The 57671-nt window shown below is 64.0% G+C and carries 40 protein-coding genes (1 of these 40 running past the window's edge); 23 read left to right on the top strand and 17 right to left on the bottom strand.

Translation table 11 applies throughout. The features are described 5' to 3' along the window. The 3 genes from VNH11_32315 to VNH11_32305 form a co-directional block, all read right to left on the bottom strand. Positions 1-1690 carry the 5' portion of an ATPase, T2SS/T4P/T4SS family gene (locus VNH11_32315; protein ID HVA51070.1) on the bottom strand. Its footprint begins 26 nt before the window's first position, so only the first 1690 of its 1716 coding nucleotides appear in the window; its start codon is at positions 1688-1690; the stop codon falls past the left edge of the window. Positions 1691-1923: 233 nt separating this feature from the next. Then, positions 1924-2577, bottom strand: coding sequence for a type II and III secretion system protein (locus VNH11_32310; protein ID HVA51069.1), 654 nt, complete (start codon positions 2575-2577; stop codon positions 1924-1926). Further along, positions 2574-3896 carry a secretin N-terminal domain-containing protein gene (locus VNH11_32305; protein HVA51068.1) on the bottom strand — a complete coding sequence of 441 codons (1323 nt, stop codon included), beginning with the start codon at positions 3894-3896 and terminating at the stop codon, positions 2574-2576. The genes VNH11_32310 and VNH11_32305 overlap by 4 nt, the downstream gene beginning before the upstream one ends. Positions 3897-5626: 1730 nt before the next feature. Here VNH11_32305 and VNH11_32300 point away from each other — a divergent pair. Further along, on the top strand, positions 5627-8032 hold the full coding sequence (locus VNH11_32300; protein HVA51067.1) for a peptidase: 2406 nt from the start codon (positions 5627-5629) through the stop codon (positions 8030-8032). A 150-nt stretch (positions 8033-8182) separates the two neighbouring features. On the opposite strand, the gene VNH11_32295 is transcribed toward VNH11_32300, so the two are convergent. Further along, positions 8183-8380, bottom strand: a complete 198-nt coding sequence (locus VNH11_32295; protein ID HVA51066.1) for a type II toxin-antitoxin system HicB family antitoxin — start codon at positions 8378-8380, stop codon at positions 8183-8185. A gap of 164 nt (positions 8381-8544) precedes the next feature. Between VNH11_32295 and coaD the strand changes: the two genes are divergently transcribed. The 4 genes from coaD (at position 8545) to VNH11_32275 (ending at position 12116) form a co-directional block, all read left to right on the top strand. Further along, complete coding sequence (gene coaD / locus VNH11_32290) at positions 8545-9069, top strand: pantetheine-phosphate adenylyltransferase (GenBank protein HVA51065.1); 525 nt, start codon at positions 8545-8547, stop codon at positions 9067-9069. A 100-nt stretch (positions 9070-9169) separates the two neighbouring features. After that, positions 9170-10321, top strand: a complete 1152-nt coding sequence (mnmA, locus tag VNH11_32285; protein ID HVA51064.1) for a tRNA 2-thiouridine(34) synthase MnmA — start codon at positions 9170-9172, stop codon at positions 10319-10321. Between the two features lie 26 nt (positions 10322-10347). Beyond that, a complete protein-coding gene (gene floA, locus VNH11_32280; protein HVA51063.1) occupies positions 10348-11370 on the top strand; it encodes a flotillin-like protein FloA in 1023 nt (340 codons plus the stop codon). Continuing rightward, positions 11367-12116, top strand: coding sequence for a hypothetical protein (locus VNH11_32275; GenBank protein ID HVA51062.1), 750 nt, complete (start codon positions 11367-11369; stop codon positions 12114-12116). Before floA ends, VNH11_32275 begins: the two co-directional genes overlap by 4 nt. Before the next feature lie 115 nt (positions 12117-12231). On the opposite strand, the gene VNH11_32270 is transcribed toward VNH11_32275, so the two are convergent. Then, positions 12232-13560, bottom strand: coding sequence for an MFS transporter (locus VNH11_32270; GenBank protein ID HVA51061.1), 1329 nt, complete (start codon positions 13558-13560; stop codon positions 12232-12234). Between the two features lie 194 nt (positions 13561-13754). Here VNH11_32270 and VNH11_32265 point away from each other — a divergent pair, with 194 nt between their 5' ends. From VNH11_32265 to VNH11_32255, 3 genes are all read left to right on the top strand, one after another. Next, a complete protein-coding gene (locus VNH11_32265) occupies positions 13755-15413 on the top strand; it encodes a formylmethanofuran dehydrogenase subunit A (protein ID HVA51060.1) in 1659 nt (552 codons plus the stop codon). Between the two features lie 8 nt (positions 15414-15421). Further along, the gene (locus VNH11_32260) at positions 15422-15604 is read left to right on the top strand and encodes a hypothetical protein (protein ID HVA51059.1); all 183 of its coding nucleotides are present in this window, start codon (positions 15422-15424) and stop codon (positions 15602-15604) included. 896 nt (positions 15605-16500) lie between these two features. Further along, the gene (locus tag VNH11_32255; GenBank protein HVA51058.1) at positions 16501-19116 is read left to right on the top strand and encodes an FHA domain-containing protein; all 2616 of its coding nucleotides are present in this window, start codon (positions 16501-16503) and stop codon (positions 19114-19116) included. A 57-nt stretch (positions 19117-19173) separates the two neighbouring features. Here VNH11_32255 and VNH11_32250 read toward each other — a convergent pair whose 3' ends face one another. The 5 genes from VNH11_32250 to VNH11_32230 are packed head-to-tail and all read right to left on the bottom strand — an operon-like array spanning position 19174 to position 30821. Continuing rightward, positions 19174-24534 carry a DUF2610 domain-containing protein gene (locus tag VNH11_32250; protein HVA51057.1) on the bottom strand — a complete coding sequence of 1787 codons (5361 nt, stop codon included), beginning with the start codon at positions 24532-24534 and terminating at the stop codon, positions 19174-19176. Positions 24535-24551: 17 nt separating this feature from the next. Beyond that, positions 24552-25853 carry a hypothetical protein gene (locus VNH11_32245; GenBank protein HVA51056.1) on the bottom strand — a complete coding sequence of 434 codons (1302 nt, stop codon included), beginning with the start codon at positions 25851-25853 and terminating at the stop codon, positions 24552-24554. Further along, positions 25850-27259, bottom strand: coding sequence for an FHA domain-containing protein (locus VNH11_32240; protein HVA51055.1), 1410 nt, complete (start codon positions 27257-27259; stop codon positions 25850-25852). The genes VNH11_32245 and VNH11_32240 overlap by 4 nt, the downstream gene beginning before the upstream one ends. Positions 27260-27261: 2 nt before the next feature. Further along, entirely contained in the window at positions 27262-28230 is a 969-nt protein-coding gene (locus VNH11_32235) for an FHA domain-containing protein (protein ID HVA51054.1), read from the bottom strand. 11 nt (positions 28231-28241) lie between these two features. Further along, positions 28242-30821: a protein kinase gene (locus tag VNH11_32230; GenBank protein ID HVA51053.1), complete on the bottom strand. Its 2580-nt coding sequence runs from the start codon at positions 30819-30821 to the stop codon at positions 28242-28244. A 335-nt stretch (positions 30822-31156) separates the two neighbouring features. On the opposite strand from VNH11_32230, the gene VNH11_32225 reads away from it, so the two are divergent. The 3 genes from VNH11_32225 (at position 31157) to VNH11_32215 (ending at position 35469) form a co-directional block, all read left to right on the top strand. Then, entirely contained in the window at positions 31157-32023 is an 867-nt protein-coding gene (locus VNH11_32225; protein ID HVA51052.1) for a hypothetical protein, read from the top strand. Between the two features lie 68 nt (positions 32024-32091). Then, positions 32092-34458 carry a tetratricopeptide repeat-containing protein gene (locus VNH11_32220; GenBank protein HVA51051.1) on the top strand — a complete coding sequence of 789 codons (2367 nt, stop codon included), beginning with the start codon at positions 32092-32094 and terminating at the stop codon, positions 34456-34458. A gap of 9 nt (positions 34459-34467) precedes the next feature. Further along, entirely contained in the window at positions 34468-35469 is a 1002-nt protein-coding gene (locus tag VNH11_32215) for an NUDIX hydrolase (GenBank protein HVA51050.1), read from the top strand. 37 nt (positions 35470-35506) lie between these two features. Here the strand turns inward: VNH11_32215 and VNH11_32210 are convergent, their stop codons facing one another. After that, entirely contained in the window at positions 35507-35746 is a 240-nt protein-coding gene (locus tag VNH11_32210) for a hypothetical protein (protein ID HVA51049.1), read from the bottom strand. Positions 35747-35961: 215 nt separating this feature from the next. Continuing rightward, positions 35962-36423: a hypothetical protein gene (locus VNH11_32205; GenBank protein ID HVA51048.1), complete on the bottom strand. Its 462-nt coding sequence runs from the start codon at positions 36421-36423 to the stop codon at positions 35962-35964. Positions 36424-36930: 507 nt separating this feature from the next. Here VNH11_32205 and VNH11_32200 point away from each other — a divergent pair. The 4 genes from VNH11_32200 to VNH11_32185 all read left to right on the top strand — a co-directional run bounded on the left by VNH11_32200 (position 36931) and on the right by VNH11_32185 (position 42690). Next, positions 36931-37161 (top strand): hypothetical protein, encoded by a 231-nt coding sequence (locus VNH11_32200; GenBank protein HVA51047.1) that lies wholly within the window; start codon positions 36931-36933, stop codon positions 37159-37161. Positions 37162-37302: 141 nt separating this feature from the next. Beyond that, entirely contained in the window at positions 37303-37491 is a 189-nt protein-coding gene (locus VNH11_32195) for a hypothetical protein (protein HVA51046.1), read from the top strand. A 140-nt stretch (positions 37492-37631) separates the two neighbouring features. Further along, positions 37632-40112: an alkaline phosphatase family protein gene (locus VNH11_32190; protein ID HVA51045.1), complete on the top strand. Its 2481-nt coding sequence runs from the start codon at positions 37632-37634 to the stop codon at positions 40110-40112. 148 nt (positions 40113-40260) lie between these two features. After that, positions 40261-42690, top strand: coding sequence for a DUF1080 domain-containing protein (locus tag VNH11_32185; protein HVA51044.1), 2430 nt, complete (start codon positions 40261-40263; stop codon positions 42688-42690). Here the strand turns inward: VNH11_32185 and VNH11_32180 are convergent. Beyond that, positions 42679-43869, bottom strand: a complete 1191-nt coding sequence (locus tag VNH11_32180; protein ID HVA51043.1) for an aminotransferase class V-fold PLP-dependent enzyme — start codon at positions 43867-43869, stop codon at positions 42679-42681. The genes VNH11_32185 and VNH11_32180 overlap by 12 nt on opposite strands. A 61-nt stretch (positions 43870-43930) precedes the next feature. Between VNH11_32180 and VNH11_32175 the strand changes: the two genes are divergently transcribed. Then, positions 43931-44695 carry an RluA family pseudouridine synthase gene (locus VNH11_32175; GenBank protein ID HVA51042.1) on the top strand — a complete coding sequence of 255 codons (765 nt, stop codon included), beginning with the start codon at positions 43931-43933 and terminating at the stop codon, positions 44693-44695. Here VNH11_32175 and VNH11_32170 read toward each other — a convergent pair. After that, complete coding sequence (locus VNH11_32170; GenBank protein ID HVA51041.1) at positions 44676-47168, bottom strand: DUF1559 domain-containing protein; 2493 nt, start codon at positions 47166-47168, stop codon at positions 44676-44678. The two genes, VNH11_32175 and VNH11_32170, sit on opposite strands and share 20 nt — an antisense overlap. Before the next feature lie 204 nt (positions 47169-47372). On the opposite strand from VNH11_32170, the gene VNH11_32165 reads away from it, so the two are divergent. After that, positions 47373-48194 (top strand): DUF3891 family protein, encoded by an 822-nt coding sequence (locus tag VNH11_32165; protein ID HVA51040.1) that lies wholly within the window; start codon positions 47373-47375, stop codon positions 48192-48194. Here VNH11_32165 and VNH11_32160 read toward each other — a convergent pair. After that, positions 48100-49080 (bottom strand): tRNA-dihydrouridine synthase, encoded by a 981-nt coding sequence (locus VNH11_32160; GenBank protein ID HVA51039.1) that lies wholly within the window; start codon positions 49078-49080, stop codon positions 48100-48102. The two genes, VNH11_32165 and VNH11_32160, sit on opposite strands and share 95 nt — an antisense overlap. Positions 49081-49261: 181 nt before the next feature. Here VNH11_32160 and VNH11_32155 point away from each other — a divergent pair, with 181 nt between their 5' ends. The 5 genes from VNH11_32155 (at position 49262) to VNH11_32135 (ending at position 54343) form a co-directional block, all read left to right on the top strand. Continuing rightward, positions 49262-50215: an FHA domain-containing protein gene (locus tag VNH11_32155; GenBank protein ID HVA51038.1), complete on the top strand. Its 954-nt coding sequence runs from the start codon at positions 49262-49264 to the stop codon at positions 50213-50215. 204 nt (positions 50216-50419) lie between these two features. Next, positions 50420-52357 carry a thioredoxin domain-containing protein gene (locus VNH11_32150; GenBank protein ID HVA51037.1) on the top strand — a complete coding sequence of 646 codons (1938 nt, stop codon included), beginning with the start codon at positions 50420-50422 and terminating at the stop codon, positions 52355-52357. A gap of 147 nt (positions 52358-52504) precedes the next feature. After that, the gene (locus VNH11_32145) at positions 52505-53401 is read left to right on the top strand and encodes an ATPase domain-containing protein (protein HVA51036.1); all 897 of its coding nucleotides are present in this window, start codon (positions 52505-52507) and stop codon (positions 53399-53401) included. A 445-nt stretch (positions 53402-53846) separates the two neighbouring features. Then, on the top strand, positions 53847-54092 hold the full coding sequence (locus VNH11_32140; GenBank protein ID HVA51035.1) for a hypothetical protein: 246 nt from the start codon (positions 53847-53849) through the stop codon (positions 54090-54092). Next, positions 54089-54343 carry a hypothetical protein gene (locus VNH11_32135; GenBank protein ID HVA51034.1) on the top strand — a complete coding sequence of 85 codons (255 nt, stop codon included), beginning with the start codon at positions 54089-54091 and terminating at the stop codon, positions 54341-54343. Before VNH11_32140 ends, VNH11_32135 begins: the two co-directional genes overlap by 4 nt. 154 nt (positions 54344-54497) lie before the next feature. Here VNH11_32135 and VNH11_32130 read toward each other — a convergent pair whose 3' ends face one another. After that, positions 54498-55058: a hypothetical protein gene (locus tag VNH11_32130; GenBank protein ID HVA51033.1), complete on the bottom strand. Its 561-nt coding sequence runs from the start codon at positions 55056-55058 to the stop codon at positions 54498-54500. Between the two features lie 159 nt (positions 55059-55217). Here VNH11_32130 and VNH11_32125 point away from each other — a divergent pair, with 159 nt between their 5' ends. Then, positions 55218-57419: a hypothetical protein gene (locus tag VNH11_32125; protein ID HVA51032.1), complete on the top strand. Its 2202-nt coding sequence runs from the start codon at positions 55218-55220 to the stop codon at positions 57417-57419. A 62-nt stretch (positions 57420-57481) separates the two neighbouring features. Here VNH11_32125 and VNH11_32120 read toward each other — a convergent pair. After that, a partial coding sequence (locus VNH11_32120; GenBank protein HVA51031.1) for a hypothetical protein occupies positions 57482-57671 on the bottom strand: 190 nt, incomplete at its 5' end.

Below are 57671 nucleotides of genomic sequence, written 5' to 3'. Positions count from 1 at the left end.
GGACCACTTCGTCAATACTGGTCAGGCCCGCAATGATCTTCTCCACGCCATCATCGCGCAAGAGCCGCATTCCGCGCGCGACCGCCGCGTCGCGGATCTGTGAGGCATTGGCCTGACTCTGGATTTGCGCGCGCACCGCGTCGTCCGTCACCAGAAGTTCGAAAATGCCGACCCGGCCGCGAAAACCCGTTTGCCGGCATTCCGCGCAGCCCGCGCCGCGCTGGAGAGTGCCGTCGCGGAGCGCCCCGCGCGTCAGACCCAGCCGCTTCAGCTCATCGTCGGACGGCACAAACCCCGCCGCGCAGTTCGGGCAAATCCGCCTCACCAACCGCTGCGCCAATACCGCGATTAGCGAGCTGGCCACCAGGTACGATTCAATGCCCAGATCCAGCAGGCGCGTGACGGCGCTGGCCGCGTCGTTCGTGTGCAGCGTGGAGAACACGAGGTGCCCGGTCAGGGCCGATTGGATCGCCATGACCGCCGTCTCCTCGTCGCGGATTTCGCCGACCATGATGATGTCGGGGTCTTGCCGCAGCACGCTGCGCAACCCGGCGGCGAACGTCATCCCTTTTTTGTCGCTGATCTGCGTTTGGCTCACGCCGTCGAGCTGGTACTCGATCGGGTCTTCCAGCGTGACGACGTTATGCTCTTTGGCGTCGATTTCCTGTAGCGCCGCGTAAAGGGTCGTGCTCTTGCCGCTGCCGGTCGGGCCGGTCACCAGAATCAGCCCGTGCTCCAAGCCGATCAATTCGCGAAAGCGCGCGAAGGCATTTGCTCCCATGCCCAGCGTCTCAAGCGTCTGTAACCGCGACGTCTTGTCGAGCAGCCGAATGACGACCCGCTCGCCGAAACTCGTGGGGAGCGAGGCGATCCGCAAGTCGATCATGCGGTCGCCTACTTGCACGGTCGATCGGCCGTCTTGCGGCAACCGCTTTTCGGCGATGTTCATCTTGCCCAGCACCTTGATGCGGCTGATGACTTCCTCTTGCAGCCCCTTGGCCACGTCGAAGGCGTCGCACAACACGCCGTCGATCCGCATCCGCACGACGAGCCGGTTTTCGTAAGGCTGAACGTGAACGTCCGACGCCCGGCCCTTGACCGCCTCGAAGAGCATCAGGTTGACGAGCTTGATCACCGGCGCTCGGCCCGACACGTCGAGCAGGTCTTCGCGGCCTTCGAGTTGGGCCACCTCGGCGAGAACGTCGTCCTGGTCCAAGGCGTCGATCAGGGCCTGGGCCTGACCTTCGCGCTGCTGATAGCCGCTATTGATCGCGGCGCGAATGTGGTCCGCCGGGGCAAACATCGGTTCGATCGTGCGGTCCAGGTAGCGAGAGACGACGTCGGCCTGCCGCCACGATGCGAGCGAGCCAAGGGCCAGGCCGAGCCGGTCGTCGGGCAACGCCACGCCGATCAATTCGTGTTGTCTGGCGAAGTCGATGGGGATTCGTTCCACAAAGAGGGCGGAGGGCGGGTGAGCCGACAAGTCCTCCAGAAACGGGATGTCGAAAGCCCGCGAGGCGGCCCGGCATTGGCAAGTGGCGTCGATGCCGAGCGCGGCCGCCCAGGCCAAGGGCGCGATGGCGGCATCGGGCGATGGCGCCGCCGCCACGTCGGGCGCCAGCTCGCGCAGGGCGGCGAGCCAGTCGTTGGCTGGGGTGTCGCGGATGGTCAGGTCCGTTATGGCTGACATTGATTGTTTGCCACCGCTTCAGGAATGACGCCCTTTCAGGGCTACGACGATTTGTGTTTCCCGAAACCCAGGGTTCCACCCTGGGCTTTCGAATCGCGCACCTTCGGTGCTACGGCAACCCCCAACCCCCAACCCCCAACCCCAACCCCCAACCCCAACCCCCAACCCCCAACCACTGACCACTCACCACTCACCACTCACCACTCACCACTCACCACTCACCACTGACCGCGCTAATGCATCAGCATCGGCTCGCTATGGGGATAATCGCCGTGGATTTGCGCGTGCCCCAGGTCCGCCTCCGACAGATACTTCAAGTCTTGGAACTTGTCGTCTCGCAAAATGATCGGCCGCAGAAAGACGAACATCGACGTGCTCTGCTGGCTCTTGCTGCGATTGCTGAACAAGGCGCCGATGATCGGCACGTCGGAGAGGTAGGCCAGTCCGCTCGTACTCTTCGACGGGTTGCGCCGGTTCAGACCACCGACGATGATCGTGTGCCCGTCCGGCACCACGACTTTGCTCTCGACCTGATCGGTTTGCCGCGGAGGGGGAACGCCGCTCGCCCCGGAACCGGTGAAACTGTTGAGCGTCACCGTATATTCCAATTGCACGTGGTCTCCTTCGCCGATGTGCGGCGTCACGTCGATGGTCGTGCCCGCTTTGGCGAAGCCTGCGAAGCTGGTGGTGGCGACCGTTTGTGAGGCGTTGACGCTGGTGTAGGGAACCTCCGAGACGCTGGAGAGCACGCCGGTCGCGTTGTCGTTGACCAGGATGCGCGGCGCCGAGAGGACTTTCGCCCGGCTATGGCTGGAGAGCGATTTGAGGACGGCCTCCGCGGAGTTTGGATCGATCACCGCGCCGTTGAATCCAGTGCCGGGAATCACCGAAAGAGCGCCGCTGACCGGATCGACCTTGCTGAGTCCGTAGGAGGTTCGGTGGCTTTGACGTTCTTCAGCTTGTAGAACTTCACCAGTCCGCCACCGGCTTTCCGGCCCGGCACGTCGAGCTTGCGGTGGATGGCGGCGACTTGCTCGTGAATTCGCGGCGTGCCCGTGATGATGAGCAGATTGCCGTCGTTGTCGACCGCCGACCGGAATAGCCGTTTGGCGTCGATCGGATCGATCAATTCCTTGGCCAGCCGCTCGACGCGTTCGGCCGAGGCATAGCGCAATGCGTAGACCTGGGTCGATACGCCCAAAGGCACGTCGAGCGCCCTTGCCAGCGCGATCACCTCATCCACCTGCGGCCGCGTGCCGACAAGCAGCAATTGATTCGTGCGCGCATCACTCGTGATTTCCACGCCCGATGCCCCGCCTCTATTCGTTCCCGCGGCTTTCGCGCGTGCCGTGAACAGGCCCGACAACTGCTGGCCGAGCGCGGCGGCCTCCATATTTTTGACCGGCAAGAATTCCAAAACGACGTCCGGCTTGGGCTGGTCCAGTAAATTCACAAGCTTGGTGACTTTCAGGATGTTGGCGGCGTAATCGGTCACGATGAGCACGCTGGGGTCCTTGATCGCCACGCTGTTGGCGCCGGGCTGGGTCAAAAACGGCTTGATGACGGTATCGACCTGTTGCGGATCGGCGTGCTTCAGGAGAAAGGCCTGAGTGACGGCCGTGCCCGCGCCGTATTTCGCGATGGCCGCTTCGGCATCCTGCTCGTTGTGGGCGATCAGCGGCAGTTTCGCCGTCGTCACGATGCGTTTCCAGCCGGGCACATCGGCATCCTCCAGCGCCATGCCTTTCATCTTCAGGGCGCTTTCCAGCAGGCCCAGCAAGGAGCTGACCGGGACTTCGCCGGGCCCGCGGATGTTGATCTTCTTGTTGGCGATCTGTTCGTCGTAGAGGATTTTCACGCCGACCCGCTGGCTGACGTAATCGACCAGCCCGCGGACCTCGATTTCGGTGGGGAAGTTGAGCGCGACCATGCCGTCCGCTGCGCGTGCCGGCTGAGATGCAGGGGCGGCCGGCCGAGTGCTCTGTTGCACGGCGGTATCGCCCCGCGGGGAGCCCGCAGTCGGCAACCCGGCGGCGGTGCTTGGGAGCGCTTGCTGCCGCGGTTTGGCGAGGCGTTCTTTGTCGCCGGCCTCGTCCGCCCGAGCGAGGCCGGCAAGCGCGGCGACGATCGCGGTTAAAGTCATGACGGCGCGCAGTCCGGTTTCCATCGCCTCGCGACCGATTCGCTGCTTACGGACGTGCGCCATCGCCTGCTGCCCTAAGGGCGGAGGGGAATCGTGGAACTGGCCGGACTGGTGCGCGGCCCTTGCCCGCCGCGCCGACTCGAACCGTGGTGCTACCCGGATGGACGTGAACGAGCGGCCGGGACGGCACCCAGAATGGGGAACGAGAAATAGCGGAGGCAACCTCAGCCTGTCAATAGCACCTTTCCGCCCCCCAAGTGAAAAGTTGATGACGCTCCGCGGAACTTTTGACCCACAACCGGCGTCTAACTTTTAGGCGGCACACCGGAACGTCCAGCGCGGCCCGATGCCTGACGACCGTGGCCCAGTTTTCTTGAAATTTATCGGCGCTGCCGCCCGTATTGCTGTTAGCGGGAAAGAGAAAATGGTTTCATGGTTGGTGGTTAGTGATTGGTGGTTGGTGGTTGGTGGTTGGCAGAGTGTCAGCCGTGCCTAAGAATTGAGCAGGCGCGACGCGCGGCCGCCGGTGCCGATCGGCTTGCGCAAATTTGCGGACGCCGATGAAACACGGCGTTTTTGCCAATCGGTTAACCTGACAGATGGGTTTTTTGGCGGCTGCTCAAATGGTGTGCATAGTGGTCACCTGGCTGCCTGTTCTTTGAGCAATACTTTTGCCCGTGCGGCGAAGCAGCCCGCCGGCGTTCGGCGAGCTGCGGTGAGAAGTCGAAAAAGATCCGGTCCCAAGCCAACGGCGCGGTAGAACACAGGGAGCCACGCAGGCGGACGCCTGCAACCGATCCAACCCAAGCCAGTCGCGAGATAGAACAAAGGATGGCGAGTGTCAGCCGTGCCTAAGAATGAGCAGCGGCCTAGCGCGACCGCCGAATGCCGCCCGGACGCGCACGGTGTGGGCAAATTTGCCCACACCGATAAAACCCGAGGTTTTTGACAGTGAACCACCCAACGGTACTGCTTTCGGGCTGGCTGCTTAATGTGTACGCATAATGCTTTTTTGGTGCTCAAATTATCAACAACTGACTCGCTGACGAGCGATGAGGGATGAGTTTCAACGCGGCAGTGCAAGCCAATTACAGCGCAAGATGATGGATGAGCGACCTTGCCCGGTAGTTCTTATGCCAGGATCCGTGCGCGGGAGGTTCCATCACGGCGGAGCGTGATGCCTATCCCGGCGCGCCGGGACTCGCGAAACAGGCCAAGCCAGTTGGCGAGTAGAATCAGGGGAAACGACGAAGAAGGCCGAATGAGAACTCCTCGTCCGTGGCCGGCAGTCGACGCCGCGAACAGCCGGCGAAATTTTTTCGTCGGTGGAATATGCGGCACGCGCCCGGCGTATTACCTGATAGCGGGGAAAAGAGAGAGTGGTTCGTGGTTAGTGGTCAGTGGGCAGCGGTTAGTGGTCAGTTGTGATTGGTCTTTGGCAATTCGAACGAAAAGTGGTGGCACTTGCGGTGTGGCCCCAAATTGGTGGTTGCGTCCGCGTTTTTTGGCCGCGGGCGCGGGACGACGCAAGTCTCGTTGTGGGCAAGCACTTACGAGGCAAGAGAGCCACGGACGCCCCTTTGTTTTCCGCAAGTGCAAGCACTTTGGCGCGGTCCCCTCTTCCGGTGGGGTGGGAACGGCGCCCACCCCTCCCTGAATCGCGGCCGCGCGTGTGCCGGTCCAAATCAGTTTGACTTATGCCGGCGGCGCGCGACAATGGAACTCATATTGTCCGAACGCCGGCATTCGCTCCCTCCGGCGTCCTAACGCGCGCCAAGAGTGTGAGGCTTTTCATGTCGAAGCAGAGTGTGTGGCACGGCGGGTGGTGCTTGTCCGTCGCTTGGCTCGTGCTGGTGGGCCTGGCCGATCGGCCGCTTTGGGCGTCCAAAGTGGTGATGAAAGACGGCCGGACCTATGAGGGCCGTTTTGTCGTCGTCGGCAGCTTCGGCGAGGATGCCCTCAACGTCCCGCTGAACGGCGCACCCAAAGTGCAGCTCATCTTGCTCTGCGACGACTACTTGCGCCGCATCTTTCTGCCGAAAAAGCTGGTGCAGAGCACCCTCGAGGCCGAAGTGACGCCCATGGTGTCGTTCAACATTCGCCAACACGTCGCCGATTCGGGCGGGCGGGTGACGCAGCTTGGCCCGCCGCTGAGAATCGACCCGTTCGACGAGTTCGGCCGCCGCATCTACGCCATGAACACCAACCAGGGAAAGATCAACGTCATCCAGGGCATCACCAAGATCACTCCCTTGTGGACCAAGGTGGAAGCGATCCACAAGATGGAAGGCAAGAACTTCATCTGGGACATGCGGATGGCCACCAGCTCGATTCCGCCCGACGTTTTGCGGCAGATCATCGCCCGGCAAATCGATCCGGACAAAATCGAAGATCGGCTGCGGCTCGTGCAGCTCTTTCTGCAAGGCGAGCGCTATCAGGACGCGCAGGCGGAACTGAATCTGGTCATCCAGGCGTTTCCCGGCTCGAAACAGCGCTTCGAAGGCGCCCTGCGCGACTTGCGGCAGGCTTTCGCGCGAAAGGCGCTCTCGGAAATCGACGTGCGCACGAACGCCGGGCAGCACAAGCTGGCCATCAACCTGCTGGAGAATTTTCCCAACGAAGGCATCGCCGGCGAGACGCTGCAGGCCGTCCGGCAGTCGCTCGACGAATACCACACCGAGTTCGGCCGCTATACCGAACTTTTGCAACAGGTCGATCAGACGCTGGGAAAAGTCGCCGCCCCCGAGCAAGGCAAGGCCCAACCGATCGTCGGCGAAATCAAGAAAGAGCTGAACATCCACACGCTGGGCCGGATGGCGGCCTTCCGCCAGTTCTTGGCCGACCCGGCCTTGAGCGACCAGGAAAAGCTCTCGCTGGCTCTCAGCGGCTGGCTGGTCGGCACGGACGACGCTTTGCGAAAGCTGCCCGTGGCACTGTCGTTGTTCGACGTTCGCAATCTGGTGAGGCAATATCTGGCCGAGCCGACGAAGGTCAAGCGGGACCAGATTCTCGCCGACTTGACGGCCCAAGAAGGGGCCACGCCCGAACTGGTCGCAAAGCTGTTGCGCTATATGCTGCCGCCGGTCGAGACCAAGACGCCCGAGGAAGGCCCGCCGGGATTCTACGAACTCTCGGTCAACGGCCTGCCGGGCGAAGGGCCCGTGACCTATTACGTGCAGTTGCCGCCGGAATACGATCCGCACCGCATTTATCCCACGGTGGTGACGCTGAACGGCGCCGGCAGCACGCCGCGGCAGCAGATTGATTGGTGGGCCGGGGCCGTGGGGCCGAACGGTCAGCGGTTGGGTCAGGCCACGCGATTTGGGTACATTGTGGTGGCCCCGGCCTGGTCGAACACCGGGCAGGTGGAGTACGGCTTTTCGGCCGCCGAGCATGGCGCCGTGCTCAACTCGCTGCGCGACGCCTGCCGGCGGTTTTCCATCGACACCGACCACGTGTTCATCAGCGGGCACTCGATGGGGGGCGACGCGGCCTGGGACCTCGCCTTATCGCACCCCGACCTGTGGGCCGGCGTCATGCCCGTCGTGGCCCGCGCCGACAAATACATCAGCTTGCTCTGGGACAACATGAAGCTCGTGCCCTTTTACCTGGTGTCGGGCGAGCTCGACGGCGACAAGCGCAAGGCCAACGCCACCGACATCGACCGCTATCTGAACCGCGGCTACAACGCGACGGTGGTCGAGTTTCAGGGCCGCGGCCACGAGCATTTTTCGGACGAGATTCAGCGGCTGTTCGAGTGGATGAACCGCTGCCAGCGCGACTTTTTCCCGAAATCGTTTGTCACCAAGAGCATGCGTCCCTGGGACAATTATTTCTGGTGGCTGGAGCTGACTGATTTTGCCGACAAGACGATGGTCGATCCCGAAGAATGGCCAAAAAAGGGCGCCCGCCCCGCGCAGACCACGGCCGAGGCCAACGCCAACAACGGCCTGGTGGTCAAGACCGGCGCCCACAAGACGACCGTGTGGCTCAGCCCGGAGCTGATCGACTTCCGGCACAAGCTTTCGATCATGGTCAACGGCGGGCGAGCGCGGCTGACGGGTCCCGGCGTCGAACCGAGCCTGCGGGTGATGCTGGAAGACGCCCGCACGCGTGCCGACCGGAAACATCCCTTCTGGGCGAAGGTCGAGATGCCCGCCAACCGCATCAACGACGGTGAGGGGGAGGAGTCGAAGTAGAAACGGCGCGAGCGTTGCATCTAAGCATTAGAGCAACTTGCGAAATTCGTCGACGGTTAAGCCAGCGTCTTGAACAATGCCGCCCATCGTAAACGGCTTTATTGGATTGTGACGCGTCCAGGTGGTTGATGCCAGGAATGCGTGGCACGGTTATAGGGCCACTTCGATTTCGCGTAAGTCGGCGTCACTGACGCGATCCTCGAGTGCCGCGAGGTATTCGCGAATGGCGTCACAGATATTGTCGATCGCTTCTTCTTCGGTGTCGCCCTCAGACCAGCAGCCAGGCAGCGCGGGCACGGACACGCTAATCCCTTCATCGGAGTGGTGCAAAGCAACCTTGTACTTCATAGGGCCTCCTTTTATAAGTTACCTCGGAGATCCTTGTTTACCCAGCGGCTCTGGGCGAGGTTTTTTGTGCGCGGCAATCATGGTAAACTGCCACGATGAGGCGACGGTTTCGCAAATCGCATGAATGGTGATTGGCAGGCCGTATCGCACATCGAGGCATAACGATGGAACCAAAACGCAATTCGCGCACCGCCGTCTACACCGGCTCGTTCGACCCCATCACGCTGGGGCACATCAACATTATCGAACGGGCCAGTTCGCTGGTCGATAAGCTGATCGTGGGCATCGGCGTCAACGCCGGCAAAGACCCGATGTTCACGCCCGATGAGCGGATGGCCCTGGTGAAGCGCGTCACGCACCGCTTCGACAACGTCGAAGTGTGCAAGTTTTCCGGTCTGGCGGTCAATTTTGTCCGCCGCTGCGGCGCCCGCGTCATGATCCGCGGGGTGCGGCCGCTCACCGATCTGGAAGCCGAGCTGACGATGATGCTGGCCAACCGCCAGCTCGATCCAGGCATCGAAACCGTGGTGCTGATGGCCGACAAGGAGTTCGCACACGTCTCCAGCACGTTGATCAAACAGATCGCCCCCCTGGCCCGCGACGAAGAACTGGCCCATTTCGTGCCGCACGAAGTGATCGAAGAGCTGCGCCGCCGAGTTCCGCACCAGGGTGACGGGAGTGACGGTTGAGCGTAGGGTGGGTCCAGCGAGCTTGCGAGCGCCGGCCCACCCTACGGAAAAAGCCGGCGAGTGGATGGTGGGCCGGGTCGCGCCGCACTACACTAAAGTCGTGGCCAGAGTCGTCTTAGCAATGTCCGGCGGCGTCGACAGCAGTGTCTCGGCGCATCTGCTGCGCGCGGCGGGCCACGAAGTCATCGGCTTGTTCATGCGTCATGGAGCAAGCTCTCCGGCTTCGTGTGCCACCGGCGATGCCGATCACGGCGGAGTGCCTTCCCTATCGGCGGAACGGCACGGAGTCCGTTCCCTACAGATTGTCTCTCCCGGCCATAAGCAAGGATGTTGCAGCGCCAGCGACGCGGCCGACGCGCGCCGTGTGGCCGACCGCCTCGATATTCCGTTTTACGCCGTCGATTTCGCCGCGGAATTCGGGCGGATCATGGACTACTTCACGCATGAGTATACGGCCGGCCGCACGCCCAACCCTTGCGTGATGTGCAACAACTGGCTCAAGTTCGGCAAGCTCCGCGACTATGCCGAGAGCGTCGGCGCCGAGTGGATTGCCACCGGACATTACGCCCGGCTCGAGCCGAGCGGCCGTGCCGGAGAGCCGCCCGCGCTGCGTCGCGGCATCGACGAATCGAAAGACCAGTCTTACGTGCTGTTCGGCATCGACCGCGGCGTCTTGCCGCGCGTGATGTTTCCCGTGGGCGGCTATCGCAAAGAGCAAATCCGCGACATCGCCCGCCAGCTTGGCCTGCGCGTGGCCGAGAAAAAAGACAGCCAGGAGATTTGCTTCGTTCCCGACGGCGACTACGCCCGTTTTGTGCGTACACGCCAGGGCCGGGGCGACTTGTCGGGCGAGATCGTGACCACCGGCGGCGAAGTGGTCGGCCGGCACGAAGGGATCGAGCAGTTCACCATCGGCCAGCGAAAAGGACTGGGCCTGGCATTCGGCGAACCGCGGTATGTCGTGAGGCTGGAGGCGGACACTCGCCGCGTGGTGATCGGCCGGCAAGAGGAACTGCTCCGCTCGGAACTGACCGCGATGCAAGCCAACTGGCTGGTCGATCCGCCGCGGCAGCCACTGGAGTGTGACGTGAAGATCCGTTATCGTAGCACCACCACGCCCGCAACGGTTTCGTTGCTTGGCGATGGGCGGATGCACGTGCAATTGCGCGAGCCGCGTGCCGGCGTCGCGCCGGGTCAGGCGGTGGTGTGTTACGCCGGCGACCGCGTTTTAGGCGGCGGCTGGATCGAATAATTCACGGTTTTCAACGAAGAGCTATTATGTTCCAGAACCTGGCTATTCTGTTCGCTCAGGCCGATCTTCAGGCATTGGAGACGCGTCTCATCTGGGGCCTGGCCATCGTCGTCCTGATCGGCATCATCATCGCCTTCGGCGTCATGCTGATGCTCTACGGCAACATCTGGTTCCAGGCCTATATGTCGAATGCGCGGGTCAGCATGCTGAGCCTGGTCGGCATGAGCCTGCGGCAGGTCAATGCCCGCGTGATTGTGCAGTCGAAGATCATGGCCATGCAGGCGGGCATCGGCAGCGACCCCACGACCGGCATCACCACGCGCCGCCTGGAGGCCCACTATCTGGCCGGCGGCAACGTGCCGGGCGTCATCCGGGCGATCATCGCCGCCCACCGCGCCGATATCGACCTCGACTTCGACCGGGCGGCGGCCATCGACCTTGCCGGACGCGACGTGCTGGAAGCCGTGCAGACCAGCGTCAGCCCCAAGGTGATCGACTGCCCCGACCCCCAGAGGTCGAAAAAAGCCACCCTCAGCGCCATCGCCAAGAACGGCGTGGAGCTGCGCGTGCGTGCCCGTGTCACCGTCCGCACGAACATCAGGCAGCTCATCGGCGGGGCGACCGAAGAGACGGTCATCGCGCGCGTGGGCGAAGGGATCATCACGGCGATCGGCTCGGCCGACGACCATTTCATCGTCATGGAAAAGCCCGACATGATCTCCAAGGCGGTACTGGCCCGCGGCCTCGATGCCCAGACGGCGTTCGAGATCGTCTCCATCGACATTGCCGACATCGAGGTGGGCGAGAACATCGGCGCGCGGCTGCAGGTGGATCAGGCCGAGGCCGATACGCGGGTGGCCCGCGCGCGGGCCGAAGGGCGGCGGGCGGTGGCGATTGCCCGCGAGCAGGAGATGAAGGCCCGCACGGCCGAGAACCGGGCCCGCGTGGTGCTGGCCGAGGCCGAGGTGCCGATGGCCATGGCATCGGCCTTCCGCCAGGGGACGTTTCTCACGCAGGGCGCACCGCACGGCAATGGAGCGCCGTCATGAGCGACACGACCGACGACGCCCCGATCAGCAGTCCCTCCCTGGCCAAGGCCACGCTCTCCAGAGTTCCGGAGCGAATCGTGCTGATTTCCTATCCCAAGGTCATCTTCTTGTATCCGGCGTGGTTGATGGCGATGGTGGCCGGGACTTATCTGAGCTTCACGTCGCGGGCACTCGACGGCAGCAACACCACCTCGGTGATGATGTCGACGGTGTTTCTCGGCATCCTGGCGGTCAATCTGGTGGTGCTGGCCTTCGACTTTCCTCGCACCACGTCGCTGACGCTGTTCTTTTTTGCGGCCGCGGTGGTGATGGGGCTGGTGCTGTTGTTCGAATATCGTCCGGAGATGCTGCCGACGGTCACGGGGACCTTCAAGAAGTTCAAGCCGGAGGCCAATGCCACGTTCTACTGGTCGATTGCCGGCATCCTGGCGTTGATCTTTTTGGTGGCCTACGTGATGGTCCACTTCGACTATTGGGAGGTGCGGCCCAACGAGTTGTTGCACCACCACGGCATCTTGAGCAACCTCGAACGCTTTCCGTCGCCGCACTTGCGCATCGACAAAGAGATCAACGACGTTTTCGAGTATCTGCTGTTGCGATCGGGCCGGCTGATTTTGCAGCCGAGCGAGGAGCGCCGCGCGATCATTCTCGACAATGTGCCCTTCATCGAGCGCAAAGAAGAAGCGATCACGCGGATGCTGGGCGCGCTGCAGGTGCAGGTGCGGTCGGATACGTCGGAGACGTAGATTCGAGGCGTCAGGTTTCAGGCGTCAGGACAAACAGGCTGACGCCTGAACCCTGAACCCTGAACCCTGAACCCTGAACTGGCGGGCCGGCGCTCGCAAGCTCGCTGGTCCCACCCTACTCCTGGTGCCCAAAATCGCGTCCCGATCGCACGGAGACCACGATCAACAGTAAGGCCAGCACCATCAGCCCAGCGGCGCCGTAATAAGGATATTCGGGCGACTGCTTGAACAGCCGCAGGCCAAAGACCGGCCCGAGAATGCGGGCCAGCGAGGTGGCACTCTGGGCCAGTCCCAAAATGCCGCCCTGCTGGTTCGGGTCGCTGCGCCGCGAGATCAGTGATTGAAGCGAGGGGTTCACCAGCGCAAAGCCGACCACCTCCACGGCCATGGCCCCCACCAACAACTCAAAGCTGCCACGCAACGTCGCCACGGCCAGCAGCGCGAAACCGGCCAGTGCCGACAGTCCGCCGAGCACGGCCATCGCGCCTTCGCTCAGCCGGTCGGCCAGCCGCCGCACCAAAAAGCCCTGGGCCAACGTGAGAATGAGGCCGAGGTACGCAAAGGCCGCGCAGACGACGATGATCGCCACGTCTTCCTGCCGCTCGTATCCCGAATCTTTGATCTTGTCCGACAGCCAGCCCAACAGCGGCGCGTCGGCCTTCGTCGAGTTCATCGCCAGGTGGTCGATCTGCACCGACAACGTCGATTCGAAGTTGGCGAACGAAAAGACGGCCAGCGCCGAAGTCAACAGCAGCAGGCCCACGGAGGGGATGGCCAGCGCGGCCCGCAACGCGGAGCGGTCGAACAGCTTCCGCTGGGCCGTCACGCCGCTCTCCGGCTGCATCGATTCGGGCAACTTGACGAACGCCAGCAGGAGTGCAAAGGCCGACATCAGCGACGCCACAAACCCAGGCCAAGGGCTTTCGGCCACCTGCCGGCCGAGGAACAGCGACCCGGCCCCGATCATCGGGCCGAGCGTGAAGCCCAGCGCAAACGCGGCCCCGATGAGTGCCATGCCTTTCGCCCGCTTCTCTTTGGTCGTGGTGTCGGCGATGTAAGCCTGGGCCGTCGAGATGGTGGCTCCGGCGATGCCGGCGCCGATGCGCGTGAGAAACAGGCCCAGCAGACTGTGATAAAGCGCCGCCAGCCCGAACATGCCGTAAAACACGGTCGAGGCGGTCAGGCCGATGAGAATGATCGGGCGTCGGCCGAAGCGATCGGACAGCCGTCCCCACACCGGCAGGAACAAAAACTGCATCGCCGAGAAGCTCGACATCAAAAGTCCGATGAGCCAACCGACCTGCTGATCGGTCAAATCGTACTGCAGCGCAAAATCCTCGCCGTAGATCGGCAGCAACGGCAGCACGATGCCAAACCCCAGCAAGTCGATGAAGACCGTCAGAAAGATAACCAGCAACGAGCCTTTGCGAGGAGCTTCGGACATCAGGACCTTTGGTTGTTGAGGGGGATCGTGGCAACGTCGCCCAGCTTACGGAAAAAGTGCCGAGTGCGGTAGGCAGTCTGAGTTGCCGTCCTTGACATCCGGCGAACGATCCGCTTTGCTTTTGGCGCTCCGGGAACGTCGTCGCGGCGCGAACTATCCTTGCATCATTCCCTCCCTCCGTCTCTCCCCAAATCATGCCCTACCAACTCAAGATCTCCGACGGCACCGTCTACGATCCGATCAACGGCGTCGGCGGGGAAGTCCGCGATTTGTGGATCGCCGACGGCAAGATCGTGGAGCCGCCCGACGACCCCGCCCACACGCCCGACCGGACGCTGGATGCCACCGGGCTGGTGGTCATGCCGGGCGGCATCGACATGCACTGTCATATCGCCGGGCCCAAGGTCAACCTGGCGCGCAAGATGCGGCCGGAAGAAAAGCGCCGCGGTCCGCAGGTCCACCGCACCGACCGCACGCACAGCGGCACGATGGGCAGCGTGCCCAGCACCTTCGCCACCGGTTACAAATACGCCGGGCTGGGCTACACGACCGCCTTCGATGCCGCCATTCCGCCGCTGGCCGCCCGACATGCCCACGAAGAATTCGCCGACACGCCCTGCATCGACAAGGGCTTTTATGTGCTGATGGGCAACAATCACTACGTGATGCGGTGTCTCGCTCAAAAGCAGCCGGAAAAGTTGCGGGCGTTCGTCGCCTGGCTGTTGTCGTCGGCCAAAGGCTTTGCGCCCAAGCTGGTGAACCCCGGCGGCGTCGAAGTCTGGAAGACCAGGCCGGCCGGCGACGTCCGAAGTCTCGACGACAACGTGGCCGCCTTCGACGTGACGCCGCGCGAGATCATCGCCGGCCTGGCCCAGGCCGCCGACGAGCTGCGTCTGCCTCACTCCGTACACATTCACTCCAACCAGTTGGGCCTGCCGGGCAACTGGCGAACGACGCTGGAAACCATGCGCGCCCTGGAGGGCCGCCGCGGCCATCTGACGCACATTCAATTTCACAGCTACGGCGGCGGCGACGAAGACGAAAACACGTTCAACTCCAAGGTGCAGCCGCTGGTGGACTACGTGAACGAGCACGCCAACATCACGGTCGATGTCGGGCAGGTGCTCTTCGGCCCCACCACGAGCATGACCGGCGACGGCCCGCTGGGCTATTACCTCAGCAACATTTACAAAACCAAGTGGTTCAGCGCCGACACCGAGTTGGAGTCTGGCTGCGGCATCGCACCGATCGAATATCGCAACAAGAGCCTGGTCCACGCCCTGCAATGGGCCATCGGCCTGGAATGGTATCTGATGGTGAAAGACCCCTGGAAGCTGGCGATGAGCACGGATCACCCCAACGGCAGCTCGTTTCTGGCCTATCCGCAGATCGTACGGCTGCTGATGGACCGCAGCTATCGGCAAGACGTGCTGAAGACGGTCCACCCGGCCGTGCGCGAGCGGAGCCGGCTTGCCGATCTTGACCGCGAGTATTCGTTGAGCGAGATCTGCACGATCACCCGCGCCGCCCCCGCCCGAATTCTGGGTCTGAAGACCAAAGGCCATCTTGGTCCGGGCGCCGACGCCGACGTGACTCTCTACACGCCCGACGACAACCAAGAAACGATGTTCGAGTTGCCGCGCTATGTCATCAAGGCCGGGCAGATCATCGTCGAGCAGGGGGAAATCCGCCAGCCGGTCCACGGCAAGACGTTGCACGTGGCGCCCGAATACGATGCCGGCATCGAAGCCGACATTGCCGCCTGGTTCGAGCGGTATTATTCGGTCCGCTTCCGCAACTACCCGGTGACGTTCGACTATCTCGAAGCGGCGGAGCAGGTGGATCACCAATAGATCCGCGGTTGCCGGAGTTCGCGCTGGTCGACGCCGCAGGCCGCGTGTCGGCCTACGTCTCGCCCGCTCCCGGCGTGAACCTTCGGCGGTATTTGAACCAAGACGTTGGCATCAACGGCAGCCTGGGCTATATGCCCGAACGACAAGCGCAGCACCTGACCGCCAAGCGCCACGTGCCCATCGCGAGGTAGGGTGTTGCCAACAGCGTCTGCGCGCGCACGCGACGCGCCTGTCGCGTCGGCCCCGCGCCGCCAAGCAACGAATGACGCGGTTGGAGCGTCGAGACGCTCGCGCGCAACCGGCCGTGTGTGCGCGACAAAAGCGCCGCGCGCGCGGCGCTTTTGTTTTGGGCCGTCTCAAAGGCCGAGGACCAAGACGGGCCGCGCGCGCAACACAAAAGCGACATGCGCGTGTCGCTTTTGTTTTGCGCGCCGTGTCTGCGTGGGAGTGTACCCGCGCGCCGGCATCGCCGTAAACCGTGTCACCGCAATAGGTTACAGGCATCGCCCGGTAAAGCTTCGCCGAACCCGTTCCCATTTCACACTAACCCGAAGCGCAAGCGAGGTTTTGTCGCCTTTTTCACGTTCCTCGCTAGCGCTTCGGGTTGGTGTACGGCACCTGCGTACCGGGTTCGGCGATGCTTTACATCGCCCGCGGACTTCTCGTCTCGGCGCCGCGCGGGGGTATCCGCCGGTGGTGGCTGAAGCCGAGCCTGGGCTGGTGATTGGTCGATGAAACCGATGCAGGTTGCCGAAGCGCCGCAAAGCGGTGACGCACGAGTGGATGCCTCTTGTCGCGGTCAACCGCCCGAAGGTTCCGCGAATCCGCCGCAGATTCCTAGACACGAAGCGGCCGGCCAATGAGGCAACGCGACGTCAACCGACCAGCGCCACCCGGCCGGCGTAACGGGGCAGCGGCGATTGCCAGTTTCGACTTTCAGCATACGGACAGCCGTTGGAGCCGGATTGCAACACCCGCCCCCGCGGCTTTACGATAACTTAGACTTGCGGCCTCGAACCAATCCGCAACGGCCGTCGGCCGGAAGGTGGGCCTTTTCGTTTGACGCTTCAGGGAAAGAACCTGCAAGATGGGCGCATACAGTCGGTGGAGCTTTGGGCGAGACCCAAGCTGCGACATCCTCGTCAATCATCCGGCGGTCTCGTCGCGGCACTGCCAGTTGACGCGCTTGCCCGATGGCTTCATGCTTGAAGACCTCGGCTCGACCAACGGCACCTACGTCAATGGCGTTCGGATCGGCTTGCCCGTCAAGGTCGGGCCCGGCGACACGATCACGCTGGGGCACGAGCTTCGCTTGCCCTGGCCGCAACCGTCGCCCGCCGAGCGGCGCATCGTCCGCATTGGCCGGGCCGACGACAACGACGTGGTTCTCGATTATCCCATGGTCTCCGCCCACCACGCCCAGGTGGTCATCGACGGCGGACAGATCACGCTGGAAGACCTCCATTCCAGCAATGGCACGAGGATCGGCGGCCCGGACCCGATCGTCACAAAGACGCCTCTGTCGCCGACCGACATCGTCTACTTCGGCTCGCTGCGAGTGCCGGCGCACCGGCTGCTGTCCGGTCCGCTGGTGCTGGGGCAAAAACCGACGCAGGCCGTCAGCGCCATCACCTCCAGCATCGTATTTGGACGCGACGCCTCGTGCGATCAGGTGCTCGACAACCCGCTCGTCTCGCGCCGGCACGCTCGCCTGGCGCGCGGGGCCGAGGGCTATTGGATCGAAGACCTCGGCTCGGAGAACGGCACGTTTCTGAACGGCCGGCGGATCAAGGGGCCGACGCCCGTCCGCCCACGGGACCGCATCGGCTTCGGCAACTGCCTGTTTCAGTTGACCGACGACGGCAAACTCGAAAAGCGGGACTATCGCGGCAACGTCACGTTGGAGGCGCGCGACGTCGGCGTGGCCGTGCCGGGGCGAAATCTGCTGGAGGGCGTGTCGTTGACTATCTTTCCAACGGAATTCGTGGGCCTGATGGGCCCCAGCGGGGCCGGCAAAACGACGTTGATGACCGCGCTCAACGGCTACACGCGGCCCGGCGCCGGCAGCGTGCTGGTGAACGGCAACGACCTCTATGCGAACTACGACCAATTCAGCGCGACGATCGGCTATGTTCCGCAAGACGACATCGTTCACCGCGAGCTGACGGTGTACCAGGCGCTCTACTATACGGCCAAGCTCCGCTTGCCTGGCGACTATTCCGGGCCAGACATCGACTCGCGCATCGCGAAGGTGCTCGAAGAACTCGGTCTGAAAGGCACCGAGCACGTGCAGATCGGCTCGCCGGAAACGAAGAAAGGCATCAGCGGCGGCCAGCGAAAACGGGCCAACCTGGCGATGGAACTTCTCACCGATCCGTCGCTGCTGTTCCTCGACGAGCCGACGTCGGGGTTGTCGTCGGGCGATACGCTGGTCGTGATGCGGATGTTGCGCAAGCTCGCGGACAGCGGCAAAACGATCCTGCTGACGATCCATCAGCCCAGCCTGGAAGTGTTCCGGCTGCTGGACAACCTGGTATTCGTGGCCCGCGACCAGGAGCAGAACGGCCCCGGCAACGTCGTTTATTACGGTCCGGCCTATCCGAACGCCGTCGAGTTCTTCAATCCCGACGGCGTTGCGAACCTCCGGCGCGGCAGCGACGCGCCTCCGGAAGCGGTGGAAGAAGGCTACAAAGAGGGCTGCAAGAAGCACGGCTTCGCGCAGTGTCTGCAACGTTACCGCGGGTCGGCTTATCATCGTGAGTACATCGAGTCGCGGGCCGGCCAGCAGGCCAGCGCCGGCGAGCTCGGCGCGCCCCGGCGGTCCACCAAGGGCTTCGTGTTCTCGCAGTGGGTTACGTTGACTCTGCGCGGACTGGTCATCAAGGCGGCCGACCGTTGGAACACGCTGACTTTGCTGGCTCAGGCCCCCATCGTCGGCGCGCTGATCGCCCTGGTGTTCGGCGGCCAGGTCACCGGCAAGGAAGCCGACGCGGCGCCGCTGGCGACCTCGCAATCGTTGTCAGTCACGCTTTTTCTGCTGGTCTTGTCGGCCCTCTGGTTCGGCTGTTCGAATGCGGTCCGCGACATCGTCGGCGAAGCGGCGATCTATCGCCGCGAGCGGATGGTCGGTTTATCCATCGGATCGTACCTCGCCGCGAAGTTTACCGTGCTGGCCGGGCTTTGTGTCGTGCAGTGCGTGATCCTCCTGGGCCTGGTCGCCTGGGGCTGCAAACTGCAAGGCGCACTGGCCGCGATGTTCGCTCTAGTCTTGCTCTTGTCGCTGGTGGGGGTCGCCATCGGGCTGGCGCTGTCGGCGACGGCGAAGACCACGGAAGTCGCCATCGCCCTGCTTCCCATCGTGCTGTTACCGATGGTCATTCTCGGCGGACTGATGCTGCCGGTACACAAGATGCCGGCTACAGTCCGCATGGCGGCGCTGGCCATGCCTTCGCGCTGGGGCTTCGAGGGTCTGTTGTTGTTGGAGAACAAAGCGCGGAGTCCATTTCCGCCGCCGGTGGCGGGAGCAGCGACGGCCCTTCCCGCCCTGGAGACGCGCGACTGGGCGGAGGACTACTTTCCCACCGGGCGCCGGTTTGGAGTCAAGAGGGTGATCTTTGCATTGATGGCGACGCTGGTTTTCTTGGCGGCGGCGATCTTCCGGATTCTGCGGATGCGCGACATCCGTGGGCGACGCAATCGTTGAACGATCCACCCCTGGGACGCCTTTCGCAGAGTGAAAGGTGACCTAGCGGAGACATCTTCACGGAACGAATTCTCTCTGGGCCACCTCGACCTGGTCGGCGAACTTGGTGGCAAATTCGTCCGCGTTGGCGGGCTTGTCTCGTTGTTTGACGCGGTCGTAAATGCGCCGCAGGTCCGACGGCAGCAGGTCGATCAGCGTTGTTTCGAATTTCGGATCGCTCTGCAGGAGCTTGACCATCTGCACCGCTGCCGGCCGGTTGCCGCCGGTGACGCCCCGCGCGTACCAATGGACGGCCGCGGGAGCGTCGCCGCGGCGTTGTGCCAACTCCCCGAGCACCCGCTGGCCCGTGGCGACGGCCGCCCGCTGTGCTTCGTCGGGCTGGCCGCCTTCGATTTGCTCCAGCAGATCAAGATTGCGCAGGAAGCAGTTGTAAGCGACATCATATTCCCTGAGCAGCACGTGAGCTTTGCCCTTCCAAACCAGGGCGGCGGCCAGAGAAGTGCGATGAACGGTCTGTGTCGACTCGAGGTTGGTGAGCTGTTCCCGCGCGCGGGCCGATTCGCTTAGTGCCGTGGCGCTCTCGCGAATCCGGTTTGCCCTCAAGCACCGTTGGCCGTATTCGTCGTACGCCTCGGCGGCCGCAAGCAAGGCGGTACGGTCGTTGGGCGCGCCGTCGAGCGCCGCCTTCGCGCTGGCCAGTTTTGGTTGGCTCTCTTCTGGAGTGCTTGGGTCCTTGTCTAGCGCCTTGAGGTTGTCGATCTCGAACTCCGGGACGCCGCCCGACGCTGTCGAGGCGCTCCCCAGCGCATAGACGCACAAATCGACGAACGAAACATTGTTCTCGTGTGCAATCGTTTGCAACTTTGCAAACGAATCCATGACTTCCTTGGGAATGGTGCCGCCCCGTTCTTCCTTGAGCCAACGGGCCTGCTCTTCGAGCGGGTGCGTCGGCGGCGGCACGTTGGTGATGTAGAAATAGAAGGGCTGTTTGATGCCGTCAAAATCGCAGGGCACGGTAAACCGCTTCATGCCGCTGGCAGTGGCGTTTTCGATGAGCGCGCGCAGCCGGTCGGCTTCGGCCTTATCGCCGGGACGGTCGGAAGCAGGGTCGTCGTCGATTTTGGCTCCATAGCGCGGCCCGACGATGAGCTTCAGGTACTCGCGGTTGGCGAGCACATCCTGGCGATGATCATTGAGCTCACGCCAGAGGTCGGCGAGTCCCTGATAGGCGACACCCAGATTGGTCGCCAGGTACCAGTGCCAGGGATTCTTGTCCAACATTGGGCGGCCAATCTCGACGGCTTGCTGCAATGCCTCGATCGCCTGATCGTAACGTTTCGCCCGGCGGTGGGCCTTTGCCGTCTCGCTGAGGATGTTGCACAGATTGTCGACACGTGCGGGAGTGGTGCAGCGTTTGCGGACTTGCAGGGCCAACGCTCCCAGCCGCACGACGTCGTCGCCCTTTCCCAGCGAACCGGCGCAGGCCGCGGCCGCTTGCAACTGGGCCAGATACGCTTCAAAGTCGTCATCGGTCGATTCGCCGTGCGTCAGGATGCGTTCGCGGTAGACCGTCTCACATTCGATCAGCGAGGGCAGCGCGTCTTCGTATCGGCCGCCTTGGCTATGGCAGCGTCCGCGCGACGCAAGCGTTTTGGCGAAATTGATCTGGACGGCGCGGTGGTCTTTAAACGACCGGGCCATTGGGCGGCCGCGATCGCTGGTCTGGTTCAGGACATACAGCAGGTCTTGGCCCGCCTGCAATTCGCCCTGTGGTTTGGGACCGAATTCGTAAAAATCGGCGAGCGCGTTGTGAAAGTCGATGCACTGGGCAGCCACGTGGGCGCGGTCCGGGAACCGATCGACGTAGCCATCGATCGCGCGGGCGGCCTCGTCGAACGCGGCTTGTGCGTCCTTCGCGCGCTCAGAACCAAGCCGCCATAGGTCGCGGCCGCGTTCCTTGAGGGCATACGCCCACGCGCCGCCGTAGCGGGGCACGTTCGGCGACTGCTTGACGATGGCACTCGCTTGCGCCACCGCCTTGTTCCGCTCGGTCAGGGCTTCTTGATACCTTCCCAACTTCACCAGGCTGTCGGCCTTGTCGTGAGCGGTGAACACCGAGAAGCTGTTCAGATAAGGAGATTCCGGCCTGACCTTCCTGGCCCGCTCGTCAAGTGCGGCGATCTCGGCCAGGCCGGCCAGCAGGGCCTGCTGGTCTTTGCCATCGAATCCCGCCCACAGAAGGCGATACTTGGCCACCGACAGGCCGGCGCGCGAATCGGCCTCGCGGTAGTGGTTTTCGATCAGCGACTCAAACAGGTCGGCGGCGCGGCCGGCCAGTTCCTTGCGCTTCGCGGGGGCAGTGTCATCGGGCAAACAACCTCCCAGCCGCACCAGACAGACCGCCAACTCGTAGCAAATATCAGCGTTGTCTTTCGCTCGCGCGTGCTCTCGCTCCAAGCGTTGTAGGGCCTCTTGATATTGTTTACGTGCGGCCGAAGGGCGGTTATCGTCGAAATAAAGCCAGCCGATCTCCAGCAACGCACGGCATTCTCCCAGCCGGTACCGCAGCTCTCCACGATGAGTCCGTGCAAGCTCCGCGTACCGCTTTGCGGCCTCCTTCAAGTTCTCTTCCGCCGACTGATACGGACCGATCCATGAACGGATCATGCCCATCACTAAGCAGGTCTCGGCCAATGCCGGCTTGACCGTGGGATCATCCGGCATTTTCTCGTCGAGCTGCCTTTGGGCCTCCAAGAAAATGCTGGCCCGGCTCTCGTAATCTGCCAGCATTGGCAGGTGCCGAATGTCCTCTGCCGCGACGGGGCGCGCAGCCGCTTCGTAAGCGCCCTTCACGGTGTCCGACTCCTTCCGCGCCTGGACCGCTTCGCGACTTTGTTTCCGGGCCACCGCCAAAAGGAACGACGAAGCGAGCACGAGCACGCCCATGGTGGAGACGGCGGCCTGCCTGACGCGCTTGGCCCGCCGCGCGCGGCGCATGGAACTGGCGATGAACCAGGCTTCGCTGTCGCTCAAGTCGAATCCGGCGCCGTACAACTGCTTGGCTTCTTCCAGCGGCAGCCCGCCGTCGAGCAGCCACTCGCGCGAGCGGCGGTGCTGCTCCCATTCGCGGGCGGCGGCCGCCACCCGCCCGTGAATCTGCAATAACTCCTTGTCGGCGGCCAGCCAGTCGCGCAGCGGCTGCCAGCGGGTGAGCAGCGCCTCGTGAGTGACCTCCGCCACCGCCGTGCCGTCGGCCGCGTTGTGCGTGGCAATCAAACGGGCTTCGACAAACATCTCAAACAGCGTTTGCAGCGGTGCCGTAGCGGTCAAACCTACCACCGGCGCCGGTCGCCGCGTGGGCGGCGCGTCGGCGCCTGCGGCAAGCGAGACAAGCTGCCGGAACAGCCGGGGCAACTCGGCTTGAACCTCAGGCGAAAGCTGCCCGAAAACTTCGCCGGCACGCTTGGCCAAAGCGCCCTCCAGGCCGCCCAGGTCGTGATAAGCAGCCAAGGTCAGCAGGTTGCCGCTCCGCCGCTTGAACAACTCACCCAACGTGAACTCCAGTAGCGGCAAGCTGTCGGGATTGGCGGCGGCGGCGTGGGCCAGCGTGTCGTCGAGGCCTTCGTCGGTCTGCCGCTTGCGCTCGAAGTGCAAACCGGCGGCCAGCGCCGGATCGCGGATCATGGCGGCGATCTCGCCGGCCGTGGGAGGCTGCAAGTCGATTTGTCCGTCGGTCGCCTTCAGCCGCACCAGCTCGGGCACCTCCAGGCAACGGTGATAGAAATCGCTCCGCACGGTGGCGATCACCCACACGCCGGCCCGCGTCATCAGCTCGACGACCCGGAAAAAAGCCGTTCGATCGCCGGCCGTCACGTCGGCCAGCGTGAACGCCTCTTCCAACTGATCCAGCAGCAGAACCAGGTTCGATTGCCGCCCCGGTTGACCGTTGGCGGGCGAGTTCGCCGCAGCCAACGTCCGGCCAATTTCTTCGAGCGCCTTGACGGGCACTTCTCTCAACAACTGGGCGAGACGGGGGTCGTGGCAGCCGCGCTGACGGAGTTCGGGCAGGGCCTCCGTGGCGAGCAAGGCCTGGGCGAGCCCCAACCACAAATTGCCGCCGGCAGCGCTGGGGCGAAACACGGCGCGGCGCCAAGCGGCCACGCCCGACACCACGCCCGGCCGAGCGAGCATGGGCAGCACGCCGGCCCGCACCAGCGACGATTTGCCGCTTCCGCTGGCGCCGACCACCAGCAGGAAGGGCCGTCCTTCGGCCGCCTGCTTCTGCCAGGCGCCGATCACCGCGCTGATGGCCCGCGTCCGCCCGAAGAAGATGTCTTTATGCTCGAAATCGAAGACCTCCAGGCCGCGATACGGAGCGCCCTGCCAGGTCACGCGCCGCGCATTTTGTACCTCGTGGTCGGCGAGGCCGAGCTTCTGAATGTGACGAGTCACCACGGCATTCAGATGCGCCTTGAGGCGATCTTCGAAGTCGCCCGCGTCGCTGAACTCGCTGTAAGCGCCTTTGAACGAGCCGTCGGCCGCCCGAAAGTGCTTTTCGAAGAACGCTTCGACCTTTTCCTGCTGGTCGAGCTCTTCGCGGGCGCGGCGGACGTCGGTCTTCGAAATGAACGACTCGGCTCGCTTGCGGTAAACGAAGATGTCGGGCACCTTCCGCCGTCGCCAGGCCTCAAGCGCGTCTTCATATTCGAATTCGGTGCCCGACTCATAACGCGAGCCATCGGCGCGGCGATGTGATTCATGCAGCACGGTTCCCAGTCGCGACCACAGGACGCAGACGAAGATATCGAACTGCGAAGGGCGCGGGATTTGGGCCTGAAATGTGTCGGTGGCGGCCATGGGGTAGTCTTCCCACATGACCGACTCGATCTGACAAACGCCGGAGTAGGCATTGGCCAGGTTCTGCAAAACCTTACCGGCGGTTTCGCGCTCGAGTTTCACGTCGCCCGGCGAGGCGATGAACACCTTCAGGGTGCGCTCGGCGGGCGCGGCCGAGGCCAGAATCGGAGCGGGTCCGGCGTAGTCTTCGCCATCAGGCGCCCGACGCCGGAACGCCGTGGAGGCCGTGGAGGCCGTGGCCATAGCGGCGAGATCGAGCCAGAGCACTTCCAGCCGGGGTCCGGCGCGGCCCAGATAAATATGGTCGCCCACGGCGAGCCGCGTGGCGCCCACCAACGGCGCGCCGTTGACGAACGTGCCGTTGCGCGAGCGGAGGTCGGTCAACTGGGCGCCGGAGGGGGAGAGATCGACCTGGGCGTGCCCCTTGGAAACGCTGTCAGCCGGTTCGCCGCGAAAGATGAGTTGGCAGTCGTCGCCGCGGCCGATGCGAATGCGCGGCCCCGGATGCTCCCACTCGAAGGCCTCGGCAGGCGACGGACGAACGAGAAGGCGGATTCTCACGGCCGGCCGGTATCCTGCTAGGGGTTGTCTGCTTCGATGGCGCCCTGAATGCCGTCCAGCGTCTTGCCCCACAGATCACCCCTGGCGCCACTGACCGAGCGGCCCAACTTCACGTCGGCGATCTGGCGTTCTCGCTGGGCCATTCCCACGTAGGATTGCTCCGAATCGGCGACCGCCTGCTGCAACGCGCGAAGGTCGAGATAGAACTTCGAGAGCAAGGTATAGAGCGTGTTGTAGGCCACGTCGCCGTTGTCGTCGGCGGCGTCGAAGTGCAAGTTGTTGCGTTGCATGTAGGCCAACAGCTCGCAGATCGTGCCCGACTTGAATTCTTCGACCACCACGTCGGCCGCCTCGTTCGCTTCGATCAAGCGCGCGGCGCCTTCGTAGACGGCGAACATCTGCCGCTCGGCCTGCAGATAGGGCCGCATGGCGTTGAACCCGAACTTGGCCTGTTTTTTCTTCTCGGCGCGGATTTCGTCCAACAGGGTCTGAACCGCGTCCATCAGCTTCCCTGCGGTATCGGGCGAGACCGGCTGGCCCTTCTCCAGCTCGGCCAAAGCCCGGTCTCGCCACGAGGCGATGCGGTCGACCTGGTTCTTGAACGCGGCCTGGCGCAGCACGGAATTGAGGTGGTCCAGATCGAGCGGCTTTTCGTTGAGCCGGCCGGTAAGCTTGGATCCCGTCAGGCCGCGGCGATAGCGGATATGGCGGATGATGTTGGCGTCGAGCTTGTAGTTGGTGGTCATCCCGCTGAGCACCTCCCGCTCGAAGTCGTCGGCGTCGCCCTGCCGCGACTGGTCGCGGCTGAGGCTGCGGCAATACAACATTTCGAAGGCGGCCGGTCCGCATTCATCCAGAAAGAAATTCTGCGCGCGGCCCGACTTGACAGCGCCGCGCGACTGGTCGCGGAACTGCAGCAGGGCGTAGGCGGTGGTTTCCTTGCGATGTTCGAGCCCCTGCAAATACTTCGACACCGTTTTGGGGCGCGGTATCTTCCCCTGTTTGTCGAGATCGAAGTTGAGCTGGGTCCACTGGCGCATGGTGTGGACGCGCGAACCTAGCTCCGCCAACCCTTTGCGCATCCGCTCGAGCTCCTCGGCCGTGTCCTTGCGACGTTGCTCCTCGAGGTTGACGAGGGCCTGGATCGCCGCGTCGAAATCGGCCACCGGATCTCGCGAGTGGCAATCGGCCGGCCGGAAGGCGATCGCCAGAAAGGCGACCAGCGCAACGAACCGCGCCCCTGGCGCCGAAAGACGGTAATGCACCAGCACCATGCGGAGGCCGAAACGGCACCAAGATTCGCGACGCTGCCTGCTCATGGAACGCTCTCCTTGATCCACCCACGGTTATTTCGCACCGAGCTCATGCGAATCGAATTTCCCAAAATGGCCAACACGCCCACCACGTGCCCATGTTCGTTGAACACCGGCGCCCCGGCGAGGTTTTCCAGCGGACCGGCGAGCGACTCGGCACCCCCCACCGTCAAGCGGTAGCTCCGGGGCTGTTCGGCCCCCGGCGGATCGCTCGAGCTGACGCGGGCCGTCTTGCGCTCCAGGCGGACATGGCCCTTGATCTTGTCAAACGGCTCCTTCGTGCCGGCGTCGTTGGCAAATCCAACCACCAGTAGCGGAGAATGGACGTTCAGACCGTCGATCTCCGCGTCGGAGGCCAGCGAACAGTTCTGCGGCAAGGCCGCCTCGAGGATTCCCACCGCGATGTTATGGGCCGCTTTTTGCGAGATGTCGACGTCGTTTTCGGCGTGCGAGGCGGAGTAGGCGGGGTGAATTCGGAACTCCTTGACGCCGACCGTGCCGCGGGCATCGCGTGCGATGATCCGGGCCGGGCCGTGGTCGGTCGAACGCGACTTCTCCACGATGAATTGAAGATTATGCGCCGTTTCGCCGCTGGTCACGATGGCCTCCGGACCGAGGGCCCACGCCGTCGCATAGACGAACTGCGCGTCGTCCAACTCGAAGCCGAGCCAGACAACCGCGGCCTCGAAGGGCTTCACGGCTTCTTCGATCGGCTTGGCCGGAGGCGACGGGACGGCGGGCGGCGAAGGGGTAGACGTCGCGGAGGCGGGCGGCGAAGGGGCGGGCGGTTCGGTCACGGCAAGCGGCTCGTCGATGGTATCGGCCTCCGCTGCTTCCGTCGCATCCGGTGCCTCCGACTTTTTTCCGGTGCGCAGCCAAACAATCGTGCCCGCAATCAGCAGCGCCGCGCACGCCGCCAGCGCCACCGCGCCAAGTGCCATCCGTTTTCGCTGCTTCTCGTCCTTCAATTCCGCACGCAGCACACGCACGCCCGGCAAGGTCGTTGGCCGCGGCGCCGACGAGGGGTCGGCCGCGGCCGACGGCGGCGAGCTGGGCGGGTCCAGCGAGGTGGATACCGGCCCGGTGCGCGCCGTTTCTGCGACCGCAGCCAGTTCGATCGACAACACCTTCAGACGCGGGCCTCCCATGCCGAGGCTGACCTCGTCGCCCACCGACAACATCGCGGCGCCGGCCACAGGAGCTCCGTTGATGTAGGTGCCGTTCTTTGAGCCGATGTCGCGCAGCACGGCGCCCGTGGACGACAGCTCGATCTCCGCGTGGCGGCGGGAAACGTTGCCTTCTTCCCGAAAAGCAAGTTGGCAGTCTTCCTTGCCGATGCGGATCCGCGGACCGGGGTGTTCCCAGTCGAACGACTCGGTCGGCGATGGGCGGACGCGCAGGCGAATCTTCATATTCAACACACCTTGACCGCGAAGCGCTGCTCGCCCATCTGAAACTCGGCCGTCGTATCGATCGGAATTCTGCGGACGCGCAGCCACGTGCCGTTGCGCGAAGGGCCGTCTTCGATCCGCCAGCGGCCTTGCGGCGTACGAACGATCTTGGCGTGCCGCCGACCCACAAAAGGATCGTCGGCGACCACGACCGTACACTCCGCGTCGCTGCCGATCCAGTGTTCGGCGGCCGCCAAGGGCGTGCGCGTGCCGGTGCCCGTCGGCGTCAGCTCGACCAGCGAGGGAGCAAGCCGCGAGAGATCGGCCGGCGTCACCGTCTGCCATCCCTGGGTCGTGATGCGGGCCGGTCCGGGCGGCGTCGCCGGCTCCGCCGGCTCCGCCGGGGCCGCGCCGGCCATCTCGAAGCGAAACCGTCGCATGCCGACCATAAACTCTTGTTCGTGCTCCAGCGGGGCCTCGTTGCAACGGGCAAACGTGCCGTTGCGGCTTTGCAGGTCTTGCAACCACCAGCGCAAGCGGCCGCCGCTCTCCAGGCGCACCAGCTCGGCATGCTGGCCGGAGATGCCCGGATCGTGCGAAATCACCAGGTCGCCCTCGGCGCGGCCGATGACGGCCCGGTCGCCGCGGATCCGCCGAAATTCGCCGCCGTCGCGTCCCTGATCGACGACGCACAGCACCAACATCGGCGGCCGCAACGTCGGTCGAAACGGCTGCGACCCGTCGTTCTCGGTGGCTGCGGACGGAGGTGCCGGCGCGCGCGCGGCCGGTTCGCGTTGGATGATCTTCACCTCCGGCGGCGGTTCGGCCGCGCGCGCGGCCGCAATCCAGCGGTTGAGGTCGGCCGCCGATTCCTGGCGCGTGCCGGCCGGCGTGCTCTGATTCACCGCCGGATCGAGCAGCGTATTGCACCTTGGGCAAGCTGTGGCGCCGGCCGGTACCTGTGAATGCTGACAGTAGGGACAAGTGCTCATCGGCCGACTCCTCAGAACCCCGCCCCGGTGCCGATGGCGATGGCGCTGATGGTACGGGCCGCGGCGGCATTGTTTGCCGCTCGGGCCTTCGCCTCATTGAGCTTGTCGCGCTGGCGCCGCGTCTTGTTTTGCTGCGCAACCGCCTGCTTCTGCAGCTTTTCGTAAGCGTCTCGGAGCGCAGCTTTAAACTCGATCTCTTTCTGCTTGATGTCCGCGGCCATATCCTGGAATTGCTGCGCATAGCCGGCGAACTGTTGGTCCAGCCCGGCATCCGTGCCGTCGACCGCTACGGCCTGCGGCGTGCCGTTTTTATAATCGACCAGGTACTTGTTCCTAAGCCGATTGCCCGAATAGTTCAGCGCCACGAGCGGCGCACCGTTATTGTTGAGGTAGCAGGCCAGCCCGTGTAGCTTGTCGTTCTTGTACTCCGCGTATAACCGCAGCTTGTTTGACTCCCAATACCGCAAGGGACCACTCCGGTCATTCTCCTCGAATTGAGCCACGAGCTTGGGCGAGCCGTTCTCGTAGCGACAGATGGTCCAGCCGTCGAGGTTGAGCGATTGTCCCGTATTCGCGCTAAAGCTCGCATGCACCAGCAATCCGCCTTTGGGCGACTTTTCGTTCTTGAACGCATAGGCCTTCGGGGACATCCCTTTGTCGTACTTCGTGAGCTGGACGTCATTCAAATTCAAATCGCCCGGCGCCAGCGATCCGCCACCGGGCAGCGAAATCGACGCGACCCACTGCGTAGTCGGACCAGGCGGTGTGTAGTCGGGTCGAGGCGGCGGAGGCGGGACGGGATCATTTCCGTTGCCATTTTTTTTACGTTCCGATTCCCGGAGCGAGGCCAGCTTGGCTTGCACCTCTGGGCTTTGCGCGATCGAGGTTGACAACTGGTCCTTGATCTTAGCCATGCGATTCTTGAGCGCGGCGACATCGCGCGCCAACACCTTCAGTGCGTCTTCGGCCGTTTGCGACTTGATGGACACGTTCTGGAGACTCGCCAGATCGTCCTCGAACTTGACCGCCGTGTTTTCCAGCTTGTCAATGCGCCAGTCCGAGCCGAGGGAATTGCGCTGGCCGTCGGCTTTGTCCGCGGCCGTCTGCAGGTCTGCCAGCGAGTTGTACGTCCTCGCATTGACGAGGCTTGCCGGCGGGAGGGGCAGTTCGGCTTCGATCTCGTTCGCCAGCGCGTTCCAGTCACTGATCGCTTTCTTCAGATTCGCCTCTGCCCCTGGGTCGTACGAGTCCGTCACCACAGGCGTCGTAGACCGATCGGGATCGGGCTTCGGCTTTACAGGGTCATTTACGATCTTCGGAGGCTTCGGGGGCACCGGCTTGCCAGCCTTGTCACCGCTGGACATAACGATGCCCAAAACCACCACGAGTACCAAGCCGCCCGCCACGCTCACCGAAATTCCCACGGGGCTTTTCAGCCAATCGAGGGCCGGGTTCTTTTGCCTGCTTCGTCTAGTTCTAGTGGCGGGCGGCGGTCTTTCGCCTGCCGCAACGGGAATGGGTGCCGCCGGTGCCGGCGCAAGGGGCACGGGCGCCGCCGCCATGACCGCCGTTTTCACGGCCGGACGCAACGTCTGCTGCGTTCCCTTGTTGGGACTCGAAACCGGCAACGGAACCGGCGCCGGTTTGGGTCCAGCGGCTGCCCCGGATACGGGAATGGGCGTAAACGCCGCGGTGCCACCGGCGGGCCGCGGCGGTGCCGTGGCGCCGCTCAGACCCGCCAGCGCGGCGCCGGCAAACGCGGTGCAGGACTTGAAGCGGTTGCCGGGGTCTTTGTCCATGCCGCGCAACACGGCCTCGGCCAAGACCCGTGGAATGCCTGGCGCTACGGAGTCCAGCGGCGGCGCCGCCTGGTTCACGTGTTGAAACATGATGGCCAGCCCGTTGGGACCGTCGAACGGCTTCTGTCCGCTGAGCACTTCGTAGACCGTGACGGCCAGCGCATACTGGTCGATGCGACCGTCGACCTCTTCGCCCCTGGCCAGTTCGGGGGCCATGTAGTGCGGCGTGCCCAGCACCATTCCGGTGCCGGTGTGCGCCTTGGCCGCGGCCTCGCCGCCGGCCAGCGCCTTGTATGCCCCGAAATCGCTGAGGTAGGCGTTTCCTTGGGCATCGAAGAGGATGTTGCCCGGCTTGACGTCTCGATGGATAAAGTTCTTGCCGTGCATGAACTGCAGCGCTTTGGCGACGTGGGGCAGCCAGCCCGACAGGCTCGACACCGGCATCGGTCGCGGCTTGCCTTCGCGGTCGTAGGCCCGGTCTTCCAGGCTGCCGCCGGGCAAGAACTGCATTACCGCGAACGGCAGGCCGTCGTGCTCGCCCATATCGGAAAGTTTGACGATGTGCGGGTGCGGCAAGTCGATGAGCGACCGCATCTCGCCTTTGAAGCGGGCCGCAAAGCCGGGGTCGTCCATCATCGACCGCCGCGGCGCCTTGACCACCACGTCGTTGGCGATATTCTCATCCCAGGCGCGGTACACGACGCCCATCCCGCCTTCGCCCAGCTTGGCGATAATCCGATAACGTCCGCCGGAGAGCGTTGTTCCTACCCAGTACGCTGCCGCGATCGACATGGCACCATCACCTTTTCGCAAAAGGACAGAAGTCCGACAGGCCGCCCGCGGCCCGACGTGGAACCGGCTTTCACCCCCGCTTACGAATGCCCCTAGTCTAAGGGGACGCAAGGCCAATTGCAAATCGTCGCGGTTATTTTTTTCGCCTTCAACCGGGCGGGCCTCCGCGGCGGGTTCTTCTTGCCTTTGCGCAACACTTCCGCATGCTACGCCGGCAGCCGCCCCGGAGGCCGAAACGTGGATGATACCCAAAATCAACGAAATCCGTTGGCAGTTGATGGGGCACCCCGGTAAGCTAGCAGATGAACGAATTTCCCAGAGCCAAGGAGCCAGCCATGTCGTTGCGGGCCGTTAGCGTCGTCGTTGCCGTGACACACAATCAAGCCGGATGGTTTTTCGTTTCCTATAACGACCGCTGGAGCGCCGACACGTTTCCAATGCGGAAGCCGCGGCCGGGCGAAAAGCTGGAAGACGTGGCCGTGCAAGCGTTCCTCGACCACGGCCCGCCCGTGGCGCCGCGCGTCAAGCAGCCATTGATGGTGGTCGCGGCCTATGACACCTCGGACGGCACAAGCGAACCGACCTACTACCGATATCACGTCTTTGAGGTCGAGCTTGGCCGTCCACTGCCTTCGGCCGATCCGGCCGGCGCCTATCACTTTCTGTCCCTGCCAGATTTGTTGACGTCGCCCACCGTTTCATGGTCGGCCAAAGAGATCGCCCGAGCGCTGGTGGATCCTTCCTACGTTCAGCGGGCGGCCGTGGCGATCGTTTGCCGCCGTGGCCCCGTGGGCCGCGAGTTTCTGGTGGTGCCCAACGCCGGCTACGGCGACGTTTTCTTTCCCGCCGCCCGCCCACGATTCGAAGAACTGCCCGAACAAGCCGCCGAGAGGGCATTGCGCGACGACACCGGTTACGACGGACGGGTGCAGTCCACACTTGAGAGTGAAGCCGAGCTGCGTCAGTTCAGCCAGCGATACCAAGTGGACCGCGACTATCATTTTTACCTGTGCAAGGTGTCCTTGCCCGGCGTTGACCTGCGGGCGTCGGGCAATGCCTTGGAAGCCAAGGTCAAAGCCTTCGGCATGCCCTGGCGCTGGGTGCCCGAAAGCGAATTGCAGAACCTATTGACACACGGTTTGACGCCGACGGTGGGGGACTTGGGGCCGCACGTGCTGGCGGCGGCCGGTGATTGCGAATAGTTAGCCGGCACGTTTTCCGCGTTGTCGTTCTCCGCGGCGCAAAGGCGCGACAAAGGGAAGGTGATGTCGTGATTCATGACTGCCACGTCGATTTTACCGCCAGCGTGAGCGGGTCGCTGTCCGCCGAGCTCCGCGCGCGGCTGGCACGCGAGTTGGTCGTGATCTTCGCTCCGCCGGGTACGTGCCCCACGGCCGATTCCACCGGGCAAAGTGCGGGCCGGCCCTCGGTCGCAAACGATGTTGCAGCAGGACCGGGAGCGGCGACCGAACATCCGCCGGAACGGATTCTGGTATCTCGCTGCTTCACCGGCTACTCATCCGACTTTCGACAAAAAGTCGTTTTGGGCATCGAGGTCAAATACGCAGGCTCTTACGAAACGCACGTCGTCAAGGTCGGGCAACGGAGCAAAGTTGAGCCGGATTTCGAGGGCTGGCGGGCCTGTTCGCACGATCGGCAGGTCGCCAGCCGCATTCTGTCGCCCGTGCGCCTCGTGGCGGGGCTGGAGGGCGACCGCGCGGCCGTGCTCTACCGCGATGCGTACACGCTGTTCGGCTTGAACAGCGAAAACGGCCGCCCCGAGACGTTGGAAACCGCGGCGGAGTGGGCGGTGCGCGATGACCGTCCTGACCCACTTTCCGTGGAGCGTGCCATCTCGCAGGTCTTCACCGATTTGGGCCGCTGGTTTTTTCCGGGTGCGACCGCGGGTCTGGAAGCGACCGCCGAATTCTACCGCGCGCGGTTGCGGATGGGGCAAAGCGCCGCACCGGTTTTGTCGCTGTGGAAGTCCGATTTCGGCCGCCGCCAGATGCGCCGGGACGCGGTCTGGCTGATCTGCGGCAGCGATAAGCCCGACGCCGACCTGGCCCTCGAACCGGCGCGGTACCTGGATCCGGTTGACTTCGTCGAATGGATGATGGAGCCGGACCATCAGCACCACCTTCCCGATTCACTCGTAGGCCGCTCGCACGGCGACCTGCACGGCCGAAACGTCCTGGTGGGAGTCCGGCGCGGCGAGGTCGAATATCCCGCCGTGTTCGATTATGAAGAAATGCGGCCGCGGAATGTGCTGGCCTGGGACTTCGCCAAACTCGAGACCGAGCTCAAGGTCCGGCTGCTGTCCGGCATTCTGTCCGATGGCCGCGTGCGAGCGCGATTGCTGGGGCAGCGGGCGTTTCTGCCGACTCCAGGCCCCTCGCTTCCCAGCCTGGAGGCGGAGCGCGCCCAACGCATGTTCATGTTTCTCGCCTTCGAGGAGTGGCTGCACGAGCTGACTTGCCGTCTCAACTCCCGCGAGCAAATCGAGACGCTTTCCAGGCTGCCCAAGGTATATCGGACCGGCATCAAGAAGCTCGATGCGCTGACCTCCATCGTGCTGCGAATTCGCAAGGAAGCCGCACTGTGGTTGGGCTTTGAACATAACCAACGCTGCGACAAGTGGCGCGATGAGTTGTACTGGGCTTTGGTGGTCTATGGTCTGCTGAATGTTCGCTGGAATTACGAGCAGCCGGCGGCGGAACATGCCCTCATTGCCGCGGGCGTCGCCGCCGCGCGGATGCCGAGGTCAGCGGGCATGCTGCAGGAGTGCCTCCAAGTCTACGGCAACCAAGGCGGCGTGCCGAGCTATCGAATCCCCTTGGCCGTCGCGCATCGCCACTGGAAGGCGAAGGACTACGAAGCGGGCCGGGCCGTTATCGAAGACACCGTTTTCAAGGTCGAAGCGGACTCATCCCGTGTGGCGAGCAGGGTCACGATTCGTGAAGACGCGGCCCATGCCATACCTCTCATCGCCGAAGGTGTACTGCTGGAAATCGAGTGCGGGTTCGCCTCGCTTGCCGAGCCCGTGCTGGAAAAGCTCCGTGACACCGCGCGGGACTTCGGCGATTTCGAAACGCTGGGTCGAATCGGACGACTGTTCAAAGATGCCGGCGACAGGCGTTGGGAAGGCTCGAACTGCGAATTTGCCGATTTGGCCAAGACGACTGCGGCGCAGATGTACGCCCAAGCATTGATGGTCTACGAAGAAGCCTTCGTTGCCACAAAGGATTATTATACCGGGATCAACGCCGCGACGCTCGCGCTGCTCAATTGCGAGTCGGCGAAAGCCACAGCTTACGCGGAACAGGTCGGCGAAATATGCCGAAGGATGACCGATATCGCGCGGAACGACCGCTTTTGGGTCTTTGCCAGCGAGGGTGAAGCTTGTTTGATCTTAAGCGATTGTTCCATCGGTGAGCGATTTTACCGTGACGCCCTGGCCGAGCTCAGTCCCGGCCGGGGAGGCATGGCCAACAGCACCTACAAACAGCTCTGTCGGCTTTGGAAGGCCCTCGGCAACAAAGTCGAGGAGACGCTCCGCCTATTCGAACGCAGCGAATTTCGCGGTGCCCTCACGCCGATTCTGGGTCGGATCATGGTCACTGACAGACCAGATTAAGGGGTCAACATGAGAACGTCGCTTGCCGCGCTGGCCCTCATCACGCGCCGCCGCACAGGTGAAACCGAGTACCTGGCCCAGTGGAATCCCGAATGGGCCGCGTTTCATTTCGTCGGGGGGCACAGGTATGCGGACGAGACGTTTCGCGACTGCCTGGTGCGCGAGATCGGCGAGGAGTTGGGCGTCGCACCCGGCGGCTTGGCGATGGCCGATGACCCGACCGCACGGCTCCACTACGTCGCCACATCGCGGCGTGCAGGCGCCGAGACGGCGTACACCATGGAGCTGTTCGACGTCGAACTGAACGGCGACGAGCTGTGCCGCATCGAGCAACGGCCCGAAAACGCCTGGCTTGGAAGTGAGGAAATTTCGGCCGAAGCCATGCACGACGGCCGCGCGATCAGCCCCACGATGTCATTGCTTCTCGGCAAGACGGGCCGGCTGCCGGTCGCGCGGAAACCCGATGTTTATGCGATCGGCGTCAGCGGCCATCGCGATTTGCGGAGCGACGACCGAGCAGCGATCTCGCGCAAGTTGAGCGCGGTTTTCGAGAAAGCCGAACGCGAGGCGGGCGGACGGGCGATCGAAGCCCTGTCGCCCTTGGCGGCCGGCGCCGATCAACTCTTCGGGCAGCAGGCGCTGGCCCGTGGGTATCGGCTGATTTCTCCCCTTCCGTTGCCGCTCAAGCTTTATCGGCACGACTTCACCGGCGAATCAGCCGCGGAGTTCGAACAATTCCTCCACCGTGCGGCCGAGTGGTACTCGCTGCCGCTCGGAGGACATTCCAGTCAAGCTGTCGCCGTTTACGGGCCGGAGCGCAACGAAATGTATGAAGCGGTTGGCCGACACGTCGTCAATCGCTGCGACTTGCTTATCGCCCTGTGGGACGGCGAAGTCAACAGCAAACGAGGTGGCACTGGCGAGATCGTGCAATATGCCCGGCATGCCACCGCCTCCGGCCCGCCGTTGCAGATCGAGATTGTACCAGTGCGCCGGCAGAGCCGAATTTAACAACAAATTGGGGGTAACAGTTTGGTCAAAAAAAGGGTCAGAACGATTTCAAAATCGTTCTGACCCTTTTTCTGACCTTGATGGCGTCTTCGTGGATGACGTCTTTATAGGCTTCGGCGTGGCCGCGTTCGTTGTCGACGTCCCAACCGAGGGCCTTGAAGAAGGGGTCTAAAAACTCGCGGCGGAGCTGCGTCTCGTTGTAGGCCGTAGCCTGATACGACGGGCGGTTCCGCTCGAACCGCTCCACAAGTTCGGTTAGTGTCGTCGGCGCCGCCATGATGTGCTGCCCCTCAAATGTTGGGTTCGGAAGCTTGTGGACTCTGTTCCTCAAGCGATTTATCCACACTACTCCCTGTTTTCATTTCAACCTCCTTGTTGATGGCTTCACGCGGCGAGGCGTCAAACGCGCGGCAGCCAAGCCTTTATGCGGATCCATTGTCATTTCATTGCGCGTGCGTTGCAACGTCAATCAATCAGCGGCGCCGGTCCACCTTACGCGCCTTTCGCGCGGCCGTAGTGCTGCAGGCAGTCGTACATGGCGGCCTGGGCGGCGGCCAGGCATTCGCGGGCACGCGTGATGAAGGCGTTGTCGCCGCCGCAACCGTCGGCCGCCATCTCGACATAGCCGCGGAACGCCTCGTAGTCGTCCATGAAACAACTATACGCGCGGCGGACCTTGCCGCGCATCACCTGCGGATCGCGCGGATTGCTGCGCAACACGGCCGCCGGCACAGTTTTGGGTTTCTTCAGTTTCGCCGCCGCTCGCAACGTGCGGGCCTTGCCCGAATGGACCAGCTCTAGCAGCTCTCGCTGCCGCGGCTTGAGCAGCTTGACGATCGCCGCCGCGTCGGAGACCGAGACACAGCCGCCTTCCACCGCGGCGATCACTTGCTCGTGGCCGGAGGCCAAGACCCGCGTGGCAAAAGCCACCGACTTTTCGGAAACATTGAACATTCGCGCCGCCTGCGAGTTCGACCGCTCCGGTCGGTGTAAATTTACACCGACCGTGGAAATGCGGGGTTTTTGCCCCTCGATTACCTCACTAGGAGGGTTTGCTTCGCGGCGGCCGAATTGCCGCGAACGCTGACGTTCGGCAGCCTCGTCCTTGAACATTTCCTTGGCCCTCCCTGAAAGAGCCTCGGTTTTGTTGCGCCAGGAAGGATGGCGAATACGACATGCCGCCGGCTTGCCCGGCGGTTATTGACGTTGGTTTCTAATCGACGACGGCGCGACGAACTTCCCGCAGATTCCGCGTCTTCCAGCCCGCCTAGGCGGCGCTTCGGGTTAGTGTGAAAATGGGAACGGGTTCGGCGAAGCTTTACCCCTGAAGGTGTCGTGTTGGCAACGGCTAAATCCAGGACCGAGAAGCCCGGCTAAAGTCGGCTAGCCAGGGAATAGTATTTCGGCACCACCAGCTAAAGCTGGTGGCAAACGGCCCAAAAACCGGCTGAAGCCGGCTCCATGTCTGATCTGCGGTCGGCGGAGACCGGCGCAAAACAGAAACATCGCAAGCCAGTTGCAGGAGAGGATGAGAGATGTGCGAAAACCAGCGTGAAGGAGGAGCGCGAGAAATACTTTTATAAACCAACTTTGATGCGTTCCGCCGTTGCCGCAAGTCATGGAGGCGTCGCGGCTTGCGATCCAAAATCCGCGCGCACCTTTTCATTTCTTCACAAGCATTTCTACAACTAAGACCCCAAGACCCCAAGACCCAAGACCGAAGACCCAAACAGCGCCGATCACGGTGGGCCGGCGCTCGCAAGCTCGCTGGCCCCACCTTACGTCGCTCGCGCAACCCAATCCAAAATCCAAAATCCCCCCATCTCCACCCCCATGTCCCTCCGCAAAGTGCGCGGCGGTCCGCCGAAAGACCGCGATTGCCAACTCTACGAACGGCACATCCTCGAAGAAGGAACCCAAGAACACCTCGCCGCCGAGTTCGGTGTCACGCAGCAGGGGGCCAAACAGCGCCGGAGCGGCTGTCGGAGGATGGGCTTCCCAGCCCGTCAAGTCGTGCAGTGACGGCCTAGGAACGCCATCCTCCTCCTGCTTAGCCGGCACCTCGCTCCCTCGCTAACGCCGGACTATAATCGTCCACACGATCGTTGCCGTGCCGTTGGCTGGCAACGCACCCCATGCCCCCGCATCGTGAGAGAACCGCTGTGATTCATCGCCCGCGTCCCGGTCTGTGCGTACTTCTTGTGTCCTGCCTTGCCGTTGCCGCGCAGGCGCAGCAGCCGGCCGTCCCTCGGCACGAGCTGCGCCGGCTGCCGGGCATGAGCGAAAAAGGCACGGTTTTGCTCCCGAACCAATGGTCGCTCAAGCCGACGGGCAAGCAAATCAAGCTGGGCGACTTTCCGGTGCAGATCGCGCTGCACCCCAAAGAGCCGCTCGCCGCCGTGCTGCACGCGGGCTACGGCGACCATGAAATCGTGATCGTCGATCTGAAACATCAAACCGTCGTCTCGCGCGTCAACTTGCCGCAGGCGTTTTACGGCCTTTGTTTCGACCGCGACGGCAAACGCATCTTCGCCAGCGGCGGCGAAAACGAGGTCGTGCATGCGTTCGCCGTGTCCGACGGCTACCTGAGCGATCATCGCCAGCTTCGCGTGGCCCAGGACGGCAAAACCTTTGTCCCGGCCGGGCTGGCCATCAACTCCGACGACGATACGCTCTATGTCTGCGGCGCGTGGGGGCACGCGCTGGCCGCCGTGCCGCTCGACGAGCCAGGCCGAACTCAATGGCTGGAACTCGGCGAAGACAGCTATCCGTATACGGCGCTGCCCACGCCGGACGGCAAGCGGCTGTTCGTGAGTCTGTGGGGAAAAGCGGCCGTGGCGGTCGTCGATCTCGAGGCGATGGAAGTCGACGACACCTGGGCCACCGCGGCTCATCCGACGGAGATGGCGCTGTCGCCCGACGGCGAACGGCTGTTCGTGGCCTGCGCCAATTCCAACACCGTCAGCGTGCTCGAAACGAAAACCGGCCATGCGACCGAGACCATTTCCAGTGCGCTCTATCCCAAAGCGCCCAACGGCAGCACGCCCAACAGCCTGGCCCTGTCGCCCGACGGCAAGGTGCTGTTCGTGGCCAACGCCGACAACAACAACCTGGCCGTGTTCAACGTCAGCGAGCCGGGCGAGAGCCGCTCGATGGGCTTTATTCCGGTCGGCTGGTATCCAACCTCGGTGCGGTTCGGGCGCGACAACAAGATCTACGTGGCCAACGGCAAGGGGCTGATGTCGCACGCCAACGTGCAGGGACCGAACCCGCACCGCGACCCGCCCGCCACGGTGCGGCAGTATATCGGCGGTTTGTTCCGCGGCACGCTGAGCGCGATCGACAGTCCCTCGCCCGACGACATGGCCCGCTATAGCGAAGCCGCCTATCGCGCCAGTCCGCTCAAGTCGGACTTTTCGCCGGTTGCCGAGCCGGGCGAGCCGAATCATCCTATTCCGGCCACGCAGGGCGGAAAGACGCCCATCCGGCATTGCATCTATATCGTCAAAGAGAACCGCACCTACGATCAGGTGTTTGGCGACATGCCCGAAGGCAACGGCGACCCGAACCTCTGCCTGTTCGGCGAAGAGGTAACGCCGAATCATCACGCCCTGGCCCGCGAGTTCGTGCTGCTCGACAACTTTTACGTCGAGAGCGAAGTGAGCGCCGACGGGCATGAGTGGAGCATGGCCGCCTACGCCACCGACTTCGTCGAAAAGACCTGGCCCTTGGTCTATCGGGGCGGCCAGAAAAAGCTGAAGTATCCGAGCGAAGGCCATTTCGAGATCGCCATGCCGGCCGGCGGCTATATTTGGGACCGATGCCGCGAGGCGGGCGTGAGCTATCGCAGCTACGGCGAGTTCATCGATGAAGGCGAGAAGAAGGGCGATCCAGCGGTGGCCACGTTGCCGGCGCTGGAGGGGCACTTCGACCCGCAATTCCGCAGTTACGACCTCGACTATCCCGACGTGAAACGGGCCGACCGTTTCATCGAGGAATTGCACGGCTTCGAGCAGGCCGGCGAGATGCCGCAGTTCATCGTGCTCCGGCTGCCCAACGATCACACCTACGGCCAGAGCAAAGGCAAGCCCACGCCGACGGCGATGGTGGCCGACAACGATCTGGCCCTGGGCCAGTTGGTCGAAGCGGTGAGCAAGAGCAAGTTCTGGAAAGACACGGCGATCTTCGTGGTCGAAGACGATGCTCAAAACGGCTCCGACCACGTCGATGCCCACCGCACTGTGGCACTGGCAATCAGTCCCTACTGCAAGCGGCGCGCGGTCGATTCGAGCATGTATTCGACATCCAGCATGTTGCGGACGATGGAGTTGATACTGGGGCTGAAGCCGATGAGCCAGTTCGACGCCGCCGCCCGGCCGATGTATGCCTCGTTTCAGGCCAGGCCCGATCTGTCGCCGTACCAGCACCGTCCGGCCGGGGTCGACTTGCAGGCCCGCAACGCGGGCACGGGATGGGGCGTCGAGCAATCGGCCCGGCTCGACTTCAGCCGCGAGGATGCGGCCGACGACATTCTGCTGAACGAGATTATTTGGCGCAGCGTGCGCGGGGCCGATTCGCGCATGCCTCCGCCGGTGCGGGCATCGTTCGTCATTGCCCGCGGGGAGGAGGATGACGACGATTGACTGCTTTTCTCGAAAGGTAGGGTGGGACCAGCGAGCTTGCGAGCGCCGGCCCACCCTACAGATCCTTTCTCTCGCGAACGACCGGCAAAAGCGCAGGAAACCGGGACCGTGATTTTCTCAGCCCAGACCGTCATTTAAGTTGAACACCATGTTCCGAAAGTTCTGGCACAATTGCTCTGTCGTCTTTCTTGCAACCTGCGCAGCGGCGATGCCGGCGCTGGCCGATGAACCGCGCGCCGTCAGCCTTTTCGACCGCGATTCGCTGGTCGGCTGGGACGATGGCCCGACTCCGGCTAAAGGTTGGCGCATGACCGAGGGCGTGCTGCACGGCAGCAAAGATTCGTCCCCACTGGTCTCCGGTTGGAGCTGGGACGATGTCGAGTTGAGCTTTCGCTGGAAAGTCGAGCAGAGCGGCAAATGGACGATCAAACTGCTGCGGTGTACGGACGGCGATCACCCTGTAACCATTACGCTCGCCGAGGGCAAGGAAGTGGGTGGCCGTACCGACGGCAAATCGCAAACCGGCCAGATTATCATCAGGCCGTCGGCCGATGGCTGGCACGAGGCGACGCTGATGCGAAAAGGCGGCAACGTCACCTTGACCACCATTACGCACGCCGCTGACGGCGCTGTGCAAAAGGCCGGCGTCGGTTTTTCTTTCGGCAAAGACCGCTTCGCCCTGGAGATGAGTGTCGCCGAAGGCAGCGGTTCGATGGCCGATTTGAAGGCCACGGAGCCCGCCGGCAAGCCGCTCTACAACGGCAAAGACCTTTCCGGCTGGTGGACGCCGGGCAATCTCGGTTCGTGGAAGCCCGAAGACGACGCCATCGTCTGCGTCAACAACAACGGCAACTATCTGCGCACCGAGCACGAGTACGCCAACTTCACGCTCTCGCTGGAATATAAAATGGCCAAGGGCGGCAATTCCGGCATCGGCATTCGCACGGCCCGCGACGGCTGGCCCTCCGGCGACGGCATGGAACTGCAGATGCTGGACGAGCGGAGCGGCGCGCCGCTCACGCGACACTCGACGATGGCCATTTACGGCAACCTGGAGCCGCTGGCCCGCGCCGACCGCTCGCAAGAGTGGAACCGCGTGCTGGTCAAGGCCGAAGGGTATATGATCTCGGCCTGGGTCAACGGCGTGCTGGTGCAACACGCCAACACGGCCGAGTTGCCCGAACTAAGGCGGCGAAACCTCAAAGGCTGGATCGGCCTGCAAGATCACGGCGCACGGACGGAGTTTCGCGATCTCTATGTACTCGAAGCGCCCGATGGCCTGGGACCGCCGGCCTGGCAGACCCGCCGCCCGCCGAGCGGTTCGCAACTCGTGCTGGAGCGGCTGATGAACCCGGAACGCCTGGCCATCGACGACGGTCTCGGTTCCGGCGCGGTCGAAGCCAGCATCAAAGGCAAGGACGAACAGGTGCTGGCCGAGTTGGTCGGCCCGGCGGCCGTCGTGGTCGTCTCGCGGAGCAATCCATCGGGGCGGCTGGCGTTTTACTTCGACGGCGAATCGACGCCGCGGCTGGAATGCCCGGCCGACCGGTTGCACGAACGGCTTCCGCTGGTGGGCCAGGACACGCAGCCGCTGTTGACCTATTTGCCCTATCGCAAATCGCTCAAGGTGACGATCCAGGGCGGCAAACCGGCCGACTATCGGTTCGACTATGTGATCTTCCCCGACGACGTGCCGTTGGAGGACTTCGTCGACGGCCGTTCGTGCGTGGCCCGCGGCCTGCTGCCGGCCCTTTCGTATCGCAACGAGCAGCTTGGCTGGGGCACGCACCGCGAAGCCGATCCTTTGCCGCGCGCCGGCAACGACGGCCAGAAGATCGACGAGAAAAGCCAGGCGACGCTGGTCGATTTGAAAGGGCCGGGCATCGTCGGGTGGACCAAGCTGATCGCCGCGCCTTCGCTGTTGAACGACGACGACCTGTGGCTGGAAGTGACGGTCGACGAGGAACCGGCGCCGGCCCTGGCGGCGCCGGCCCGATATTTTTTCCCCGGCCTGTCGGGCGGCAACTATCCGAACTACGTCGTGCTCAATCGCAACGGTTGGACGAACATGCTGGCCATGCCCTACCGCACGCGGCTGACGATGTCGCTGGCCAACCACGGCCGCCGGCCGGTACACCCCGTCGGCCTGACGGTTTCCTATCAGCCGCTGACGGACGACGATGATCCGCGATTGGCGCGGCGCTTGCGCGGCGTGTTTGAGACCGGCGGCGATGCGGCGGACCGCGTGTGGGCCCGGCAATCGGGCGGCGGCCGGTTTATCGGATGGGTGACGCAGTATGGCAAATTGGCTGCGGGGTTTGACTCGCTGATCATCGACGGGCAGCCGCGCGCGGGCTGGCATTCGCCCGACGGGCGGACCCTGTTTGGCATGGATCCGAAGGCGACGAACGAGCGTCACAGCCTGAGCGGCCGTCAAGGCGGATTTCAGTGGCGGTTCTTTTTGCTCGCGCCGCCGCAGTTTCAAAAATCGTTCGAGCTTCGGGCCACTGAAGGGCAACCGCTGGGTGAGCGGCTGGCGTTGTTTTATATGGATGTACTTGCTCGGTCATTTCATTGAATTGCCGTGCTCTAAAATCTCTTGCGCCGCGTTCACCAGGCGGTCGATGTCTTCCCGCCACGTATAAAGATGGCACGACGGACGCACCAGCCGCAAGCCTTGCCAGGAGACGATCGGCACCTCGATCTTGTAGCGCTGCCATAACGCCCTTTGCAAAGGCTCCGCCTCGCCTTCCGGCAATCGCAAGGAAATCATCGAGCCGTACCATTGCGGACTGTCGGGCACGAGCGCTTCGCTGCCCAGGCGGCCGGCGAAGCTTTCGCGTGCGTAAGCGGCCAGGGCGTGGGTGCGCCGCCGGAAGAAGTCGAAGCCGGCGCGGGCCAGCAAGTCGATGGCCGCCGGCACGGCGAGATAGGCCGAAGGATCGCACGTGCCGACCCAATTGAATTCGTCGCGCCAGCTTGCCACGTCGCCCTCCAAAGTCCGCCCCCAGCTCACCAGGGCCGGCTCGACCGCCGCTTGCCGCCGCGGATGCACGTAAAGAAAGCCGGTGCCCAGCGGCCCGCAGAGCCATTTGTGACAGCTCGCCGTATAGTAATCGCAGTCGAGGCGGTCGAGCTGGACGTCCAGCATGGCGATGGCGTGCGGCCCGTCGATGCAGGTCGCGAGGCCAAGCTCGCGTGCCCGGCGGCAGATGGCTTCGACCGGCAAGACGATGGCCGTCGGCGAAGTCACATGGCTGACGACGAGCAGCTTGGTTCGCGCGCCGGCCGCGGCAAACAGCGTCTCGACCACCTCGTCGGCGCTGGCGATCGGCACGGGCAGCGGCTGCACGATCAGCTTGGCGCCTGCCCGATCGCAGGCGCGTTGCCAGAGCCGCAGCACGGCGCCGTACTCATGGTCGTTGGCCAGCACTTCGTCGCCGGCTTGCAGGCGGACGCTGGCGGCGACGATGTTCATCGCCACGCTGGCGTTGTCGACCAGAGCGAGATTGTCGCCCTCGGTGCCGACGAGCTCGCCCAGCCGCCGGCGGACCTCGGCCAGCCGCGGACCGAGCTGCCGCAACAGGAAATCTTGCGGGTCGGCCTCGACCGCTTCCATCCACTGCCGCCGCGCGTCGGACACTGCCCGTGGCGTGGGGCCGAACGAGCCGTTGTTGAGATAGGTTACTCCTTCGGCGAGCGACCACTCGTCGCGCCAGTCTCGCCAAGCGTCATCGTTCAGAGGTAACATTGTCATGTCCGCTGTTATACCGCAAGTTGCGATCGCTTCTTACCCATGACTTCGACAATCGCGTAGGGTGGGACCAGCGCCCATCGACATCCTCCACCAGTCTGCCTCCTGTCTCGTCATCAACAAGCGGGCCGGCCTGGCGACGCAGGCGCCGGCCCAGTTCGACAGCCTCGAGCGACGTCTGCGGGCATGGCTGGCCGAGCAGAACCCGGAGCGTGAGTTTATCTATCTCGGCGTGCCACACCGGCTCGACCGGCCGGTGTCGGGGGCGATCGTCTTCGCCACGCGGCGTCGGGCGGCGTTCAAGCTTTCACGCCAGTTCGAGCGCCGCCAGGTCAAAAAGCTCTATTGGGCCTGCGTCGAAGGCCGCGTCCAGCCGCCCGAAGGAACCTGGACCGACCATCTTCGCAAGGTTTATGGCCATCCACGGGCGGAGGTCGTGCCGGCCGAGCATCCCGACGCGCAGCACGCGGTGCTTCATTATCGAACGCTCGGCCAGACCGCGTACGGTTCGTGGCTGGAGATCGAGCTGGAAACCGGCCGCACGCACCAGATTCGCGTTCAGGCATCCTCGCGCGGCCATCCAGTGCTGGGCGACGCTTTTTACGGCAGCACAGTCGCATTCGGCGAGCAGCACGCCAACGAGCGGCTGCGGGCCATCGCCTTGCACGCCCGAAGCCTGTCGTTCGTCGATCCCGCAACGAACGACCCCGTCACCGTCGAGGCGCCGCTGCCCTCATGGCGAAATGGCAACGACTGCGGTATTCCGGACTGGGATGTTTTGATCGCCGACATCCAACATCGGCCAAAAGTCAATTCCCGCCAGAATTGACCACGTCGCCCGCGTTGCGGGTGAGCATCGCCTTAAACGAACTGGGCGCTGTCGAATTCGGAATCGCGTCGGAATGCCCGTCGCCGAAGACCACCAGGATGATACCCGGCCGCAGACCGCGCAGTCCGGCCATCGGGTCCTTTGCGTCGGGCGACCAGTCGTCGGGCTTCGTCCAAATCACCGCGCGATCGGCCGCGGCTTCGACGACCATGATGGTATTGCTCGTGCCGTCTTTGATGTCAGCGAACGTCGTCGCTTTTTTCGGTTGAATCATTGCCTTCTCGCCCACCACTGCCAGGTAATTCGTCTTGCCCTCATTCGCCTGCGGCAAGTTCGGGTTGCTGTAGACGCTCGGCATTCGCGCAATAAGGGCCATGTTGTTCGGGCTGTCCCACGGTTCGTCCAGCTTGAAACTCTTATAAAGCTCCTGCTGCTCGATATAGGGCAAGACATGGACTCGCCAGCTCAAGAGAGCCTTCCCTTGCTTGTCGTAGTTCGCCGCCGCCGGAAACGCCTTGTTGACGTCGGCATAGGTCTGCATAGCCAGGCCGATCTGCTTCAGATTGTTATTCGACTGCGTGTGGCGCGCGGCCTCGCGCGCGGCCTGCACGGCGGGCAAGAGCAGTGCCAGGCCCACGCCCGTCGTCGCCAGCGATCGCGAATTGACAACCGGCACCGTCTGATAGTCTTCCAGCAGCAAGCCGGCGGCTGAACGCCGCATGAAGAAAATCGACGGCCGCGCGTGACGCTCCAGCGTTGCCAAGGCAGGGAGCGGGGGAATCTGCACGTTGAGACCCTGGCTGGCCAGGCCAAGCGAGGCCACGGGAATCAACGCTTGTAATGCCGGATACATCGTTCGCAGGCCCGCTGCCGTGTCGTTAAAAGTGAGCACCGAAGGACCGTCGCTGCCCGTCAACGACGCGGCCAGTTCGCTGCGCGCTGCCAACGATTCGGCCTTCGGGTCGCGAGTTAAAAAGTCTTTCAGGCCCTGCGGAGTGGAACTGACCACGAGACGGTCGTCGGTCAGGCACCAACAGGGCGTGATCGCGCCGCTGGCCGCATCGAAGCTCAGCGGCACGGGCAACGGCGCGGCCTGGGTCTGCGGCAGCTTGAGCGGTACGTAATACACCTGCTGGCCGCGAAACTTCGACTGCTTCACCGACCACTTGCCGTCGCTTTTCTCCGCCTCTTGCTGCAATCGTTTGACGATCAGCGGGTAGCTTTTGTCGAGCCGCTTACGGTCGCGCACGGTCACGGTGATGGTAAACTTTCCCACCTGCGGGGCCTTCTTGCCCGGCGTCGCGTCGGCCTGAGCGCCGTAGGCGCACCACACATCGCCCAGGGCTGGCAAGAGATCGCCGGACAGGCTGAAACCGAGCTGCGCATCGGCCGCTTTCAGGGCGTTGTCGGCTCCCGCGCGGGCCGCCGGATCGACTTTGGCGACCCCCTCCAAGACGCGGCGCAAAACGTCGTCCAGATCAAGTCGGCCCACAACGGCAAAGGCCACGTCGTTGGGCACGTGCCGCAAGTCGGCCGCAGTCAGCGCCTTGCCAGACACCGCGGCAAACAACCCCTTCGGCTCGCCCGCGGTGGCCACCCGCGTCTTGCCCACCATGCCCTGGCGATCGAAGCCGCTGACGCTGCTGATGTGGTTGACGTTTTGTATGCCCAGCGCGTCGAGCGTGGCGGCGATTTTGGGATCGGTCATCAAGGGCTGCGCGGCCTGCAAGATGCCGGCGACATTGACGTACCAGGTTGTGCCGGGACGTTCGATGCCCGCCTGTTGCTGCACGTTGCTGAGCCAGCCGGGCGGCGAGCCCGAAGCGAGTCGCCCGACCAGTTCTTGCCCCGCGTCGGCCCCCACGCTGACGAGAAAATAGCTTTCTTTGAATCCCCACACGACGACGGGCTGGCCTGGTGGCAGCGGAGCGCGGTGCAGCACGGCCCCGCCGACGTTGGTTTCTTCAAGCTTCATGCCGGGCGGCAACTGGCCCGCGGCCAGGGCTTCGAGTTGCCCCACCAGCTTGGCAAACGTCGGCTTCATGTCGCCCGTGTTAATCACCAGCCCGGCACGCACGTCGGGACCCATCGGCCCGACGGCCACCTTCGACACATAGAGTGCCGCTGGTCGCGTGAGCACGGCCTTGACGAGTGCGGGCGCATCGTCGGCGAACATCGCCGCTGCCGGATTGCCGCGCATCGCTTGCTGCACCAGGGCCGTCACCTGGCTGTCGAGCTTCGACACGAAGTTCTTGACCTCCTCTTCGGCGAGCAATTGCTCGGTCTGATTCTCGCTCTTGGCATCGGCCGTGCCGGCGCCGTTCCAGCCGACGTAGAACAGACATTCCTCCGGGGCGGCACGCAGGACGCCGGCATCGGCGGGTGCGGGCGGAAGACAAAACGGCGAAGCAAGAGTTGCCTGGGCGTAAACGAGCCAGCCGGCGAGGGCGATCAGCGTGCGAAAGTAAGTCATGGCAGTCGTCAAGGGTGTACTGGGCGGTGGGTCTTGCGGCACAATGGCAGATATTTTACGCCTTTCCGGGCAATTTGCCAGACGCGGGTGCAAGGCTACGGCATGACTCACTGGGGCGGTCTTTTTACAGCGAGGCAGAAACTGGCTTGTTTTCCGCTAGCAAACCTGATGCACGGTGCGCGAATTGCTGCGAGGATGTGATTCATGATACGACGATCGAAAACGGCGACAGGCGAGGAGCAATGGGTGCTGATCTCTCAGGTCGAGCACGCCCGGTTGTCGGGCGCGCTGGCCGGACCGTGGGGAAAAGAACCGTTTGCCCGGCTTGCACCGCGCGAAGGAATCGTGGCGGCGGTGGCCCATCACGACGACGGCTGGGCCGCCTGGGAAATCGCGCCGAAAGTCGATGCCCAGACCGGCCGTCCGCTCGATTTTACGGAGACCGCGCTGACCGATTCGCTGGCCATCTGGCGCGAGTCGATTCGGGCGGCGGCCGGCATCGGCCCGCTGGCCGGATACATGGTCAGCGGCCACTTCACGCGGTTGCTCGAGCGGTTCTCGGGCCGCTGGAAGTCGGATGCCACGGCGACGGCATTGGCAAACGATTTTCTCACCGAGCAACAGGCCGAGCGAGACAAATGGCTGGCGATGTGGCAGAAAACGGCGGGCGATTCGGCCGACCGGGCGGCGGCCGATCGCGCCGTATCATGGCTGCAGATGTTCGACGCCCTCAGTCTCTGGCTTTGTTGCGCCGAACGGCGGGAGCCGCAGGAGTTCGCTCCGCCGGGCGGACCGGTGTTGACCTTGCGGCCCACGACCGGGCCGTATGCGATCTCCGTTTCGCCTTGGCCCTTCCTTACAGACGAATTGGAAGTGGCGGCGCTCGGCCGCGCGATCGCCGTCAGGCCCTACGCAGACCCCAGCGACGTCGTCACCGCCGCGGCCCAGCCGGTGACGTTGAACTGGTCGCTTCGCCGCGCGGAAAGTACGTCTCCACGACATGATGAAGCTCGGCCGGCGTGCTGACGCGAGCGGCATAGGTGCGAAATTCCCTCGCGCCCGGCCGGCCCTGGGCATAACAACAGGCGAACTTGCGCATCAGGCGAGTTCCCTTGTCGGCGCCGAAGCGGGCCACCACCAGACGGAAATGATAGAGCAAAAGCGTTCGCTCGGCAGCCAGGTCCAGATCGGGCGGCACCGGCTGGCCGGCCAACGCCGCGGCCGCCTGGCGGAAGAGCCACGGCCGCGAGAGGGCCGCCCGTGCGATCATCACTCCGTCCACAGGGTAGCGCGTCAGAGCGAACACGACTTTTTCCGGGCTGTCGAGGTCGCCGTTGCCAATCAGCGGAATGCGTCTGAGATGCTGCTTCAAAGCGGCGATGTTTTCCCAATCGGCCGAGCCTTGAAAGAAGTCCTGGGCGGTACGGCCGTGGACCGTCAAGGCGGCCCCGCCCGCGTCTTCCACGGCCTGGGCGACGGCCGGGGCGGTGATCTTGTCGCGTGTGCAGCCGAGGCGGATCTTGGCCGTGACGGGGGTTGGCCGGCAGGCCGCCACCACGCGCTCGACGATCCGGCCGACACGCTCCGGGTCGCGCAACAGGTACGAGCCGCTATGGGCGTCGACCGTCACCTGCTTCACCGGGCAGCCAAAATTGAGATCGACCACGCTGATTTGAAATTCGTGGGCCAGCCTGGCTCCGACTTCGGCCAAGATGGCCGGGTCGTTGTCCCAAATCTGCACCGCCAGCGGACGGGGCTCCTCTTTGACGCCCCACAGCCGGTCGGGCAGTTCCTGCCGCCGCTCCTCCTGGGCCAAAAACCCCTTGGCGCTGATCATCTCGGTGGCCTGCAATCCGACGCCGCCAAATTCGCGCACGATCTGCCGATAGGCGTAATTCGTGAAGCCCGCCATCGGCGCCTGCAAAATCGGCGGATCGACGGTGACGGGACCAATTTGCAGCCGAGGGGTCGTTTTCACGAGGCGTAAGACCGGTACGTGACTGGGCAACGGTTCTTTTTTCGGTTCCCTCCGTCGCAAGGTCAAGTCGTGAATTCGGTTGCGTGGGCCGTGCTACCGGCTATAGTAACGTCTGGTGGCCCAAGTCATTGGCTTGCTGCGCATCGCGCCGCGGCAGCCGGTCCTCTCTCAATGCTGCGGAAACGGTGAAGACGCGATGGAAGCCAAGTTGGTGGTCGTGGGCGGAAAGGCGAACCGCTCCGAAGTCAAACTAAAACTGCCCTCCATGATCGGTCGCGGGCGTGACGCGGATCTGACCGTGGCCCATGCCACCGTCAGCCGCCATCACTGCTTGATCTACGAGCTGGAGGGCGCGCTGGTGGTCCGCGACAACGGTTCGCTCAACGGCACCGTGGTCGAGGGCCAGCGCGTGCAAGAGGCGCTGCTCAAGCCGGGTGAGACCCTGACGATCGGCCCCTTGACCTTTCGCGCCGAGTATGAACACAACGGCCATTTTCCCGACCTGAACGGCGATCGGCCGAGTGCCACGGCAGCTTCGCCGGACGAAGTGGAAGAAGCCTTGCCCATCGTCGATACGTCGTCGCAAAGAGACGAGCCAGCGGCGCGTGCGCCGCGGGCAGCCGCGGCCACGAGCGAGCCGGCGGGAGTGTCCGACGTTGGCGATTCCAGCGACGATCATGCTAAAGCGTTCGGGTTTCTCAGCGAGGAGCCGCAGGCGGAGCCGGCCAGCGATGCGACCTTCAACTTCCTGGACGAATCGGAAAAAGACGAAGGAGCGGCCGTTGCGGAGCCCGCCTCCAGGCCCGCGGTTGAGCCGTCCGCAACGACAAGCGACAAGGGCGACGACACGTTTCAATTGGCCGACGACCCGCCGGCGTCGGCCGACGCCAAGCCGCGGAAAAAGCCGGCTTCGTCCCCGAAGGCAGCGGTCCGAAAAAAGACCGCTCCCGCGCAGCCGGTGGACAATCTCGAAATCAACGGGTCCGAGGCGGGGGCGTCGAAAACGGCGGACAGCGGAGGCGATGCGGCGCTGGACGACTTCCTCAATTCGCTCGGCCTGGACAACTAGCCCATGCCCGGTCAGCGAAACATCGTGGTGCTCCGTCACTCGTTGATTGATGGATGTCAGGGGGTGGCTGGGGCAGAGCTTGGCCGGTCCTGGCCAAGCTCTGCCCCCGCCACCGCCGTCGCTTCGCGGTCGATCCATCGAGGAACGACTGACAGAGCACTAGGCAGGTCCGCCCCGCGATGGCGGCGGTGCCTTGTGGCAGCGGTGGCCGTGCTCTTCGCCACGATCGGCGCGGGCCAAGAGCCAAAATCCGAGAACCAACGCCGCGCAAACCGCCTGGCGAAAGAGACAAGTCCCTATCTGCTGCTGCACGCGCACAATCCCGTCGACTGGTATCCCTGGGGCGCCGAAGCCCTCGACCGGGCCAAGACCGAGAAGAAGCCGATCTTTCTGTCGATCGGTTACTCGAGTTGCTATTGGTGCCACGTCATGGAGCGCGAGTCGTTTATGGACGACGAGATCGCGGACTTCATGAACAAGAACTTCGTGTGCATCAAAGTCGACCGCGAAGAGCGGCCCGACGTTGACGAGATTTACATGGCGGCCCTGCACGCCTTGGGCCGGCCGGGCGGATGGCCGCTGACGATGTTTCTGACGCCCGACGCCAAACCGTTTTTTGGCGGCACTTATTTTCCGCCCCGCGACAAGGAGATCGCCCCCGCGGCGGGCGCCGGACCGGCGCAGCGAGTCACGGGACTATTGACCCTGCTGACGCTGGTCGCCGAGCGGTGGCAAAAAGCGCCCGACGAATTGACGACCGTCGGCGACCAGCTCGCCGACTATTTGCGACGTGAGCTGGGCAAACAGGCGCTGGCGCCGCAGGCGTTGGAAGACGGCGTGGTGCAGGCGGCCGTCGCCGCTTTGGCCGACCAGTACGACGGCGAGCACGGCGGTTTTGGATACAGCACGGCAAACCCGCGGCGTCCCAAGTTTCCCGAACCATCGAACCTGATGCTGTTGCTCGACCACGCTCGGCGGACCAACGACGATGACGCGCGGACGATGCTGGTCGTCACGCTGGAGAAAATGGCGGCGGGCGGCATCCGCGATCATCTGGGCGGCGGCTTTCACCGCTACAGCACCGACCGCTTTTGGCGCATTCCCCACTTCGAGAAGATGCTCTACGACAACGGGCAGCTCGCCAGCCTCTATGCCGAAGCCTGGCAGTTGACCGCGCGCGATGATTTCCGGCAGGTCGCCGAAGAAATCTTGGCCTTCGTCGGCCGGGAGATGACCGATCCCTGCGGCGGCTTTTACGCGGCCATCGACGCCGAGACAGACGGCGACGAGGGCGCCTTTTATGTCTGGAAGCGGCAGGAAGCGAAAGACGTTTTGGAGCCGGCCGAATACGAGCGGGTCGCGGCGGTCTACGGAGTCGACGGCCCGCCGAACTTCGAGAAGCGCTACGTGCTCGAATTGGCCCGGCCCCTGGAAAAGTCCGCCGAACGCGAGCGAATGCCGCTGGCCGTGTTTCAGCAGCGTCTCGAAGCCAGCCGCAAAAAGCTGCTGGCCGTGCGCGGCCGGCGAAAGCGGCCCTTGACCGACACGAAGATTCTGACGGGCTGGAACGGCTTGATGATTCGCGGCTTTGCCGATGCCGGGCGGTTGTTTGGCAACGAGTCTTACCTGGCGGCCGCCCGTCGCGCCGCCGACGCGGTCTTGCAACACCTCCGCACGCCGGAAGGGCGCTTGCTGCACAGTTACACGTCGGGCCAGGCGAAGCTGAATGCCTATCTCGACGACTACGCCTTCTTCGTCGACGGGCTGTTGGCCCTGCACCGTGCGACGGATGAAAAGAAGTGGCTCGACGCGGCGGCGGAGTTGACGGCGGTCCAGCAGCGATTGTTTTGGGACGACGGTGCGGGCGGCTTCTTCTTCACGTCCGACGACCACGAAACCCTGTTGGCCCGCCCGAAAGACCCGATCGATTCGGCCACGCCATCGGGCAACTCCGTATCGGCCGGCAATTTAGCCTACCTTGCCAGCGCGCTCGGTAAGCCCGATGATCTCTTGCGGGCCGAGAAGACCGTCACGGCATTCGCTCGCTTTCTGAACCGCTCGCCGGCGGCCATGCCGCGGATGGTTGTGTCCTGGTCGGCGATCAGGATCCAAAAGGTGGCTGGGGCAGAGCCTGGCCAGTAAACGGCTGGCATCTGAATCGGCCATGCGGCCAGGCGATGCCCCGGTTGTGACGCGCCGGGGCATCGCTTAGGCTCTGCCCCAGCCACCGCTGGTTTTGGAGTAATCGTGCTATTACGCAACAACCAACGAAAGAAGGTTCCGGAAACTGTGAACGATCGAACGAACGACGTCCGCCGGCTGTCGACGGGGGTGGAAGGGCTGGACGAGCTGCTGGGCGGCGGCCTGTTGCCGGGCACCTTGACCGTGGTTTCCGGCGCCACCGGCATCGGCAAAACCCAGCTCGGGATCCAATTCGCCCGTGCCGGCAAGGAGCAAGAGGGGCGCACCGGCCTGGTGTTCGACATGAGCGCCCGCGGCGACGCGCAAAGCCACGACGAATACGCCCGGCGGATGTTCGGCTGGCAGTTGAGGGCCGCCCCTACCGACCGTGTGCCCGGCAGCCGGGAGCTGTTCGACCTGGCTTGTCCGTTGGGTGATTACCTGCACGTCTTCGACTACGCCGGCCGTCGCGTGACGCGCGGCGATCTTGAATTCGAAGCCTGGCAGGACTGGCAAGCCGAGCTGGCCCGCAAGCTGAACGTGACGATCGCCTTCTTCTACGGCAACTTCCTCCGTGGTGCGAGGCGCGTCGTGGCCGACGGTATCGAACCGGCGCACCGCGCGAGCGAGTCGATCCAATTCGAGCTGTTCGAGTACGTCTACCACCAGATCCTGCGGAAAGACCACGACTGGGTCGCCCGAGACTTGCTGAGAGAGCGTTATCGAGCACACGCCGGCCAAGTGGAGGCGAACGCCTACGATTACCGGCAAGTCTCCTGCCTGCTGCTCTACACCTCGCCGGAAGCGATGCTGGAGGAGTTGATTTCGCGCAAGCTCGATGAAGGCGACGTTTTGTCGAACGCCAACACGGTCATCTATCTGGGCAAGATCCGCGAGGGCAACAAGTTGAGCAAGGCCCTCTACATCGCCAAACATCGCGGTAGCGCGTGCAGCGATGAAATCGTGCCGTACACCATCACCGAACGCGGCATGACGGCGGGCTAGCCCGGATTATTCATGGCCCGATGGCCGACCGCGCGGGTCGCCTTATCGCGGAGGTGGCAATGGTTGCCACCCGAAGCTCGTGCGCTTGTGGCAATTCGACGGCCGCGGACCGGCTTGCCCTTCCGAACCGCTTGCTGCGCAAGGGTTTGCCGCCGATCAGGGCAACGCATCGACGTGCGCTTATACAAGCGATTCGCCGGCGCCTTTGGGTGCAACGTTGCACCGGATCCCCCCGTCAGTGTGGCTTACGCACCACGACCGCGAAGATGCGCGACTCCGCACCTGACTTCGTGAGGAGGCAGGCGGCCCGGCCGAGGAAGGCCCAGGTGCGGGATCCCAACTCGCAGCGCGTAGCACGGATACGCCGTTCTTCCCGGCGTTGCCGGGCAACGGGCGGCAGGATATGCTTACCTGTAGCTCAATATGCCCAAAAGGTATCCCTAACATGACCAGACTGACGCTCGATGCCGATCTCCGATCGAAGTTAAACGGACTCGACGAGCCGGTCGAGGTCTGCGATGAAACCGGACAGACAGTCGGGCACTTTCTCCCCTCGTCGCTTTACGATGAGCTCTTCTATGCCGCGCTTTCGGCAGAAAGCCCGCATTCCAAAGAAGAGCTCCGGCGCCGACATCAGGAAACCCAAGGTCGGCCCCTCGCCGAGATCTGGCGCGATCTGGGGCGAACATGAAATTCACCGTGGTCTGGCGGCCGGGCGCGGAACAAGAGCTTGCGCGCCTTTGGAACGGCGCCGCAGACCGCGCCGATGTTGCCGCGGCCGCCGACACGATCGATGCCGCGCTGGCCCGCGAACCGCTCTCATTCGGGGAGTCGCGCGGCGGGGCCACGCGCATCGCGCTCGTCGCCCCCCTTGCAGCACTTTATGATGTCGACGAGCCTGATCGGCTCGTGACCGTATGGGATCTTTGGCGCCGGCAATGACGGCCGCCAAGCAATGACTGGGGCGACCATCGCTAATTGGCCGCGTATCTCACCCGATGGATCGACCTAAGCGAATTCCATCATGCCATGCGTTCGGTCGGCGACGGAATTCCGCTTAAGACTACGCGCCGCCGGGCATGAACAGGTAGCCGCGCTACAGCCAGCGCAGATAGAGGGCGCCGGTGAATTGCTGAATCCGCTGCCGTTGACCTGTTTCCAGCCCGTCGGTCCAGGCGTCGATTTGCTGCACGGCCAAGGCCGGATTGCGGGGCAGCAACTCCGCCAACTGCCCGGCCGCGCGACGCTGCCAAACGGGCCAATAGAGGAGGTCGTCGAGCTGCTCGTCGACGAAGGCCGTGCGTTCCGGCTCGGTCAGCGCCGTGTAGCGGTCTGCCCGGTCGAGCAGCCATACGGGCACCAGCTCGCGCAGGTTGGCGATGGCCCGATCGCGGTGGGCCGAATCGAGCTCGGCCAGCTCGTACTGCCAGTCGTAGCCCTGGCGAAAATCTTCCGCCAAACGCCGCGCCAGACGCAGCTTGGTCGTTCTCAACTCCCGGCCCAGGTCGCGCGTCGAGAGCCAGTGGAAAAGGGCCTCGTGGTCCAACCGATCGACCAAACGCGCCGGGCGCGTCGCGGCATCGCCGACCGCCAGGGCACAGGCCGACACCAGCGCCAGCAGCGCCGCAAACGCCAACCAATTTCGCCAGCCTGTCACTTTCTACTCTACCTCTTTCTCCGCCAGAAACCGGTTACGCTCGCCGAGGCACGGAATTGGGTTTGACTCAAAACGGCCTGCGCGTCACGCTAGCTCCCTGATATTCTACCTCAGCAGCCGAAAGAGCAAGAAGCACGGCGCATGGAAGGAGCGTCAAGGATGGACATTAGCTCACTATTGATGATCGTCGCCCTGTGCGGCCAGGTCTCCGACGCAGCCGCTTTAGACCGCGAAGCCCGCGCGGCCGAGCTCGACACGCCCCTCGAAGCCGCCGACGAAAACAGCTCGCTCGACGGCGATCCACGCGACGGCGACGCCCTCGACGGGGACGCGCTCGACGGGCCGAGCATGGAAGATGCCGACGGCGCGACGCTCGAACCGGCGATCGAGGAAGCCGCTGAAGCCGGCGGCGCGGCCGATCCCGGAGCACCGGCGCCAAAGAATTCGCCCGACGCCTTGCTGCAGTGGCTGGCCGAAGGAGACAAGGCGCTGGAGGGCAAGCCGATCGCGCTGGTCGATCTGCTCTCGCGCATCCACGACCGGCAGCAACGGGCACTTGTCATACCCGCCTATTGGCAGCTCTTTGCCGCGGCCTGCGAGTATCGGATTGCCGCCGACGAAGCCTCGCGGCTGGGCCAACTGCTGCCTCCGGCCGACGCCAGCGGCCGGCACGCCAGCCATCCGGTGCTGGAAGCCCGTATGGCCTCGGCCGAAGCACGGGTGCGCGAAGCGGAGCTGGCGGTGCTGGCGCAGCAATACGCTTTGGCCGACCACATGCGGTTGCCGGCCAACGAGCCGCTGCCACTGGCCGCCGACCTGCCGCACAGCGGGGCCTATCGCACCTTCTTTCAAGAGCGGTATGCGCGTTCCGCCCCGCCCAAGATGCACCTGATCGACCGCACGCTGCCCTTGTTGCACCGCTCGATCGAGCTGCGTGCGGCCGCGGCCGTTTCGGCGGCCGATAGTGCCGATGCCGAAGCCGAGGCCTACCTGGCCGGGCAACTCGACCTGGTCTCCGTCGTCGATAGCGTGATCGAGCTCAGCCGACAGCGGTGGGCCTTCGTGGCGGCGGTCCGCGACTACAATCTCGACATCGCCGAATACGCCTTGACCGTGGTTCCCGCCGGCCTGACCAGCGCGCAACTGGTGGGGGTCTTGATCGGCCCGCCGCCGGCGGCGCCGGCAGAAAAGTCCGACAGAAAGGAACTTGCCGAACGGCGGCGGGGCGTGAAGCAGGCGGCGTTCGAATCGCCGATCGACGCGCCGCCGACCCCCAGGGTGCGAGTTCCGACGCTGGCTCCGCCGCGCGAATCGCAGCCGCTGAGACGCCTGCCCGACGAGGCCAGCCCCGCGTTGAAGCAGGCGCCCGACGTAAACCATTCGCCCCGCCAGAAGAGCGGGCGCCCGCGGCGGGCGGCGACTCCGTCGTCAAGTTCCACCAGCCGCCCGCGGCCAACCGGCCAGAGGCACTTCGTCGCGAAGCCGCCCAGGGTCGAACCGGTCGAGTCGCGAGTGGGCGAGGAGCAGCCGGAGACGACCGCTTCGACAACCGATGCATTGCCCACCGAGGCCGATCAGGGGCTTTACGGCGGTCTGAGCGAGCTATCGTCGCTGAAGCGTGCGCAGGAGCTTTCCGCCGCGCTGCACTGGGACGAAGCACGAGACCCGTCGCAGGGCACGGCCGTCAGCCTGGCCGACGCTCTTAGCGCCGTGCCGGCCGGCGACTGGCGGGCCTTGCTGGCAAGCTATTGGCACTGCCGGCAGCAAATCGCCGCCTGGCAGACATTGAGCCAAGAAATCGAGCAGTTGCGAGCGCTGCAACCGGTCGCGCTTCGCCGGCGGGAAGATGCGGGCGCCGCGGACGCGATGCTGCGGCTCCGCACGGCGCAACTTGCGGCGGCAGCGGCGGCGGACGTAGCGAAGACCGGCATCTTGGCCGCGCAGTTCGATTTGGCGATGCTGCTGCGCCGGCCGCTGGACCGCCCCTGGCCCTGGCCGGTCACGTCGCCGCACGCCGGCGGTTATCGGCTGAAGCTCGATGCCCAACCGGCAACGCTCTTGCAGGCCGCCTACGTGCGGCAACTCGTCGGCATGCTGCCAAAGCGGCACGAAGCCGTGCAGGGCCACGCCAATGCCGTGATTGCGGCGGACGCTGCCCGTGTCGCGGTTCTGGCCGAATGCGAGGCGGGAGAGCGGCGTCTGTCCGACGCCGTCGCGGCGGTGCGTCGGCTATCGAGCGAGACGCTGGCCTTTCTGGAGGCGCAATCGCACTATAATGTGCAGTTTGCCGACTACGCGCTGGCGGTGGCCCCTTCGGGCGTTCCCGCTTCGGTACTGGCACGGGCGTTGGTAGTGCAGTAACCGTCGTAGGGTGGGACCAGCGAGCTTGCGAGCGCCGGCCCACCGATTTGAGGCGTTATACTTCACGCGGCCGAGAATGAGACATTTTGCCTCGAGGAGAAGCGGTGGCTGGGGCAGAGCTTGGCCAGATAGCGGCCGGCGCCCTTCCACCGCGTGGCGGCCAAGCGATGCCCCGGTGCGTCCAACCGGGGCATCGCCTGGCCGCCGAGATGAACGAAGTGCCAGCCTCCACGCGGCCAGGCTCTGCCCCAG

The organism is Pirellulales bacterium, assembly GCA_035533075.1.
Classification (GTDB): Bacteria; Planctomycetota; Planctomycetia; order Pirellulales; family JAICIG01; genus DASSFG01.
This window is presented reverse-complemented; position numbering and strand designations above follow the sequence as displayed.

Coding starts and splice junctions, on each gene's coding strand:
- VNH11_32305 (HVA51068.1), bottom strand. CDS start 3,896: ATGGCGCACGTCCGTAAGCAGCGAATCGGTCGCGAGGCGATGGAAACC.
- VNH11_32245 (HVA51056.1), bottom strand. CDS start 25,853: ATGAGCAGGCAGCGTCGCGAATCTTGGTGCCGTTTCGGCCTCCGCATG.
- VNH11_32300 (HVA51067.1), top strand. CDS start 5,627: ATGTCGAAGCAGAGTGTGTGGCACGGCGGGTGGTGCTTGTCCGTCGCT.
- VNH11_32180 (HVA51043.1), bottom strand. CDS start 43,869: ATGACAATGTTACCTCTGAACGATGACGCTTGGCGAGACTGGCGCGAC.
- VNH11_32230 (HVA51053.1), bottom strand. CDS start 30,821: ATGTCGATCGCGGCAGCGTACTGGGTAGGAACAACGCTCTCCGGCGGA.
- VNH11_32185 (HVA51044.1), top strand. CDS start 40,261: ATGTTCCGAAAGTTCTGGCACAATTGCTCTGTCGTCTTTCTTGCAACC.
- VNH11_32140 (HVA51035.1), top strand. CDS start 53,847: ATGACCAGACTGACGCTCGATGCCGATCTCCGATCGAAGTTAAACGGA.
- VNH11_32275 (HVA51062.1), top strand. CDS start 11,367: ATGAGCGACACGACCGACGACGCCCCGATCAGCAGTCCCTCCCTGGCC.
- VNH11_32135 (HVA51034.1), top strand. CDS start 54,089: ATGAAATTCACCGTGGTCTGGCGGCCGGGCGCGGAACAAGAGCTTGCG.
- coaD (HVA51065.1), top strand. CDS start 8,545: ATGGAACCAAAACGCAATTCGCGCACCGCCGTCTACACCGGCTCGTTC.
- VNH11_32215 (HVA51050.1), top strand. CDS start 34,468: ATGAGAACGTCGCTTGCCGCGCTGGCCCTCATCACGCGCCGCCGCACA.
- VNH11_32160 (HVA51039.1), bottom strand. CDS start 49,080: ATGGCGGGCTTCACGAATTACGCCTATCGGCAGATCGTGCGCGAATTT.
- VNH11_32295 (HVA51066.1), bottom strand. CDS start 8,380: ATGAAGTACAAGGTTGCTTTGCACCACTCCGATGAAGGGATTAGCGTG.
- VNH11_32125 (HVA51032.1), top strand. CDS start 55,218: ATGGACATTAGCTCACTATTGATGATCGTCGCCCTGTGCGGCCAGGTC.
- VNH11_32170 (HVA51041.1), bottom strand. CDS start 47,168: ATGACTTACTTTCGCACGCTGATCGCCCTCGCCGGCTGGCTCGTTTAC.
- VNH11_32195 (HVA51046.1), top strand. CDS start 37,303: ATGTCCCTCCGCAAAGTGCGCGGCGGTCCGCCGAAAGACCGCGATTGC.
- VNH11_32165 (HVA51040.1), top strand. CDS start 47,373: ATGATACGACGATCGAAAACGGCGACAGGCGAGGAGCAATGGGTGCTG.
- VNH11_32270 (HVA51061.1), bottom strand. CDS start 13,560: ATGTCCGAAGCTCCTCGCAAAGGCTCGTTGCTGGTTATCTTTCTGACG.
- VNH11_32265 (HVA51060.1), top strand. CDS start 13,755: ATGCCCTACCAACTCAAGATCTCCGACGGCACCGTCTACGATCCGATC.
- VNH11_32240 (HVA51055.1), bottom strand. CDS start 27,259: ATGAAGATTCGCCTGCGCGTCCGCCCATCGCCGACCGAGTCGTTCGAC.
- VNH11_32235 (HVA51054.1), bottom strand. CDS start 28,230: ATGAGCACTTGTCCCTACTGTCAGCATTCACAGGTACCGGCCGGCGCC.
- VNH11_32200 (HVA51047.1), top strand. CDS start 36,931: ATGTCTGATCTGCGGTCGGCGGAGACCGGCGCAAAACAGAAACATCGC.
- VNH11_32255 (HVA51058.1), top strand. CDS start 16,501: ATGGGCGCATACAGTCGGTGGAGCTTTGGGCGAGACCCAAGCTGCGAC.
- floA (HVA51063.1), top strand. CDS start 10,348: ATGTTCCAGAACCTGGCTATTCTGTTCGCTCAGGCCGATCTTCAGGCA.
- VNH11_32225 (HVA51052.1), top strand. CDS start 31,157: ATGTCGTTGCGGGCCGTTAGCGTCGTCGTTGCCGTGACACACAATCAA.
- VNH11_32210 (HVA51049.1), bottom strand. CDS start 35,746: ATGGCGGCGCCGACGACACTAACCGAACTTGTGGAGCGGTTCGAGCGG.
- VNH11_32205 (HVA51048.1), bottom strand. CDS start 36,423: ATGTTCAATGTTTCCGAAAAGTCGGTGGCTTTTGCCACGCGGGTCTTG.